The organism is Mesorhizobium sp. M8A.F.Ca.ET.181.01.1.1, assembly GCF_004792025.1.
Taxonomy (GTDB): Bacteria; Pseudomonadota; Alphaproteobacteria; order Rhizobiales; family Rhizobiaceae; genus Mesorhizobium.
This window is the reverse complement of the sequence record NZ_SRTV01000007.1, coordinates 53,485-111,155: the sequence shown is the minus strand read 5'-3', so window position 1 is coordinate 111,155 and position 57,671 is coordinate 53,485. Positions and strand designations below refer to the sequence as shown.

The following is a 57,671-nucleotide window of genomic DNA, read 5'->3' as shown; positions in this document are numbered from 1 at the left end:
CGACTGAGAGGTTTCGGCTTATGCGATGCGACTGGCAGTCCTGCGCTCCGGGGACAAGGCCGTGGCGGCAGAAGATCCCCTGGACATCAGGCGATGTCCGGAAGGCAGCATCGTAGTAACGGTTTTTACGCCGCTCGCGGCACGCGCGAGGTGAACGTCGCCCGGGTGACCGACACGCTGGTGCCGTCAATATCGCTGATAATCTCCACCCTGGCCTCCAGTTGTTTCACCAGTGCTTCGACGATGGCTGTTCCAAGTCCGGTAGCCGGTACGTCGTTGGCGATCTTGCCGACGCCATTGTCCGAAACCGTCAGTTTCCAGTCACTGCCCGCGGTCTCGTAGCTCACCTGGATGCGAGCGCCGGTTCTCTTCTTGGGGAAAGCATATTTGATGGCGTTGAGCACGAGTTCGGTGACAATTAGTCCCAGACTGACTGCCCTTTGCGAATCTATCCTGCCGCCTTCGGCCATTACGGTGACCGTGATCGGCTGGGCTTCGCCGACCATCGACGAGGCGAGGCTGCTGCACAATTTCGGTAGGTAAGAGCCGACATCGATCTCGTCGACGCCGGCGGAGGTGTGGAGATGGCGTTGCACCTCGGCCACGGACAGAACGCGCTGATGGGCGTCCTTGAGATGCTGGCGCGTCTCTTCCGACGTCACCGAGCGTGCCTTCAGCAACAGGATCGAGGCAATGATCTGCAGGCTGTTGGCAACCCGATGCTCCATCTCGCGCAGCAGGACGTCTTTCTGCCGAAGCAGGTCTTCGGTGCGACCGAGCAGTTCTTCCTTCTCCCGCTCGATGATACGACGGGCCGTTATGTCATTGAAGGCGAGAAGGATGGTGATGGCCGAACTATGGTCGTAAAGCACCTTGCGGGCATTGAGCAGCATGGTGCGACGGCCGATCCGCGTTCCTGAGCCATGCTTGCCTCCCTCTATCCCTTGATCTGGATCTTCTTCGGCCGATCCGCCTCCGGCCGGTGCAACTCGACTTCGAGCAGCCCGTTGGCGAAACGCGCCTCGACCCGTTCCGGGTCGACGCGGAATGGCAATTGCACTGTCCGGGAGAAGGTCCCATAGGCGCGCTCACGGCGGTGCCAGACGGATTTCTCGTCCTCCGTTCGAGGCTCGCGCGTTCCCTTCAATGTCAGAATGTTCTCGCGCACCGTGAGGCCGATTTCGTCAGGTGATATCCCCGGCAGTTCCGCGGCCACCGCCACGCTGTCCTCGCCAGTCCAAAGATTGATCGGCGGAAACTCCTGAGCGGCGCTGGCGGTCAGCCCGGCCAAACGCTGGTTTACTTCCTGTTGCATGCGCCGCATTTCCACAAACGGATCGAACCCGATGCGGCCGAAATCCGACAAAAGCATGTACATCCTCCTATGATTCACGACCTTGCATGATTGCCACGCGCGACACGTGCGTGCGCACCGGAAGCGGAATCGATCGATGGCAACAGGAGGGGCGATCAGCACAGAGACCGAGCGGCCCGATCGCGCAACCTCGCAGAATGCGAGAAAGAGGGGTTCGGGCAGACGCCGGAACACATCCTCCTTGCGAAGCGACATGAACCGAACTCGATCCACCGTAGGGCCGGACCGTCATTCCCGTGCCAGGACCCGATAGCGGCATCCGGCTTTATCATTAGGTGGCCCCAAATGGCCTTTCACGAGGTGATCTTTGACATTCCACCAGTCACCTCTTCGGCAACAGCGGGGTCCCTTCGAATCCGTAGCCACGTTGCCTCTAGTCGCTGATTTGGCTTCCCTTTGCGCAACTGTCGGGATCGACGAAGCGTCCCGAATTGCACCGCGGTTCGATCAACTGATCGCAGGCGACGCGCCGCATCGTCATGGTAGCTGACGAATGAATCGGCATGACACGTCGCAGTGACCGAGACATCAAGCCAGCACCTATGTCGGCTTGCCGCAAGTCAAAAGAATCCAGCCCTGCGTGCCGCGTTCGCTGACCTTCGCCAGTGACGCCATTTGCATTTCGGCCGGACAGATGGGCACAGACATGTGCAATTCCCGCATCGCCCATTATTGGAACTCACAAGGCGGCGTTCTTTCCGTCTTGGCGAGCAGCGGGCCAACGCGTTACCGGCGGTGATCTTCCTGCAGCTTTAAATCAGTCGCCACCAACGACGAAATCAGATTTGGCCAGCACGCCGGCAATCCTGGCAAATCCCACAATGCTTGCCGCGCCTGCTCGGGTGTCATCTGTCCGGCGATCGCTGCGTTGCTGCTTCTCACCGCGCAACTGAATACCGGTCCCCGACGCGCTTTTGGCCACTGATTCAGGAATACGAGCGCTTCGCGCACTGTGTTGATGTCGTGACGACGTCGTTGGTCTTAACCTGGACCGGCGATAGGAAAGCCAGACCGGTTATTCTTACCTCCCTGCGATCGCACGCTGGATCTTTCATTCGGTGGTTGGTTGCGTGACAGGTTTCGAACGTTAGGTCTTGTTTTCTCTGGAAGATCGGGCTGTACGACATAATCCAAATGTTGCGACGCAGCGAAGGCTTCTGCTGGTTCCCGAGTTGAAAAAGCCAGTTGCACCTGGATGAGTGTGTCGCCGCCACCCAATAGCCCATCAGATGTTCAATGGCAGGCGGCGTCCGACGCTCGAACAGCAAGCGCCACGGCCGGCGGGTAGCCGATGCCACAGCTTTGGAGCTGCCCCGGATACTATTATAAGACCGATTGACGCGGGGCTCGACGCGTTTGCGGCAAATAAGCTCGAGTGTGGACAGAGATGTGACGTTCTATTGAGTCGCTGACCCAATCGGTAGCGACCTGGTGATCCACGCAACCAATTCCGGTCGTTTCTGTCACTAAGAACTCGATATTCGCTATTTGCACCTCGAAAGTCGCATAATTGGCAGTGAGAAACTCAACGCGTTGTGAGGATGGCATAGAGAAGCAGTAGCCCCTTCTCTAGTCTCGCTACGGGAAAAATTCTGGAAAATGGGTCTGCTTGGCTGGACGCAGAACGCTGTGGTTATTCAGCCGGCATTTCTGAAGCCTCTCCAAGACAAACAGCTTGCCTTCGCGCACGCTGTCTTCGAGCGGCTTCGGCTTCGCCAGATGCGCCGCAATCGCGCTGGCCAGCATGCAACCTGTCCCGCGCATCGATGTGGCAAGGCGCGGTGCATCGAAGCGGATGGGTTCGTGCCCGGAGCGTAACAGAATATCGGTCGACCGGGTTCCCGACGCATGCCCACCCTTGATCAGCAGGGCTTGAGGGCCGGCGGCCAGCAGTCTTTTTCCTTGTTGGAGCGCTCCGTCCTCATCCACTGCCAGTTCGGAGCCACTAAGGAGCGCCAGTTCAGGGAGGTTGGGCGTGACAATGCAGCAAAGCGGCATAAGATCGCGCTTCATGGCAGCGATAGCGCCTGCTTGCAGAAGTGCGCGGCCTGAGGTGGAGGCCAGCACAGGGTCGAGTACTGCGGGGACATGCGGAAATTTGCGCAGCACTGCGGCAACGGCAACAATGATCTTGGCAGTCGCCAGCATGCCGATCTTGATTGTGGCCACGTCGTTGGCCTGCAGCGCGGCGCACATCTGATTGGCCACCAGGCTAGGTGGCGAATAATAGATTTCGATCACGGCGTCATGCGTTTGCACCGTTAGCGCTGTGACGGCGAGACAGGTGCGCACGCCAATGGCAGAGATCGTCTCGATATCGCGTGCAATTCCAGCACCGCCACTGGAGTCCGATCCACCGACGACAAGCACATGTGGTTCTCGCCTCAGCGCCATTGGTCCGTCTTTTCGATCCATTCTCGCGTGCGCGCCTCGGGGTCGTCGTTGAGCGTGATGTCGGTCACCACCGCCGCGCTGTCCGCGCCAGCCGCAAAGACACCGTCGAGCCGCTCAGGGTTGAGGCCACCAATGGCGACCAATTGAAACGGCGCGACCTGGCGCTTCCATTCGCTGATCCGTTCGACCCCTTGCGGCGCCCATTTCATCTTCTTCAGGATGGTCGGATAGATGGGTCCAAGCGCTATGTAGTCAGGCTCGGCGGCCATCGCCGTTTCCAGCTCCTGATGATCATGTGTGCTCAGTCCGAGCCTTACGCCGGCTGCCCGTATCGCCAAGAGGTCAGCGGTCTGCAAATCCTCCTGGCCGAGATGTATGAAGTCGCAGCCTTCCTCGATTGCCAGGCGCCAGTGGTCGTTGACGATGAGTTGGCACTGGTATCGAGCACACAAGGCCTTCGCGGTGCGGATCTCCGCGCGCAACCCAGCCTCATCCACGGTCTTGATGCGCAGTTGCAGAAGCCGGACTCCGAGTGGGACCAGCCGTTCGATCCAGGCAGCGCTGTCGACGATCAGATAAAAGGGATCGAGCTTCATGAAAAAACGGCCCTGCCGACCATCGGTGTCGATGGCACGGCGACGTCGCGCGGTTCGAGCATTCCCGAACTGAACGCCTCACGACCGGCGTCGACCGCCTTACCGAAAGCACGCGCCATGCCGACCGGATATGCCGCCTTGGCGACCGCTGTGTTCAGGAGCACGGCGTCAAAGCCGAGTTCCATGACGGTGGCCGCGTGCGACGGCCGTCCGAGCCCCGCATCCACAATCAGCGGGACGCCAGGGAAATATCCGCGCATCGAGCGCAGCGCCGTCATGTTGACCGGTCCCAAGGCGGAACCGATCGGTGCGCACCACGGCATCAGGACCTTGCAGCCCGTTTCCAGCAGCCGCTCGGCGACAACGAGATCGTCGGTGGTATAGGGGAATACCGCAAAGCCGTCCTCGCACAGGATGCGGGCGGCTTCAACCAGACCGAACACATCCGGCTGTAGCGTGTCGTGATTGCCGATCACTTCGAGCTTGATCCAGTTGGTGCCGAAGACCTCGCGCGCCATTTTCGCGGTGGTGACGGCTTCCTTGACGGAGAGGCAGCCGGCGGTATTGGGCAGGATTCTGGCGCCCAGCGAGCGGATCAACGACCAGAATTGTTCGCCGGCTCTACCGCCCGCCATCTCACGCCGCAACGAGACGGTCACCACCGACGTGCCCGACGCCTTGACTGCATCGGCAAGGATGGCCGGCGAAGGATATTGAGCGGTGCCGAGAAGCAGGCGCGACGAAAGCTCGGTTCCATAAAGCTCCAACATGCTAGCCGCCCTGCATGGGCGAGAGGATTTCGATCCGGTCGCCGTCGCTCAACTGGAACTCCGTGCGGTTGGCTTTGTGCACGAGGTCGCCGTTGACGGCGGTGGCGAGCCAATCGCCCTCATAGTCGAGCGCGGCAAGCAACTCGGCCAGCGTGGTGGCGGCAATCTCACGCGCCTCGCCGTTGACCATCAGTTTCATGAGCATGCTCCTTGGTTCTGTCTTGACTGAAAACCAGGCCGGCAGCCTGGCGCGCCATGGCGGGGGCGAGGAGAAAACCGTGACGATAAAGACCGTTGATCGCGATGATCTCACCGTCTGTTTCGACGCGTGGCAAATTGTCGGGAAATGCCGGACGGACACCCACACCGGTTTCAACGATCTCGGCCTCACCAAAGGCCGGATGGAGGGCATGGGCGGCGCCCAGCAGCTCCATCATGGAACGCGCCGTCACCGGTCCGGCGCTCTGGCTTTCAATCATCGTCGCTCCGATCATGAAACGGTGATCGGTGCGCGGCACGGCATAAAGCGGAAAGCGTGGATGAAGCAAACGGACCGGCCGCGACAGCGAGACATCAGGCGTGCGAAGGATCAGCATTTCGCCGCGAACACCGCGCAGCCTGTCATCGGCCGCTGCCATTCCCATGCAGTCTATCTGACGGGCGAAACCCGAAACAGGCCGGGCGTCGCAGCCGAAGTGGAATTTGACACCCATGGTCGCAAGGTTGTCATGAAGTGCCGCCATCGCCTGGCGTGGGTCGAGGTGAGCCTCGTTGGGGAAGAGCAATCCACGCCGGAAGCGGCCGGCGAGGTCGGGTTCCAGGAGCGCAATTTCGTTTTCATCGACGCGCCTATGCCCTGACGTGCGACTGGCGAACCGGTCAAGCTCACCGGCATCACGCGGCGCGGCCACGACCAATGTCCCGGCCCGTGTCACCTGACCCGACAGCACCGCATCCCACCAGTCGGCAGCGTCGCGTCCGAGATCCAGCACCGGCTGCTCCGCGCTTTCGCGCTCGCACCATGGCGCCAGCATGCCGCCGGCGAACCACGACGCGTTGCCGCCAAGGCCATGCCGCATCTCGGCGACTGTGACCGTCGCGCCGCGGGCGGCGAGTTCGAAAGCGACGGTGAGGCCGGCAACGCCGGCCCCTTTGACGAGCACCCTCATGATGGTTTGGGAGCCTCCGGCACGACCGGTACGCCAGTCTCGTCCGCCGGCATGTAGAGATCGCCGCCCTCCCGGTATTTTGCCGCCATTGCCGCCATGCCTTCCTTCTGAGCCTCGGCACGGATGTCGTGGGAAATGCGCATGGAGCAGAATTTCGGCCCGCACATCGAACAGAAATGTGCCAGCTTGTGCGCCTCCTTGGGCAAGGTCTGGTCGTGGAAGGACCGTGCGGTTTCGGGGTCGAGCGACAGGTTGAACTGGTCCTCCCAGCGGAACTCGAAGCGCGCGCGCGAAAGGGCATCATCCCTGGTTTTCGCTGCCGGATGGCCCTTCGCCAGATCGGCTGCATGGGCGGCTATCTTGTAAGTGATCACCCCAATCTTGACGTCGTTGCGGTCGGGAAGGCCGAGATGCTCTTTCGGCGTGACGTAGCAAAGCATTGCGGTGCCGAACCAGCCTATCATGGCGGCACCTATCCCTGAGGTGATGTGGTCATAGCCCGGCGCGATGTCGGTCGTCAGCGGCCCCAACGTGTAGAACGGCGCCTCACCGCACACTGCGAGCTGCTTGTCCATGTTCTGCCTGATCTTGTGCATGGGGACATGGCCCGGGCCTTCGATCATCACCTGGCAGTCCTTTGCCCAGGCAATCTTGGTGAGTTCTCCAAGTGTTTCCAGTTCGGCGAATTGCGCCGCGTCGTTCGCATCGGCGATTGAACCGGGACGAAGGCCGTCGCCGAGCGAGAAGGAAACGTCATAGGCTCTGGCGATGTCGCAGATCTCCTCGAAATGCTCGTAGAGGAAGCTCTCCCGGTGATGGTGCAGGCACCATTTGGCCATGATCGAGCCGCCGCGCGAGACGATGCCCGTGACCCGGTCGACGGTCAGCGGTATGTAGTGCAGCCGCACGCCGGCGTGGATGGTGAAATAGTCGACGCCTTGCTCGGCCTGCTCGATCAGCGTGTCGCGATAGACCTCCCAGTTGAGGTCCTCGGCGATGCCGCCGACCTTTTCGAGCGCCTGATAGAGCGGCACCGTGCCGATCGGCACCGGTGCATTGCGCACGATCCAGTCGCGGATGTTGTGGATGTTGCGGCCGGTCGACAGGTCCATCACCGTATCGGCGCCCCAGCGGATCGCCCACACCATCTTTTCGACCTCTTCGGCCATCGACGATGTGACAGCCGAGTTACCGATGTTGGCGTTGATCTTCACCAGGAAATTTCGCCCGATGATCATCGGTTCGCTCTCGGGATGATTGATGTTGGCGGGAATGATTGCGCGTCCGCGCGCCACCTCGTCGCGCACGAATTCGGGTGTGACGAAATCTGGGATCGCCGCGCCGAAGGCTTCGCCGTCGCGTTGCAGCTTGCCGCGCATCACCTCGCGGCCGAGATTCTCGCGGATGGCTACGAACTCCATTTCTGGCGTGATGATGCCGGCGCGCGCATAGGCAAGTTGGGTCACCGCCTTGCCCTGCTTGGCCTTGAGCGGCCGATTGCGTATCGGAAATTCCGGTGTCAGGCGCTCGCCGGTGGCGAATCCATTGTCTTCCGGCCGGACGTGGCGGCCGTCATAGGCTTCGACATCGCAACGCGCCGTGACCCATTCGTGGCGAAGCCGGGCAAGGCCTTTTTCGATGCTGGTTTGGACTGATGGATCGGTGTAGGGGCCGGACGGATCGTAGACGGTGACGGGCGGTTCGCCGGCCGTCGGATGGACGGAAATCTCGCGCATCGGCACCCTGATCTGCGGGTAGAGGACGCCGGGCTTGTGGATTTTCCGCGAGGCGGGCAGTGGTCCCGTCGACACGGCGGGGGTGAGGGCATTCATCGTGAGGCTCCTTTGCTCATGCATTGGAGACCCAGTTCTGTGCCGGAAGGATGAAAAGACGCTTCTGTAGACCTGCTGCAGCAGGACCTCGGGCGTAAACTCCCGCAAAGCGCTTGCACCGTCCCTACGCCAGTATGAACTGGATCAGGTTCAACGGGTCACTGCGCCGCGAAAGCCAGCAGTATCTCAGCCCCTTACCGGGACTCCCCTGGTGAATGCCTCAAGTTGAATGGGCCGGTGCTGCTTTGTCAAGCGCCTTCGGGCGCCTTCGGGCGCCTTCGGCCGGTGGCGACGTCCGGCGGCCGGCCGAGCGGAGAGCTCGCGCATGCATCGGGGACAAGTCACGCCCCGTAGACCAGGGCTGGAATGGCCAAAGTCTCATTCGCTTCGTGAAGGATGGAAAAACTGTATCGGCCATGTGCGTCGAGATCGACCGAGTAGCTCAGGCGGTCACGGATGTGGTTATCCTGGTCGAAGGCGACGATTTGCGGCTTCAGCGAGGTGATTTGCACCACGTCCAGGTAGATGGAGTTGCAGATATGATCTGGTCGTCGGGCTGGCAGGTGCAAGCGGCCGCTCTATTCAGGATGCGGCATCGGCGGCGTTCCCGATACCAATGATATCTTGCGGGCAACTTATGCAATCACCGGCTTCGTAAAACCCGACGGCGGCGGCCGTGTCCTGGCGCTGAGGATGTGCCGCTGTTCCAGCAGAGAAATCGCGTGGGCGCGGAGTTTTCGCTCTGCGAGGAAGAGTTGACGCAATCGTTTAGCTTGCTTGCAGTTCGTAGAGACCCGCCTTTGAAAGCAACTAAGCTATTGCATTGATATGTTGGTGCGCGATCGATCGCTACATAGCCGGCCGCCATTATCCGAGTATTGATCCGCCGGTGTTCGTGTTGCCGTATATGGCAATCCCTGCGAGATCGTCGCGGCCGGATCGGCCGCACCCTCTAGTCATAAAAGGGGAAGCGACCGAGAATTCCGCTGCCGAAAACTTCTCTGGCTTGGCTATGCATGCGGTAGATGAGATCGCCGCCTACCGCGACCTGGTCGAGGAAGGCATCGACGCCCAGTTCGGACAGCCTGGTTATCGCAATGCGTTAGCGGCTCAGACTTGCGGTCTCGAGAGCGGCCTTTGGGGGTCACCTCTTTTTTGTTTCAGAGGTTGGAAGACGGCTGCTCGTTACCCAATAGAAATGGCGACTACGGAACGCGATCGATCGCGGCCATCAGGAAACACCTGTCTTCGGCTCAACCTCGACATGGCGTCCGATCGACCGCAGATATACAGCTATCTCGTCCATGAGATGATCGCGTTCGCCGTAGATCTCAGCAATCCTGCGCAGCTGTGGCTCGACGGACCTCCGTTGCGCCGGCGTCAAATCAGCATCGCCAAAGACATATCCCAAGTTGCCAATCGCGCAAATGTTGCAGCCGGCCTCCACAACTGCTTGCACGAATGCCGGAATGTCTTTTTCTTGCATAGTCTTCATGTCGAACCTCTCGTGAATGGCGTGCTTGCGCGCCCATGCTGCCTTTTCAGCGTGTCCTCTGGGCGGCGCAAGCCTTGAGCGTAATTGTGCCGGGCAACCTCGACTATCCCGTCTGCCACGCTCTTTAGAGTCGGTGGGGTCTGGTGATTGCAGGCTGGGCCACTCAAAAGCCTGCAAGAAGAAAGTCATGGCGACCATTGCTCAAGATCGCGAGGGTGCGTGCAAGACCTTCCGTTGGCAGTCATGCACGCTCACCCAGCAACTGGGTATTGAGCAACTGGGTCTCACGTCGCGGGTCTCGTGTGCTTCACAGCCGAAAATAAGGTACCACCGTGGCTATTCTCAAGTGCAGGCTACCTCTTCAGGACACGGCGGAGTGCCTTCCGACGCACCCCTGGTGCAACGTGCGACCTAACGAGACACATCTCGTTCGCGTTCCCTCGACCTTTCTTCGTATTGCTGCTTGCCCTGCGATTTCAGGCCCTCTGCTAGCTTCTCGGCCGCTCTTTGGCCTGCAATGTCACTATTCAAGATCATATCCGACATCCCTGGATGGTCATAACCGTAATGCGCATGCAGTTTCCCTCACGAGCAGCGCCTATCCGTCGATTAGTTCGTCTTCCGGAACCCGAAGCCCTTTTTATCCGGCGTACCTATCCACCATTCAACCGGTATACCTTTCCCAACTTTGGCGGACCATTTACCTCAGGCATGATCATCTCGCGTGACATTTTTTTTTGGCGCCATCATCGCACGTGGCATTTTCTAAAAACCAAGACGTGTCAATTTGTAAAATCAAGGATGCGGCCGCGCCCGTTGCGAGGATTTGCAGGTAGCTCTTCAGCCCCAACACGATGTGTGAGGCGGCGGTGGAAAAGGCAACCGACGGCGTCGACGCGTCCTTTGATGATCGCAAGCGATATGCTTCGTCGCGAGCCCAGATTGCGGTCTCGGGCACAAGGCGAGATCACAGTTCTGCGATCTGTGGTAACGCGAGCCCGCAAAGCGCCGCTGCGGCCACCGCTTTTGGAATCTGGACGAGATTCGTCGTCGTCTGAGATCAGTTGATCGAGCAGTTCGCGCGCGCGGGACGCGCTTGCGGTGCAGTCTCTCCCGCGAGCTCGCCCGTGACCTTCTCATCGACGACATCCGAGAGCTGCGCGGACGGCCCTATGACCTCGTCGCTGTCGCCGGCGGCTGGAAGCACCTGACACGGCCGGCCTATGCCGATGCCATCCGCGCCTGCGGAAGCAGCGGGCGTGCCGTGGACCTGACGTGGTCGGACGTGCTGATGCTGATGTGCATCGGCACTTCCAGCCGATTACCCGCGCCGAATTGTCGTCGGTTTTCGGGAAGTAATCAGTCGCGACCTGATCGGCCATCTGCGGCACCGGCCTGATCGCGTCGAACCCGCGCAGTCCGACGCCCGGCGCTCCCTACACCTATGTGACGACAAAAGCGTCCTGCTCGAGTTCGGCCTCGACACGCTTCGCGATCTCCCGGACTGCGAGGCGCTCGAGGATGCCGGGCTGCTGAGCAGAGATGAGCTGCTTGCTGGTGAAATTATGCCAGAGTTGGCTAGTGGCCATGAGGATGCGGGTTTGGATACGGAGGAATAGCTTGGCGCTGCAGACGCTGTGGCCACCGGGCTTGCGAGTGCTTCCAGCTTTCCATAGCGAATCTAGCGCGCCCAAGGGCGTCCGAAATTTGTAGGCAAATTTCGGACATGGACACGGTCAGCGACGTCAAGCAGGCAGCGGTATGCGGCCTCTGCACCGCTGTCGCCCAAAAATTCGTGGCCATGGGCAAGCCCCACTTGAGACCCCCAGAGAGAACGCTCGTGAGCGATGGAAACGGTTTTGGTCCAAAGCTTGATACAGATGGCCTGCAGATGGGTGTAGGGTTTCAAAGCGCTCGAAGACGCGCCTTCGCAGAGTTAAAAGTCCGCGACGAACTCGTGTGTCGTTTGTCGCCAACTGCAAATTCGATAGTTAGCGCAATTATACTGCGCCGAGTCTGCCATCTCGAGCCCCAAGGGTTTGTGAGGCCTCTCGGCTCACCACCGCCTTTGCTAACCGCCGTGATTCCAAAGACGCGTGCCTTTACGGAGGGGGTCAAACGGCCTATATTATTCTTTATAAGGAGAAGAATAATGGGCACACTTGCTCGCATCTACACCCCCGCAGAGGCAGCCGCCGTCAGCGGGATAGGAATCAAGGCCGTGCACAATGCGATCGACAAACGCATTGTCGATACTGTGCCAAGCACTGCTCGGCGCATCGGTGGGGTCGTCCGACGGGCATTGACCGGCGAGGATTTGCTGCGGCTCAAGCTTTGGTATGGCGTGGGTGCGACATTGCCCGCTGATCGTCGCTACCGCCTGTTCGAGGAAATCAAAGCTGCCCCAAGGGCCAAGACCGTAAGGGCCGACGACCTGCTGATCGTCGACGTCGCCGAGGCACGTAAACAGCTCAAAGCGCGCATCGTGGATCTTGATGAAGCGGAGGCCGCCATCGGCCGCGTTAAAGGGGTGATGGGCGGAGAGCCTGTCTTCAAAGGAACCCGCATCCCTGTTCGTATGATCACGACGATGCTAGCGCAGGGCGCAGATGAAGCGGAGGTTCTGGAGGGATATCCGAAGCTAACGCCGCGCGTGATTGAGCTCGCCAGAATGTGGGTCGCCGCGCACCCGGTTCGTGGGCGGCCTAAGAAGCTGGTCGAGCAGGGCGTGAAAATAAAGTCGTCGAAGCGCGTGGTTTTGAAGGGCGACCCAGGTCCGTCGGCCAGGTCGAGACGCGTGTGACCTCGTGAGGTTTCTGATCGATGAGTGCCTGCACACGTCTCTGGTTGCGGTAGCCCAAGAACGCGGACATGAAGCAAACCACGTCAACTGGCTTGGGCTAAGCGGCGAAACCGACTGGGACCTCATGCCGCTCATTATCGATGAGGATTTCACCTTCGTCACCAACAATGCTAAGGACTTCAGGAAGCTCTATGCCAAAGAACCGGTTCACGCCGGCCTGATTATCGTCGTCCCTCAGGTCGGGCCTGAAAAACAGAGAGAGCTCTTCGATGCTCTCCTCGAGGATCTTGGCCCAGAGGAATTCCTGATTAATGAAGTTATCGAAATCGAGATCGAAAACGGCATTGCAATCGTAACACGATACGATCTGCCGTCGCCCTAGCTGAGGCTGCGCGATCTCCGCTTATGACCGACCCGGTTGCCAGTCGCTCATCTGCAAAATGTTACCGCCGAGTTTTGCAAACGCGCGTTGGCGGCAGGAGAAAACGAGAATCTGCTGATCGTGTGATTGACGATGCAAAGCGTCGAACATGCGCTCGATGCGGTCGTCATCGGAATAAACCAAAGCGTCATCCAGGATAACCGGTGTGGGTCGGCCGTCGCGGGCAAGCAAACGGGCGAAGGCCAGACGTGTCAGAACCGAAAGCTGTTCTCGCATGCCGCCACTCAACCTATCGACATCCTCATCCTGACCATTGCGGCGAACGGTCTGTGGCAACAGTGTGTTCTCGTCGAACACTATGGAGATGTCATCGAATAGCAATCCAAGCAGCGGTCGCAGCTCGGACATGACCGGCTTCAGATAAAGATCGCGTGCCGTCGAGCGCGCAGCGACCAGCGTCGTGCGCAGCCGGTCGAGGACGGCTTTTTCGAATTCGAAGCGTCTCGCTCGCTCTCCAGCGATTTCCAATTTTTCTGTGGCCTCGCGCAAAGCTTCTTCCACCGCGTCGTCGGACCGAGTGCGAATATGGCCATTGAGATCGGCCAGGGTTACACGCAACTGACTTGCTTCCTGTGTGGCGGCATCCTGAACCGAACGGGCGCGGCGCAGAACGGCTTCAGCGCTGGTGAGATCGCGAGCGCCGTCGCGCAGGGGAGCAGCGCGCATTTCGGCCGCTTCGCGCAGCTTTTGTCGTGCGGTGGCCTCGGTGAGCAGCAAGCGCCCCTTTTCCTCGCGCGCTGCATCGGGTCCCAATATGACCTCGAGGCTGGTCAGTTCCGCCTGGATGGTGACATAAGCCGTCTCCGCAGCCATGACAGCCTCGTCGGCATGGCTGCGCAAAGGCAAGGCCTCGCGCACGCTGTTGCGTGTTGTCGCCACACGCTGCTCGGCTGCGGCATGATGTTGCCGGATCTGTTCTGGATCGACTTTGAGTTCGAGGTCCCCGGCCCCGAGGGCACTCAGACGAGCAAGCTCCTCGTGTAATTGCTGTATCCCCTTGGGCGCGAGATCGGCAAGTCGCTGACGCGCCAAGCCCAGTTCGGTAGCTTTGTCGCGCGCTTCCACTAGGCGCTGGCGTGCCGTCCTGAGGCTATCGACACCGAGGGACGCAAGCAGGCTGCGGTGCTTCGCTTCGGCGTCTTCGATGGTCCGGTCGGCCTGCTGCGGCCGATTCGATCGCAGGGTCAAGGCTCCGATGCCGGCAATATCCAGGCGTACGGTGCCAGCAAAGCTTTGGTCTTCTGCATGGGGCAAGGGCTTGGCATCGATGGTCACCAAATCGGCGGCGCCGTCCCGGTATTCCATGCATAGCGTCGGCAGGGTTGCCAGGTGAGCTGCACGAAGGCTGGCGATCTCGATTTCGAGCGCCTGGAGTTGCTCGACAGCTTGTTCCGGCACCGCCAGCATCGCCAGTGCTGCCTCTCCATCTTCGATCTGGGTTCTGGCGACTTCGGCTTGTTTCAACCGGTTGTCCGAGCCGGCCAGTTGTTCGGCAGCGTCACGCGCCAAAAGAGTCGCATCCAGCCGCGCGAGCAATTCGCGTGCTTCGCGCTCTTCCAGTTCGGCTGCTTGAACTTCGCCCATCGCTTGTTCGTTTTCGGCAATGGCAGAAGCGCGCCGATCGAGAACCTCACTGCGGCGAAGCTGCGCAATCGTCGACTGCTGGCGCAAATCCGTGGCTCGTTTGAGCGCGGTCCGAAAACTATCGAGGGCCTGCTGCGCCGCGTCGTGGTGAATTGCGGCAAGGGCAGCTTCCGCCTCGGCGGCTTTCAAGGCTTCGCTGTGCGATTTGGCGGCCTCGACTGCGGCTTCCGCGGCCGAGATGGCTTCCCGCCGAGTGGCGCCTTCTTCGGGGTTTTCAAGCTCAGACAGACGCGCCAACGCCATGCGCCGCTTGTCGAGCGAATCGCGCAGACCGGTGACTTCGGCGCTGAGACGCTGCTCGTCTTTCACCAGCTTGTCACGCTCGTCGAGCGCTGCCGCATAGAGACCGCCGCTCTTGGGACGCAGCGTTGACGTAACCAGGCTATAGAGTTCTTCTTCACATGCCGCGGCGATTTCGGCCATGCGTCGCCCGCCGGTCAGGGCTTCAACTTCCCCCTGAACCGAGGACAGTAGGCTTTCGCGCACGCGTTTTTCGCCGTCCTCCTCGCTTTTGCTGCGCCTTTCGATGCCGGTGACCCCTTGGCGAACCCAGAGCAATCCTGCCGGTCCTGCGCTTCCGCCATGGATTAGTTTGCCGATAAAGGCTTCGGCCTCATCGGCTTGAGCCAACAGTCGCCCGCCGTCGAGGTCAATAACGCTGGCCAGCCTGCCGCCATAAAACTGCTTGGCAAGTCGATAGCGTCCTTCTGAAGTGGTGATGTCGGCCTCCACCACCGGATTGCCCCCACTGTAAGGCCGCAACAGTCGCACGCCTTCGGGTGTGCCCGTGTGAGGCTGGAAAAAGAGTGCGTGCAGCGCTTCGAAGAAGGTTGATTTGCCGAACTCATTGACCGCGCAAAGCACGTTGACGCCGTCGCCGATGTTTTCGATGGCGACGCCTTGCCCGGCGAACCGTTTGACGTTGTGGAGCCGAAGGGCCGTAAGTTTCATGATCCCATCGCCTCGCAATAGCTGAACAACCGAACCAGTGCTTCTCGCGATATGTCGCGTTCGACAGCCGACCGGGTTTCGTCGCTGCTTTCATCCAACAGTGCCTGCGCTGCCTCGCGAAGGGCACCAGAGCGGTCGATCCGATCCAAATCGCCACTTTCGCAGTCGGTCGCGAGCCCGTCCCCGTCCAGTTCCAGATAGGCGAAGTCGGGCGCGGCTACCGCGATCGCCGCTTGAAGGATCGTTCGCCCACTTAACCGCACCCGGCCAGACGCGGCAATTCGCAGCAAAGTCTGACGCCGCAGATGAGCCGGTGGAAGCAACGCTTCAAATGCCGCGGCGCTGTCGTCGCCAGACAGCAGATGCAGGGGAGCGGTTTTCCAGGAAAAGCTAGCTGTTTCAACGGCCACGATCTCGGGCACGGCGCCAGGCCCGGCAATGGAAACGACAAGGGCCTGACCGGGTGTATCATGCTTGAAACGGTCAGGTTCGGGCGCACCGCTATAACGGCTGCGCTCATTGATGGTGACGGGTCCGTGCCAGTCGCCAAGTGCCAGATAATCGAGGCCGGCCTTAGTCGCGCGATCTGGTGCAATGACATCGGACGCTGCTGAATCTTCGGAAAAGTTCTGAATAGCGCCATGAGCAAGGCCGAGCCGGATGGCGCCTTGCGGCGTCGCGGCGCTGTTCATCCACTCGGTAAGGTCGCGACCGGGTCTGCGGGTGGTGCAAGGTGCAGGCAGCAGCGCCACGTCCGCGCCAATGGTCAGGGTTTCGGGCCGCGTCGCCAGCAGGACATTGTCCGGCACAACGCTGTCCGCTGCACTCCACAATTGATCAGCCAACAGGGAATCATGGTTGCCAGGCAGCAATATCCAGCGCAGAGGCGCGCTCTGGCTCATCTCGGCCATGGCCTGCCGCAACATCGCTGGAGTGGGCGTTTCGGTATCGAACGTATCGCCGGCCAGAAGTATGGTGGATGCACCATGGACGCGTGCCTGCTCTGCCAGCCGGCTGATCGCGCCATGGCGCGCTTCACGGAGCCGCCCGCGCAGATCCTCTGGCATGTTGCCGAACCGCTTGCCGATATGAAGATCGGAGCTGTGGATGAATCGAAACATGGAGTCTCCGAGACTATGTCGATGCCAGGTTGCGCTGGGCGCGATCGATGGCTTCATCCAGCCGGGAGCGTGAAATCGCCGCAAGTCGCTCGACACCGAGCAGACGTGCAAGGTCGAGAGCGGGGTCGGACTGTTCCAGAATGTCCTCGTTCGCAACGACGACAGCGGCCAGCTCGGCGATTGGAATGTCGGCAATGGACCGGCGGGCATCGGCATCGAACGGCATGCGATAATCAAGCAGGTCGACCACCGTCCCTCTCTTCCATAGGAAGCTGCCGCTGGATTCTTCAGTTCTATCGAACTCGCGCAGATGCAGGTCGATCCGCTCCCGAATCTTGTTGCCCGTTCTGAGCCAGCCATGCGCCCGTGCGATGCGCTGCGCAAGGACGTCATCTCGCAGAGGTCCTTCCTGCTCGATCACCGCGTCGACCATGGACCGCAGCGTGCCTCGGTAGACGAAGTCATAAAACTGATCCGGGCTGGTGGAAAATCCGGTTAGATCAGTCAGGCGATAACGGCCGCCCGTCGGTACGGTATCATGCGTCGAATGCGCGGCCGCAGGCAAAATTCCTGCAGATGCCGATGGGCGCTCTCCCGTCGCGAGGGGAGCGGCGACAAGTTCTGGCTCTGATTTTATCGACGGATGTTCCGGTTCGCCGGCCGATGCTAGGTCTTCGGCTGGCAATGGGTCCATGGGGTCGACCTTATGTCCCATGTCCCAATGGATCGCGGCTTCACTTTCCTGTTGTTCAGCCTGTTTGCGACGGCTTTCCTCGAGCAGCGCGGCCAGGCTGGCATGAAGCCTCTCGGTGCAACCTTCGAGATCAAACCACCAATCGGTTGACCATACCCGGACAATGTTCCACCCGAGGCCGCGCAGGACCTGCTCGCGGACCTTGTCTCGATCTCGCGCCGTGGCAGAACTGTGATAGGTCGCGCCGTCGCATTCGACCCCAGCCAGATAGGCGCCGGCGAGATCGGGATGCCGGATCCCTATATCCACTCGAAAGCCCGAAATGCCGACTTGAGGAACGATGGTCCATCCGCGCTTCTCAAGCTCGGCAGCGACGGCCTCCTCGAAAGGGGATTCCAGGGCTCCGACCGATCCGCGTTCCTGCGCTGGCAATGCCACAGCGCCGCGTTCGGCAAAATCGAGAAAGGCTTTGAGATGCTGTACGCCGATCGCTTTGGTTCGGTTGGGGTCGATCTGGTCGGCGGCAAAACCTGAAAATACGATCAGTTCCTGCCGCGCACGCGTCACCGCGACATTCAGCCGGCGTTCGCCGCCGTCCCGATTCAGCGCGCCGAAATCCATGCTGCGCTTGCCGGCATTATCTTGCGAAAAGGTGATCGAAAACAGGATTATGTCACGCTCGTCCCCTTGGACATTTTCCAGATTCTTGACGATGGCGGGCTCAATACGCTCGTCGGCAAAGAACCATTCAAGCTCCGGCTCTGTCTGGCGTGCCTTGTCGAAAAGGTCGAGGATGAGCGACTGCTGTTGCGCGTTGAAAGTGATGACTCCGAGCGTGGGTCGGTCCTTTTCCGGTAGGGCCAGCCAACGCCGCATCCTGCTGACCGCCTCGTCGGTTACCGCTTGGGCTTCGATTCGATTGGTGCGGCTTTTGCCACGGTCATAGATGCCGGTCGTGATTTTTCGCAGCTGAACTGCCCGATCTTCCACCGTTGGCGAAGGGAATGTGATGAGCCGGTTCTGATAGTAGTGATGGTTGGAAAAGGCGATCAGCGACTCATTGCGGCTACGATAATGCCAGCGCAGGTCACGTACCGGGATGCCGGCCGCTTTGGCTTCGTCGAGAATGCTCTCAAGATCCTTTTCGTGTTCGACGACTTCCTCGTCCTCCTCGTTGCGGCCAAAGAAATTGGTGGGCGGCAACTGCTTGGGATCGCCTACGATTATGGTTTGATGGGCTCGCGCGATGGCACCGACGGCGTCCCAGGTGGTGATCTGCGATGCTTCGTCGAAAATCACCACGTCGAACAGGGCTTGGTCGGGCGGTAGATATTGAGCGATTGAAAGAGGGGACATCAGCATGCACGGCGCGAGCTTGGCAAAGCTCGTCGGCATCGCGCCAATCATCTCGCGGATTGACCGGCTGGGCCGCTGCAATTCCATCTGATGGCGCAACAGGCCCAACTCGGAATTGCGCGGGACGCCTTGCACAGCCGGCAAACCATGAGCGATGGCACTGATGACGCGAAGGCTTGCTTGAGCGCGGACAAGATCGTCGATTTCCCGGAAATCTTCGATGGCGTGCTCGTGCTGGAAGCGACGGAAATTCCGCAGCACCGGATCGGCATCCAGCGTGGCCGGCAGCCACCAGCGTACATAGGCCAGGCGGAACGCGGATTGAGCTTCAGCTGGTCGCACTAGACCCGCCTCGATATCGTCGACCAACGCTCCCAGATTGTGACTGACAGCCCTGCGACGAATGCCGCACCACGAAGTCCAGTCCCGGAGAAGATGACGGGCGTCGAGCAAGTCTCCCATCGCAGTCGTCAATTCGGTCAGCGGGTTATCATGTTCTGCCCAAGAAGGCGTCTTTCCAGCAGGGATCGCAAATTGGGTCTTGGCAGCCTCGAATGCTGCAGAAGCCGCAAGGAAGCGGGCTGCCCCATAGCGCATCGTGCTATCTGCTGCACCGCTTCGCAGGCTCGGGGCGGTTGCTTGCAGGAGCGCTTTGAAATCCTCCGTGCCGAGGCCGGGCAGGCGTAGCGTCTGTCGAAGCCTTTCGGCCATCGAGAGTATCTGATCGATACGGTGGGTGTCGGTATCAAGTGCGGCAAATCCGATCGGCTTCCCAGATAGGATGTTGGCTTCGACAGTGGCCCGGCGGTCCTGCATCAGGCGCAACAGCAGCAAGTCGTGCTGAGGATCGGCTACCCCCTCTGTGACATAGCCTTGAAGCAGCTTCTGGACTTTGCGTTTGCCCAACTGACTGTTTGGCCAGAATGCAGAAGCGGCCTGCTGCCATTGCTGCTCTATGTCCTCCACCCGTATGCGCGCAACGGCAGCCTCGTCATAGCGGGCCGACAGGTCCTTGCGAGACTTGCGATAGTCTCCGATTGCCTCATTGAGAGTGGCGAGGGCTCCCCGCAACTGGGCGAAATCTCGATCAAAGACAATGCTGACGTCATAGCCGGCACTGTCCTGGAGTGCCGCTGCTAGTTTTCGCAGCGCTTCGAGCTCCGCTTTTGACGCGTCGCCTTTGGCGCGCAGGCCGATGCTCACCAGGAAGGCGTCGAGTGCGGTCGCTAGAACCTCGGACGCATTCTTGAGGGTCTTTGCCCCTTCGAGCAAATTGTCCTGCCAGCCTGACGTCCACTCGGTGACATCTATAAGACGCAAGACCGACCGCATCTCCACCGACTGAAATGCGAGACCTGTTTCGGCGGCAATATGCTCCAGCGCCAGCCGGTTTGCCTCGTCATGGGAATCGCGCGATGGCCAGGACAATCTCGGAGCGTGCTGCCGCTTGTTCTTGAGAGCGATGCCGAGCGCCAGATAAGGCGTCAGACCATTGACATGGTGCCGATGCAGCGCTTCGACATAGGCATTCAGTTCGTCGCGACGGACGCGAAGCCGCTCGTTGATCGCAATCCACTCCGCTGCGTCCACGCGCACGCCGCTTTCCCAGCTGATCCTGAGCTGGGTGAGAAAGTTGCGTCGGTCCGCCTTGCTGGAATGGAGTTCGAGACAATGCGCGCCCAGGCCATGTTCGCGCAGGCGGCGATACACCACATCGAGCGCCGCCGTCTTCTCGGCCACAAACAGCACGGTTTTGCCAACTGAAAGACAGTTGGCAATCATGTTGGCAATGGTCTGGCTCTTGCCAGTGCCGGGAGGACCGATGATGACAAAATCGCGACCCTCAGCGGCGGCAAGACTTGCGGCGGTCTGTGAGGAGTCGGCCGGCAGCAGCAAAACCATGTCGGACGGGGCATAGTGCCGGTCGAGTTCGCGCTCGTCGCGGAATGATGCGCCATTGCCCTCGAAAGCTATCTCCGGCGTGTCGATCAGATGGCGCACGACACGGTTTTCGCGCAGCGCATCGGTACGCTCGACCAGATCCTTCCACATGAGAAACTTGGCGAAGGAAAAGGTCGACAGCGCCGTCTCGTCCACCACCTCCATGCCGGGGACGTCGCGCACTGCCTGGCGCATAAGACCGAGCAGCCTCGGCACATCAACGCCGCTTTCGTCCTCGGGCAGCTCACCGGAAAACTGTGGCAGTTTGAGCTCGAAGTCGCGTTCGAGAAACTGCAACAAGGTTGCGTTGAATCGCGGTTCATCTTCATGGAAGCGCAAGGTAAAATGCGATGTTGCGCTGCGGCGCTCGATTTTGACCGGTACGAGCAGCAATGGCGCGCGATAGCTGCGCTCGTCCTCGGCCTTCTTCTTCCAGCGCAGGAAGCCGACCGCCAGGAAGAGCGTATTCGCGCCGCCCTCGGCAAAATCGTTGCGCACTTGCCGGTAAAGATCGATCAGCCGGGATTCCAATTGACGCCCATCGAGCGTCGACGGGAGCTCGTCGCGCAGAAGCGCTTCCGCGGCAAAGCCACGCTGGAGGTCACGTCCGTGCACCTCGCGATAGAGGACAGCATCCCGCTCGCCCAGTGGATTCTGTTCGGGGAGCGAAATCAGCCGGATCGAAGCGCCTGCCATCAGACGGTCCTCGAGGTAGCCGACGTCAGTACAAAGAAACGGAATTGTCTTCTTGGAGTCCGGAAAATTGAGCAGGCGGTTCCGCAGTGTCAAATCGAGGAGCTTTTTCTGCCAGCGGTCGATCCGTCCGGCCGCTGTCGTCGGCTTTACCTCGACGATCTCGACCGGCAGGGCTACCACGGCCGGTGCGGCTGGCAACGGCAACGCGATTTCGGTTGCCGCCTCTGCATCCACGCTGCGGCGCGTCGGTTCGTGCGAAGCAAGCGGTGTGATGCCGCCGCTGCGCGAGCGGCGTATATCGATGGCTGCGACAAAGGTGGCTACCTGCGTTTCGTCGAGCCGCTGTTCGATTGCGTGTTGGGCAGCCTCCAACGTCATCGCCGGCCGATGCGTCACGCCTGTCGTCTCAAACACGATGAGTTCGCGCGATGCCAGCGCCTTGCGGACCTCCATGGCATCGGGTTCAATGGCGTTGGCGAGCGTCCTTTGTGTCATCCAGACGCCGACGGCCGCGTGTCCCTGAAACATCAAAACGACGGGATGCAAGCCCGTCGCCTCCAGGGCGGACGCGAATAACAGACTGGTATCGAGACAGGTTGCCAGCTTTTCTGCCGTAATAATTGAGGGACGTCGAATTTTTTGGCCGCGGCTTTCGAAGCTCGCAGGTGGCTCTGCATAATGCAGCGATAGGCCAGCAATGGCCGAATAAATTGCGGCCGCCAGCATGAATGCGCGTTGCGGATTGCCGCTTTGATAGCCATCGAGGCTGGAAGGATGACCATGCGCTGCGAGCAGCTCCGCTGCGGAACGCAGCAGTCCTGCGATCGCCGGGTCGTTCGGCATGACGAATGCGGCGAGCAATTGCGCCATATCGACGACGCCACCCCATTCGTCGCGGGCAAGCAGGCGCACCGCAACGCGCTGCTCGGCCAGCACTGCGCCTCCTGAGGTTAGGCGCAACGTTATCTCCCCGCGCTCAGCCTCGTTGAGACCGGCCAGATAGCCGGCGTCGAGATCGATTTTTCGATCGCTTAAGGGAAGCCGGTCGCCAGCAACGATCCGATCAATTGTCCAGCTTTTGGCGCGCAAAAAAGGGGGGTTCGATGTCAGCTCGAGAGTGCATTTTTCGAAACCCTGCTGGGTCGGGTTGTTGAGCGCGATAGACCGGATCACCGGAATAGCATTTTGGAAGGACGCATATGTAAAGCTGGCGGCGATGTCCGCCACGACTTCTATTACGGGCGCGGCTGATATACCGGCAGCATCGCCAGTCTCCGAACTCGTTTCCATACCCCATCCCCTATTTTCATTTACGATAGAACTTTGCCGCCAGAATTTGAAAGTAAATTCTCGGTATGGTCGCCGCTTATGTCCAGCAGCATAGATTTCTAAAAGTGTTACCGCCCAGATAACGGTCGAAATGGAGACAGGCGATAATCGGTCGTCACGATTGGAGGGGATCCAAAAGTCGCGGAAATCGGAGCGCCGGCGCACGCTGCTGAAACCCAAGACGGGCAGGACGTCATCCGCAAATGTGTGGCGGTCCGGGCGCCATGGACCAAGCGTTGCGCGCCTATCGCGAGCGCTGTCGTGGCGCCTATCGCGGACTCGGACCCAGCCCGACAGTGACGGCGAACCTCGATCGGCCTATCGGTGAGGCGGTCGAATTCCGCCCATAGACTATCGAAAGGCACGCACTTCCAGCTCTATCTCCTCGTACGCGTTGCCGGCTACCTAAATTCGTGCGCGCGGTCCAATGCCTTTGATTGCTGATGTCGTTGTGGAGACGTTTGATCGCTGAAGCATTTGTTTGCTGACCTAGCGGCGCGGGGGGAGGTCATTTATTGGGTACATCTCCAGCACTCTATGTGCGATCGCGAGGAAAATTTGTCCAGACAAGCGAATTCATCGAATCTGGACTAATCAATAAGTATAATGATGGTAAGATTCGGGGGGCAGGAATGGCCGAGGTTGGACTTTTGGAATGGGCGGATAAGCAGCCCGACTGGATTAGGGATGCCTTAAGAAGACACGCCGCGCGGCCGGGCTTCAACCTCGAGCAGGAGGATAAGGCCGGTGTAACAGCTCGGGTCCGCCACGTCGGTGGATTTACCGCTGATCTGCCCGAATGCTCTCCGCTCTCGGCGGAGCATTTGAGGGCCAACAGTTCGAACGAGCCGCGCGCGGTGCTTTGCTCACTCGGCCCCGTCAAGCATTTGAACCGCCTCGCCGAAGAGCAGCAACTGCGTTTCGCCACCGATGGCATCACCATTATCTACGGCGACAATGGAAGCGGAAAGAGCGGCTATTGCCGGATCGCGAAGAAGCTTTGCCGTAGTCTGACGGCGGATGATCTTCTTGGCAACGTGTTCGAGATCGGCACCAAACCGCCAGCCGAAGTGCTTGTCCGGTTTCTCGAAGAGGGTGCTACGGAACCGACCCCCATAACCTGGAAGGACGGAACGCTGCCCCCCGCGTCAATTGCACGGATCTCCGTTTTCGACTCCGCGAACGCTCGCCTCTACGTCGATAAGCAAAACCGTATCGGTTTTCTGCCCGCAGCCATCGCGCTTCTCGAAAGCCATGGACGTCACCGCACCGAGCTCGAAGCCGACTTCCGGGAAGAAATCAAAGCGATCGAAAAGAACCTAAAGACACCATTGCCGAGTGGGTACACAGCTGCCGGCGCGGTCGTAAAGCTGCTGGCTCGTCTCGAAATCAAGTCAAAGGACGTGATGCCTTCCGCAGCCGAAATCAAAAACCTCGCTGCCCTCTCAGAGCAGGACATGGCTGATCTCGCTGGCCTCGAACAGGCTCTGGCAAGCGACCCTTCAACGATGGCGACAAAGCGTCGGCGTGCCAAGGCGGCCTTGGAAAAACTGCTGACTGCATCTGAACAGATCGACGCGGCTCTCTCAGCGGCGGCCCTCGAGATTTATCGCAATCTATATGCAACAGCCGATTCTACAGCGCAGGCTGCACAACTTGCCGCCTCAGGAGCGTTCGCGACTATGCCGTTGAGCGGCGTTGGGCTTTCTCCCTGGCGGTATATGTTCGACCATGCACGAGCCTATTTAGCGAGCGTCACTGGCATCGATCATCAGCACTTGCCAGATCAGGAAGGCGATCGTTGCATGCTCTGCCAGGAGCCGATGACGGCGGACGCCGCGGGGCGGATCCAATCCTTCAATGACTTCGTAACGGGCGCCGCAAATAAGGCGGCGCAAGTCGCATCTATTGCCCATGAAGAGGCCCTGCGCCAAATCAAAGGACTCACCATTGCGACCGGGGAGGCGGTTGAGGCGGCTCTCGGAGAGTTTGGCGATCTGTCCGCCGCACGCAAGGCGATGGTGGCCCTGATCTCGGCATATTATGTCGAGGCAGGTAAAAGGCGTGATGCAATTGTCGTTGCGGCTGCGCTGTCCGAGTACGCTGCGTTCCCGCAACTTGCGGCGCCAGTTGCATCGAAACTCCGAACGGAGGCGGAGGCGCTAGAGGCCGAAGCGCTGACGGACGACAAGGCAGCGGCCGACGACGGGAACCGCGCTACCGATCGAGCTCGTCGCGATACACTCAAGGATCGGAAAAAACTGGGCGACGATCTCACCATCGTTCTCGCGCGCTTGGCGAATCTCGAAGAGCGGCGCAAGCTTCTCTCATGCTGCGATGCTGTCGAAACAGGCTCGGTGTCACGGCAGATGACGTCGCTTCGACGAAGCCTCGTCATGCAGGATCTCGAAAAGCGCGTCGTCGCCGAGATTGAGACTCTGGCGTTAACGCACATCCCGTTCGCAGTTAATGATCGTAGTCAAGATGGGCAGAGCTATTTCGAGGTCGGGCTCAACGCGGCAAAAGCGATCTCAAACAGCAAGGTCTTAAGCGAAGGAGAGCAGCGCGCGCTTGCCCTGGCCTGTTTCTTAGCCGAGGTCGGAGGAGACACATCGCGTCAAGGCATGATCATCGACGACCCCGTGTCATCTCTCGACCATGTTCGGATCAGGCGGGTCGCGGCAAGGCTCGTAAAAGAAGCGGCCACAGGACGTCAGATTATTATTTTCACCCATAATCTTCTGTTCTTCAACGAGGTGGTTGACGCAGCTGCGCAGGCCAATCCGCCGATTCCCCTTGTTCGAAACTACATCAACAAGTCCGAATCTGCCGGTTTTGGCTTGATTAGCGAAACTGACGAGCCGTGGATCGCACAGTCTGTCACGAAGCGCATCGAGACTCTCAAGACGCGCCTGAAGAGCTTCGACGGCGCCACTGATTTCACCACCGATGCTTGGCGAAGGTCAGCGAAGGATTTCTACAGCGATCTTCGGGAAACCTGGGAGAGGCTCGTTGAAGAAATCCTGCTCGGTAAAGTCGTCGAGCGATTTAACAGCGATGTCAAGACACAGAGCCTGAAGGGTGTGGTGGTCGAGGACGAAGACCACAAGCGAATCTATTGGGCCATGAAGCGAGTTTCGGAGCGTTCTGGACATGACATGGCGTCCGCCAAGGCCATTCCAGTTCCAACACCAAACGATATGAAGAGCGATCTTGATGGAATTGACCAATATCGTATCGACACCACCAAACGAAAAAAGGATGCCGAAAAGCGCCGGATTGAATTCGAACAGCCTCCCAAGGCGACTGTACTCTAGCCTAATGACTATTGTCGTGTATTACTGGCCCTCACTGGCTTCATCCTGCTGCGCATGCCGGTGTCCGCCTGCCGCGGGCGAAGCCGACGTGACGAGGAAGTATCGCGAGGGCGCCAAGCCATCAATGGCTGTGCGCTCGCTCTTCATCTTGGATTTCAGCGCCGAGAAGCCTGACCGCTGGTAGTGCTTCGCCTGCACAATGTCGCCGCCGGCAAGGGCATGTCGACCATCCATCGCGTCGTCCGGTCCCTCGGGAAAGGCCTCGAAACGCTTGTCGATCTCGCGACCTACGAGGTCGCGGGCCAAATCCTCAAACTCGTTATGGGACAAACTCGAGAAATCATAAGCCATGCGCCCAGATTGAGTGCCCATTTGGTGGGCAGACAAGCAACCGGGGGCACAATTGCGTCGTGCCTCTCCATTACCAACAAAAAGATAAACGCGCTTTCCAGGCGATGCGGTCGGATGATCGTTTCGCGCTTGGCAAAAGCGAACGGATTAGTCTATGGCTCTCGGCGGGGGGGCGAGTTATGCGACGGGTGCGAATCCTTCAAGTAGGCGATATTCACTATCCGGATTGGCATCCTTCCTCTAGCAACATCGATGCCAAGGATAGCAAGTTCGCTCCGAAAATAACGCAGAAGCTACGCGCGTCTTCGCTGCGTGCCGTCTTGACGAAGCTTCGGCGGCTGACGACTTCGAAGCCCTTGGATTCGATCGCCTTCATGGGGGATTTCACGAGCCGTGGCGACAAGACTTTCATTGCTTCGGCATTCCAGCATTTCACGTTGCTCTGCCGCGCACAGGGGCGCAGTTCAAAGGCGCTTCCGTTGATATTCGTACCGGGAAATCACGATGTGAACCGTGATGACGCGCGCGAACTTGGACCGACTGAGAAATTCAGCGAAATGGCGAGTTTAGCCGCCCGCTTGGGTTGGCAGACCGTTCCCGTGGACCAACCCGTGCACTTCAGACTTCCGACAGGATCCGCAGGCGCAAACTTCATCCTCGTCAACACAGCGATAGGCAGTTGGGAGCTTCAGAACCTTCCCGCGTTCCTTCGTGATCGTCTCGAGGCACTCGGTCCTTCTACAGAACCTGTAGATCTCGGCTCGCCGGACACCTCGGGACATTCGCCCGCGACACCTCCCAGCGATCCAGACAAGGAGGCGTCCGACGACGAGTATTACGGTCAGATGGACACGCCATACATCTCGCGTGAGATGCTTGCAGGCCTACAGGAATTGCTCCAGCAGCCCGACATGCGTTACGGCATCATGATCGGCCATCACAATCTGCTGCCACAAAAGACTCCGCGCATTACGCCATACGCGGAGATGCTCAACAGCGGATTTGTCAGAACTCAGCTGCTGCAGGGCAACAAGCCTATCGTCTACCTGCATGGACACATACATGCCGATCCGGTCGAGATCGTCAACGATCCAAGGTTTCCGGACGGCAAATTGATCTGCATCTCAGCACCAGAGATACAGTCAGGTTTCAATGAGCTCGTCTTCTTCACGACCGATCAGGGAGAGCTCGTCGGCATCCGACTTATACCCTACCGCACCAATGTCGCCGACGGGACGGTCATGGAAGGCGAACATTGCTTCATCTCGACTATGTCCAACGGCAAGGCCTTTCTGAACAACGACACGTTTGACCTGATGCGCCGACTGCGCGACCATGCCACCAGGCGCGGGAATGGGTTACTCTTCTGGGACGAGATCACTGAGATTGCCGCCTCCGCCGAGCTCGGGCTAGATTTGGAAGACTCTCTTCTGATGCTCCAAGCGGCGCGCTTCGTCGAGATAGACGGCCTCACGAAGGCAAACTCGGCTTGGCGCATTAAGGTAAGGGACGAATAGAGATGGAGAATCCGTTCGGCCCCAACAGGATCGAGTACGAAAGTCGCCCGATACTGTGGTTCAGTCAGAAGTCGGCCTTGATTTCTGCCGCCGCCAAGCCGGTCTTCGTCGCAGGGACGAGAGGCAGCGGCAAGACCAGTATTCTTCGCTCGCTTTCCACAGTTCATATCCTCGAAGACAAAAGTCTCGCGGACCAAGTCGGCAAGCTCGGCTGGTATGGCGTCTTCTTCCAGCTCAATGAGACATTTTCGCCCCTAATCGACAACGCGGTTCTGAACCTCATTCCGGAGCGGATACGCTTCGACACGGCCGCCGTGATCCCGCGGCAATTCGTAATCTTCTCTCACTATCTGGAGCTGAAGATAGTCGAACGCCTGCTCGAGAGCATCAGCCAGCTCAGACGCGACAGCCACTTGAAATACCGGGCCTCTGAAGATAGGGACGTCGCCTTGGCACTGCATCGCGAAGTGCTGCACTTCATACCCCAACCTGCCCGTCTCGACTTCTTCAGCATAGATGAGCTGCGGGGTGGGATAACCCGGTACGTCGACGAATGCTTCAACGCGTTCTTCTTTGCCGCCGATGAGGGAGCGACCGGCTTCAGAGCGACAGACCCTGGCGCGATCATTAACAAGGTCGCGACCGCGATCACCCCACTTTTAAATGGCCCATCTTTCGCCGGTGACAGGGCGCCCTTCTTCAAGATCCTGATTGACGACTGTGAGGCACTGACACCGCTCCAACAGCAGTTCCTGAACACCTTGGTGAGGAAGACGCGCGGCAATGTGAAATGGGTCCTCGCCTACATCGGCGGCCTTTACGACACGATCCGGACGATCATACCCGGCCAGTCGCTCTCGAATGCTGACCGGGACGTCGAGAATCTTGATTCAGTCGATCCGAGGGAGTTCGCCACGCTGTGCGAGAACGTGTCGTCGCTTCGGCTCTACTATGCGCTTCCTGACCATCTGCGGAGTGATCTCAAGCGCAACGATGCGCTCAGCGCGTTTTCGCTCAAAAACCGGCTGGGGCGGCTTTCCGTCAATGACATCATCGAGCGGGTTATCATATCGGGTCATTCCGAGGGCAGAGAAGAGCTTGTGGCACTCGCTGATGCAGCACGTGAATTCCTCTCCGTGAATTTGAGGACGGCGGATCAGCAGCAATTCCTTCTTGATCGAAAAGCGCGCCCTTATGCCGAAGGGCTGGCGCTCGCGCTCATGAACCCGGAAATCAAGCGCCGGCCCATGAGCAAGGCGGATGCTTCAAATCTGAAGAGGTCGATCGCCCGGAAACAGGGATGGGCTTTTCTGAAAGCGTGCCAGATGCTGCGTCTGCATGACTACCCGTACGTAGGGCACCAGATCATCACATCATTGAGCGACGTCTGTATACGCGATTTCCTTGATATAATGGGAGAGATCTTCCGCCGCAGTGTTCCGAGTTCCAGTGATCCACGAAAACTGGTGGAATTCATCAACTCGGATTTACAGATTCATCTCGAACAGCAGAGACAGGCTGTGAACGCCGCCTCTCAACGGAAGCTTGATGGACTTCAGGCGCTTTCACATCCGTACGAAGAAGAGAGCGTGCGCATGGTGCGGGCGTTGGGTTACCTGACCGCTCGCCTCCAGACAGAGTTTGCCGAAGAAAATGCTCTAGGAACGACAGAGAGAGGCATTTTCAGGGTTGATCTAAAGGAAATGCGCTCGCTGGTGAACCGACTGGAGCAACCCAGCGGAAAACTGGACGAGGTCCTGCGTCGGGCGGAAAGGGATGGGTTTATCCGGGAGGTCTCCGCCGCCGGCAACTTTGAGGTGGACCGCGCCGACCCCGCATCGAAGGAGATGCTGATCAGATTGCATCGGCGATTTGCACCTTACTTCGGGTTCTCCTATCGCGGCCCGTACGAAATCAACACAATCCCTGCGGCGCAGATGGTCGACCTGCTTTTTACCAGGCATCGGCTCCCAGAAGACTGGGCCGACTCGGTGTTTAAGGAGCTCGTCGCGCGGCCCGCACTCAAGACCGAATTCCAGCACTCGCTTTTCGAGAGCGATCTCGAATGACCGCTTCAACTGTCGAGTATCGAGTCTTCGGCCATCTGGCCGTCACTGAGAAGGCGAGAGATGCAGGTACCTGCGAAACGATGGAGGCAGATATCGCGATCGTCGCGCTTGGATGGGAAACGCGTTTCGCCGCGTTCGAAAACCATCTTGACCTGAAGGTCGGCAAAATCGTGGTTCTGGACTTTGCTCTGAAGGAAGCGAACGTCCCAGCCGTCGAAGAAAACCGGCGAAAGCTCATCGCTATGGGTACCCGATGGGGCGTCGAAGTGACTGCGATCACCCTCGAGCCTTCCATCGAGTATCAGAAGAACATCAATCTCCTCGATCACCTGCTCACTCAGATGGCCGCTTCATGTGGCTCATACGAAGGAAGCCTGCGGAAGGTTTTCGTCGAGTGCTCGACGATGCCGCGAATCTACATCCAATGGCTGATTGCGGTGGCATTCAAGAAAATGTCGATTCAGTCTCTCGAATTCGGGTACGCCGAAGGTATCTACGGGAACGCGATCGGCAAAGAGGATTTTTCCAGCGGCTTGGACCGATACGTCACCGTCCCTCATCTTCAAGGCAGCGGAGGAATGGGCGAAGAGAAAGTCCTGCTCGTGGGGATCGGAGGAGATGCCGACGTATTCTACGGATTGATCGATATCGTCAGTCCGGAACGGATCTCGCTCCTCGTCCCAAGAAGCGAGAAGAATGCGCATATCGATGCTTTGCTCGATCAACAGGTGGCCAAGGTACGTGAAACCCACCGGCTCGAAGATGGCGAAGTTCGCGACATCCAGGCTTTCGGGCTGATGGCCCACCTCGATGCTTTCGAGACGTATCTCGACGGGTTCGGCTCGCGTGCGGTGGTGAACGTTTTTGTCAGCGGCCCGAAGGTTCAGGCCATCGCTGCTGCCGTGCTCGCCTGCTCCGACAGCCGCGTCCATCTCAAGGCACGAATTCCCACCTCCTATGCCCATCGTGAAGTCTCAGCGAATGGGCGGTATCATATCTATAGGCTGATTGACCTGACATCCCCTGCCTGCAGCCTTCCCGGGACGTTCTGACACGATCTTGCATTCGAGTAGCATCATGGTCCCAGTAGCCGTTCCGCCAAGCCTTCAGCGCATGTTCGTGTCGCCCGATCCGGTCGATGGGGGACTAATTCCCACTTAGAAGCTGCTCTACATCAGATCAGGGGAAATGCAGACTGGCAGAATTCCATAATTAGCGACTCAAAACATATACTCAGGCGAGACTGTTTAGCATAGAAATAGTGAGCGCTCTCCAATATGTTAGGCTCTGTCGCAGTAGCGCAACAAGCTCAGTCTTTGGATGGGTGGTATGAGGATGAGACGACTGAATGTGTACAGGCTCAGTCATTTTATCGAGGCTCTCGTTTTTGTCGTAAGCGCGTTCGGTGCGACGTGGCTTACCAGCTTTGTGAACGCGCCATGGTGGGCATATGTGATTATAGCGGCCATCACTATGGGCATGTTCGTAGCCGTGCGTCGGGTCCTTTCTGAGCCGCAACGTATGGGACTCTTGGCACACAACTCGGCAGCGACCTCTGCGTGAACCCAGGCGCCTTGAAAATGTCCCCGATGCGTCCGGATTTTTGGCGGTGATCTTCAATCAAATGCGATGAGCTGCAATTTCTGGCGACGGCCACGCTAAGGGCGGGCCTCCAGCACCATGTTGAACGGTGTCTCCGCGGCGCGACGCAATCGCTTGAAGCCGCCGCCGGTCACAACCTTGCGCAGCCTCGCCTCACCGGCCTGGGCTCCAAGCGCGAGCCCGACTTCCTGCGACACGGATGCGGGCGTGCACACGAAAGTGGAAGCGGCATAGTAAACGCGGCCGACGGGATTGAGGTTCGCCGCCAGATGATCATGCGCGAACGGCTCGACGATCATCCACGTGCCGTCCGGCTTGAGCGATCCGTGGACATGGGTGGCGGCGCCCGTCGGGTCGCCCATGTCGTGAAGGCAATCGAAGAATGTGACGAGGTCATACGTTCCGGGATAGCTCTTGGCGGCCGCCACGTCGAACCGCGTGTTAACGCCGACGCCGGCTACCTCGGCCGCCTTGCGGGCGCGCTCAATCGAGGGGGCATGATAGTCGAAGCCGACGAAGCGCGAATTGGGGAAGGCCTGTGCCATGAGCACGGTCGATGCACCATGACCGCATCCAACATCCGCGACGTCCACGCCGCGTTCGAGCTTCTCGACGACGCCCTCCAAGGCCGGCAGCCAGGAGTCGATCAGATTGGCATTGTAGCCTGGACGGAAGAACCGTTCCGTACCGCGAAACAGACACGCGCTATGATCGTGCCACCCGACGCCCTTGCCGGACTGGAATGCCTGCCTCACCTTTTCTTCATCGAGCCACAGCGCGGACAGGAACTCGAATGCGCCTGCCATGAAGGCCGGGCTGTCTTCATCAGCGAACACCAGCTCTTGCTCGGCGTTGAGATAGAATTTGTCGCTCGCTTCATCGTAGTCGACGTAACCCGCCGCCGCCTGCCCGGAAAGCCATTCCCTTACGAGGCGTTCCTGGGTGCCGGTGCGTGTCGAAAGTTCGGCGGCCGTCATCTTGCCGCCTTCGCGCAATGCCTTAAACAGGCCGAGTCTGTCCCCCAGCAGGACTCCCGCGCCCGTTGCGATCGCACCGAGATCGCCGACCATTTTCCCCAAGAATGCGTCCAACTTTTCCTGATTCGCTTCAGACATCTGAATCTCCCTTTGGGTTCAATCTCTCCAGGCGACGGAGCCGTGCTCGTCATGAGGCGCCTTGAGCATCAGATGCTCGAAGACATGCAGATATCCCCGGCGGCTCATCCGCGCTGCCGATCCTGCACCAGACCATATCGGTGACGAGCGGCGCGGTGGTCGGGAATGACAGCCACCTCCATGCCGTTGAAAAGCAGGAAATCCGTCACTTTGCCCTCGTCGGTAACCGGCGGAGCCGGAGTGGTCGTCACCAGGGCAAGCCCTGTTGCAGCAGGTATCCTTGGGCAGCCTGTCAGAACATCGATGACTCCGGTTGTGGTGCCGGGGCGGGCGATCAGGGGCCAAGTGATTGTTCCGCGGCGGCTGTATGTTGTGGTAAGGTGATCATGCGAACTCTTGTTGGTCGGTCACGTGTTTTGCGGATGACCCGCATGTACTGTGCCAAATGAGAAAACCATTCAAACGCAATCCAGTAGATCTGACTGTATCCGACATTGTCGGAATTTGGACATCGCCGAACGCGAAGCGCTCGGGGCTTGTGACGATACTTGAGCGTGCTGCTTCGGAGGAGGGATGCGCCTCGAACCGGCCGCGAGGCCTTTTTCTGGCAACGGATATTCCGGCCGGGTTAGGCCGCGAGGAAAGCGACGGTGAATAAGAGGTAGAGGACCAACCGTTTTGAGCGGGTAGTTGCCGTGTTGCGCCCCCAGGCAAAGGCCAGCACCACGGAGCAGTATTTCTGGTGGCGATACTACATCGCCTTTAAGTGCCGGTTACCCGTTTTTACCCAGTTGGCCTGGTGCATTCAGAGCGAGGTCGTTGGAAACCGCTTATTGTGGCTATGAGCAAACTCGGGATGGAGGAGTGGACCCAAAAATTGGCAAAATGCCCCAGGGAGGATTACATGGGTCGCTCATTCCCCGTACTCGTTACAGGTGCGCGTCGCTACGCAAACAGCTTGCTTTTGACTTGGCGTTTCTTGCCGTTTCGGCATCGCTCACTAATTCGGCCGCTGCCGACACCGTGAACTGGCGTCAATTCGAAGGGACCAGCATAACTTGGGCCTACGACATCCACCCCTATGCGGATGCTCTCGCTGCGCAACTTTCCGGAGTTCGAGAAGCTGACCCGGCATCAAGGTCACGCCGGAACTCTACCCAGACGATTCTTACTGGAACAAGATGACGATCCAACTGACGACGAAGTCGCCAGCATGGGATGTGTTCGGCACTGGCATTCAGCCCGCGTAGGACCTCGCTCCGAGTGGCGCCTGCTGGACAAATACCTGAGTGATCCGAAGCTTACCGATGCTGGATACGACTACATTCGGACATGATCAAGAAGTGCGCGGCTCCTTCCTTCGCCAATGATAACTGGAACCAGGTCGTGGACGGCATCTCGTCCGGCCGCACCGCGATGACGATCGACTCAAAAATGTTCGGCTTCTGGAACGATGTTGCGGGGAAGCCGGCATCCGGCAAGATCGCCTTCGCTCCGCCGCTGCACGCACCGAGCGCCACGAGCTTGGATTCTGACATCTGGATCTGGGCTCTCGCCATGAACGCGGCTTCCGAAAAGAAGGGCACGGCCTGGCTGTTCATCCCGTGGGCCACCTCCAAGCAGGTGGCGCTCAAGGGTGCCCTTGCTGGCCAGCTCGTCAATCCGCCGCGCACGTCGACCTGGCAGGACGATACCTAGACTAAGTACGCTTCGCAGCCCGAGTTCAACAACTTCGTTGACAGCTTCAAAAAGATACAGGATCAAGCCGCGCTGGCTTTCACACCGCGTGTCGGCTTCGGCGAAGCCATGAACGCATGGGCCGTGGCGATGCAGAAGATGGCAAACGGCGATGACGTCGAGACGACGTTGAGGGCGCTTGCCGAAGAAATCCGCACTGGCCTCTGATCAAAAGGAACAGGGCAGTACTATTGCACTGCCCTGTTCCCGCCAACGGCGGAGATCACGCCGTGTCACCCCAAGCACTTAAACCCAGCGCTGCTTCGCCCGGCCGCGCCGACGATTTTTCTTGGCCGCCAAGGCGGCAGCCTGCGGCCGGGGCCACAACCGAAACGACCACGGCGATCAGTCCGTAAGCTGCCCGGGGCAGCGGAAGGGCGGAAAGCGCCTTCAGGTGGCCGCACAAGTAGGGTCTCGAGACGGACTCAGCGCGGCAGCACGCTCGATCCCATCAGCGCCTCATCGATGGCGCGCGCCGCCTGGCGGCCCTCGCGGATCGCCCAGACGACCAGCGACTGGCCGCGCCGCACGTCGCCCGCCGCATAGAGCTTTTCGACGCTGGTCCTGTAGTCCCGGTCATTGGCCTCGACATTCTTCGAGCGGCGGCTGTCAATGGCGATCTTCATCTGGCCGGCCAGTTCCGACACCGGCCCGCGAGCGGCTGGCCCGGCAAAGCCGATGGCGATGAACGCGAGATCGGCACGAATGACGAATTCGCTGCCGGCGATCGGCTTGCGCTTTTCGTCGACCTCGCAGCATTTGACCCCGGTCAGCTGGCCGTCTTCGCCGATGAACTCGAGCGTCGCCACCTGAAACTCGCGCTCGGCGCCTTCGGCCTGCGAGGACGAGGTGCGCATCTTGGTCGCCCAGTAGGGCCAGACCGAAAGCTTGTCTTCCTTTTCCGGCGGCTGCGGACGGATGTCGAGCTGGGTGACGCGGACCGCGCCCTGGCGGAAGGCGGTGCCGACGCAGTCGGACGCGGTATCGCCGCCGCCGACGACGACCACATGCTGGCCGCCGGCGAGGATCGGATGCGACGGCCACGCCACCGACTGGATCGGTTCGCCGCCGACACGCCTGTTCTGCTGCACCAGATAGGGCATCGCGTCATGCACGCCGCCGAGATCGTCGCCGGGAATGCCGGCCGCGCGCGGCGTTTCGGAACCGCCGCAATAAAGCACCGCGTCATGTTCGGCGAGCAGCTCGGCAACCGGCTTGTCGACGCCGACATTGACGCCGCAATGGAAGGTGACGCCCTCGCCCTGCATCTGCTCGATGCGCCGGTCGATATAGTGCTTCTCGATCTTGAAGTCGGGAATGCCGTAACGCATCAGCCCGCCGGGCCGGCTCTCGCGCTCATAGACATGGACGTCGTGGCCGGCGCGGCCGAGCTGCTGGGCAGCCGACATGCCGGCCGGGCCGGAGCCGATGACGGCGACGCGCTTGCCGGTCTTCTTCTCCGGCGGATAGGGCCTGATATGGCCGGTCTCGTAAGCCTTGTCGGCGATCGCCTGCTCGACCGTCTTGATGGCGACGGGAATGTCCTCGAGGTTCAGCGTGCAGGCTTCCTCGCAAGGTGCGGGGCAGATGCGGCCGGTGAATTCCGGGAAATTGTTGGTCGAATGCAGGTTGCGGATCGCATTGTCCCAGTCGCCATTGTAGACGAGGTCGTTCCAGTCCGGGATCTGGTTGTGGATGGGACAGCCCGTTGGCCCGTGGCAGAACGGAATGCCGCAATCCATGCAGCGCGCGGCCTGTTTCTCGACCTCCTTGTCCGACATCGGCAGCGTGAATTCACGGAAATGCCGGATGCGGTCGGAGGCCGGCTGGTACTTGTGCACCTGCCGGTCGATTTCGAGAAAGCCTGTTACCTTGCCCATAGTCCAGCTCCTGCTGTCCAGATGGCGCGCCTGGCGACGCCCTGCAGCTGGATCAGATGGGGCATCCCGTCCACACATGGGCCGCACCAAGTTGCCCAAAATTCGACTATGTACACTTGCCGGGCTCAAAGCTCGTGAGGGGCTCGCCATGCAGCCAGTTCTCGACTCTAATCGAAGGAGCCGGGGACTCCATCTGCAATACCACGTTGCGGTCCAAAGCTATTTCCAAAGGTTTCTGCACGAGCTGGTTTCCTCTCAGAGACGGCACACGGGTTCAGGGAGGAGCGCATCGCTCGTCTTGCCCCATTAAGTGCAGTCACAGTCACTCAGTCTCAAAAGCCATGCCAACGCGCTCAGCGCGCAGTTAGCGCCCATTGCTTCGAAAAACCTCGTCAGTGCCCAGATGTTGGTTGTAATGAACCTGACATTTGTCTGACGCTGTCAGCTTTTGGACACGCGATCACGCGCTTCGTGCCGCCAGGCCAGGCCGAGCCCTGTGTTGCCAGCGGTCGCTTCGATGATTGTACCGCCCGGCGCGAGCTGGCCACGCTGTTCGGCATTAACGATCATCGACAACGCAATGCGATCCTTGATCGATCCGCCGGGATTTTGGCTTTCGAGCTTGACGAAGAGAATTCCTGACTCCGACGTTGTACCGCTGACCAGCCGTGTTGGAGCTGAAATCAGAGGAGTTCGCCTTGGTGGAGACCTTTCGGACGCAGCGATAGCAGCCATCAACCAGCTTCTTCTAAAACACAAGGTGATCTTCTTCCGCGGCCAGGAGCATCTCGACGATGCGGAGCAGGAATTGTTCGCGCGGCGTCTGGGTAACCTTGTACCTCATCCCACGCAGGGGCCGGCAGCCGGCACGGCCTCAATCCTCAATCTCGATTCCGGCCGTGGCGGTGGCAGGGCAGACCAGTGGCATACCGATGTGACTTTCGTCGATGCCTATCCGAAATTCTCGGTCCTACGTGGCGTCGTCATTCCGGCGGCGGGGGGCGACACGATCTGGTCCAACACGCACGCCGCGTACGAGAATCTGCCGGCGCCGCTCAAAATATTGGCGGACAATCTGTGGGCTATTCATAGCAATTCCTACGACTACGCAGCCGTGCGCCCGCGCGCCACAGCCGAAGAGAAGAAGCACTTCGAGGAAGTTTTCACATCGACGATCTACGAGACCGAGCATCCGGTCGTGCGCGTCCATCCGGAAACCGGGGAGAAGTCGCTGCTGCTCGGCAATTTCGTGCAGCGCCTCGTCGGCCTTTCCAAGAGCGATTCCGCCAAACTCTACGAGGTGTTCCAGTCCTACGTCACTGCCCCGGAAAATACCGTGCGGTGGCGCTGGCAAGTAGGCGACGTCGCTATCTGGGACAACCGTGCTAACCAGCATTATGCGGTCAACGACTATGGCGACCAGCACCGGGTTGTGCGTCGCGCTACGGTTGACGGTGACGTTCCGATCGGCGTCGACGGTCGCCGCAGTATAACCCATGTCAAGGCAGCCAAGCCGGCGGCGAAGGCAGCCTGACCGTCTGAACAGGGTAAAGATGAAAACTTCGTATCGCCGCGGCCATATCGCGCTGCTTAACCGCCCCACAAAGCCTTATGATTTCCGAGAAGCAAGGCGAGTTGCGGGCTCGAGGCTTGGCCCGAAATCGAGGTCCTGCAGCGTGGCGCATGGCTCGAGTCGCTGCTCGTGGCCCCGCTGCAGCGGTACAGGTCCCCCACCGCCCCACCATCTCGCCCGCCCTGCACCTCGGATAGCGATCATTCACCGTTTGTTCATTATGATAGCGCACGATCATAACTGGACATGCTGGTAGCTCGTACATGCCTGAAGGCCCTGCGCGCCGACCCAGCGCCGGGGCCTTTTTACTTCCGCAAAATCGATTCCAGCAACGCGGGCACTTCGCAGGATGTCGGAATCCCGCGCTTGCGATGATACGCCGTACAGCGAATTGCGCGAGTCAAACGAATTTGGGTTTCTCAAATATAGAATCGTCGATACCGATCCTGATGGATCGAGCCTCGACGACGAAGTCAACCATCTTCAAACGGAATTATTCAACATTGCCGAGAGCTCCCGGTGTGCCGTCGAAGCCGACATTGGGGAGGTCAGCGGTCACCAACGATCATGGTGATCGCCAGCATCTTTCGTATTCACATAACCGTCGGCCTTGTACTTTCCCGAGGCCATGACATGAGTGGGTCTTCCAAGCACCGATTTGGCCCGGTAGGATTTGCAGGGGGCGCGGACAAGCGGATGAACAAACGGAATGATGCCGGAAAACTGCGCGCGCCTGCTGGGATTTAGCCGACCGTCGATAGGAACATAGCCCTGGTCGACGGCTTTCTGAAGGGCAAGAGTTTCGCCGACCTGGCTCAGGAACATGGCTTGTCGACAACGAGGGTGCGCCAAATCATCGAGAAGGCCGATCGGCTCGTGGGCGGCGCATTCAGACCAAGACTGAAACGTCCAACGCCTCGCCTCGGTCCGATTTCATGGTCGACTATCCCTATGTGTGCAAATGGCCGAGAAGCACCGGCTGGGTAGCGTCACGCCGCATCATTCTTTGCGGAGCTGGAGCGCGCGGGATCGCTGGAGCGGCTGGTGAAAGCGGTTGCCGGGGCGCACAACACGTGAGCTGGCGCCTCGTGTGGCAAAAGGAGAGGGCGAGAGCCCATGGCCTGCAATGAAGCGATCAAGCATTGCGATCGTGGAACCAAGCTAGTCGACCATCCGGACCGCGGCCTTCAATGCCAGCTCGCCTTGGAATCGGCCTTCCAGGAATTGGCTGAGCGCGCAGCGGAATCCGGCTGGACCGAGGAGATAGCCACGCGCTCCTCGAACTCGCCGGCGCGCGCCTCAGGAGCGACTCCGCCAATGACAGACTGAGAGGACGATTAATCGTGCCAGGGCAACGAGAGAGCGGCAGGTTCAAGAAGCTTCGCCTGAACCGATAGGAACGTCGCTGCGCCAATAAAATTGGCGGTGAAGGCTGACCGCGGCCGAGTCGGGCAAGCGAGCGAAGTGCTGAAATAAGGGCGTGAGAATCCAAGACATCGTTTGTAGAGAGCATCGAGCTTCGCGAGATTGTGGTACAGGATCGACCGCAGGTGTTCTCGCAGCGCTCGCAGAACCCGGGATTCTTCCGCGGCACCCGCCAAGGCGAAGAACGGTCAGAGTTGCACGATAACGTTTAAAAGCGAGCCTTCCTCCGAAAGTCTGCGCGCGCAGTTCCACGGTCCGATGCGCTTTCATAGCTATTCCAATCGCCGCGCCCATCCTCTCCCGGATCAGGTCCAGCGGGTCTGCAGTGCATGCGCCCCCAAAGTGGACGCCATTGGGCCGGGTGAACCGGGCTCGATTGCGCGCCGAAGGCCCGTTCCAGGCCCGGAAATCCGGGTCCGTCAGGGCGAGCGCGTGCGGGTCGAGGTAGAGAACGGCCTTGCCGAGAAAACGACCGTGCACTGGCATCGCGTGCGTGTGCCACATGCCATGGATGGCGTGCCTCACCTCACGCAGAAGCCCGCGAAAAGGCAACGGAAGATCTAGCATTTATGGGGGAAATGTTTTTTCGGAGTGCTTGACCCGCAGGAAGGGCAGGGCATGACTGCCTATCGCCCGACCCGGCCGGCCGCACTCATGACCGGCTGGGCTCGGTTAATCCTGCATGCCGCGCCCATGAGGTTGCGCTCTGTCGGGAGTGCGTCGAGCACAACGACGAGATGTAGTTCACGATCTTTGAAACGCGTGTCAACCATCCAAAGTGTGGATGCCTTTCATCGAAACAAACGATTTCATCAATGTTCTGGAATCCTGCATGGGCAGAACAGAAACCGCCCGAAAGGAGATTTTTCATGCGCTCTACCGGGCAGTGGAGTGCTGGGAAAGGGAGTTGCAACTGACCGGGTCCGACTTCTTCCGAGTCTATGGACAGACTGGGAGACGCGCACGGTGTAGCGGCTCACATCGTCATACTGCACCTACGCCACACACCGGCCGGACCTGATCCGGCTTTATGAGCATTGGGCTTTGTCAGTTGCCCAAGCGTGATGGCTTTCGCGACGCGGCGCGCCTCAGGAACTGAGCCGCGTCCAGGTCGAAACGCGGGAAAGAAAGACAGGAAACAGAATGGCCGATCAATTCGCAACGGACGTCATTGCCCTGATCAAGAAACGCGCCGAGTCGGAGAGCGGTGAGGGAATGCCTGCGTCATTCGTCGGCGAGATAACAATCGCCACGGAACTGGACGCGCTCGGGTTTGATTCGCTGGGTTTGGCGGACGTCCTCTGGGATGTGGAGCAGGCCTACGGCATCAAGATCGACATGAACACGGCCGATGCCTGGTCCCATCTCAAGAATGTCGGCGACGTCGTGGAAGCCGTCCGCGGCTTGCTTGCGAAGGAGGCTTGAATGGACAGGCGCGTCGTTATCACCGGAGTGGGCGGCCTGTGCGGACTGGGCACCGACGCCGCCTCTATGTGGAAAGAGATGCGCGAAGGCCGCTCCGCCATCGGCCCGATCGCCAATTCCGAGCTTCATGACCTGGAGGGCATGACCGGCGCTGAGATCAAGGCGCTGCCCCAGCACGACATCAACCGGGGGCATCTCATCTCCATGGACCGCTTCAGCTTGCTCGCCGTGCTTGCAGCGCGCGAAGCCATGCGGCAGGCCGGACTTTCCTGGGACGAGGGGAATGCCCATCGCTTCGGCGCGACAGTGGGCGTCGGATTTACCGGTTCATACGCAACAGAACAAACTTACCGCTCACTGCTTTTGGGTAGCGCAATCCGTGCTGAACTCTTCACTGGAGTAAAGGTGATGCCCAGCGCCGCTTCCGTCCATCTTAGCTTGAGCCTCGGCTTGCGCGGGCCGGTCTTCGGGGTGACCTCCGCATGTGCCTCGGCCAACCATGCGATCGCCTCGGCGGTGGACCAGATCAAGCTGGGCCGGGCCGACGTAATGGTTTCCGGAGGCAGCGACGCACCCTTCGCATGGGGCGTGCTGAAAGCATGGGAAGCAATGCGCGTGCTTTCACCCGATACCTGCCGGCCCTTCTCCGCCGATAGGAAGGGCCTGGTGCTGGGCGAGGGTGCGGGCATGGCCGTGCTGGAAAGCTACGAGCATGCCACGAGGCGTGGTGCCACAATTCTTGCCGAGATCGCCGGCGTCGGCCTTTCCGCCGATGCCTTCCACATTGCCGCGCCATCTGTCGAGGGGCCAGCGTCGGCGATGCGCGCCTGCCTTGCCGATGCCGGGCTGAATGCCGAGGACGTCGACTACCTCAACGCGCACGGCACCGGTACCAAAAGCAATGATCAGACTGAAACGGCGGCGATCAAGCGTGTGTTTGGAAACCACGCTTATTTGATGTCCATCTCTTCCACCAAGTCCACGCACGCGCATTGCCTCGGCGCAGCGAGCGCGCTTGAAATGATCGCCTGCGTGATGGCAATCCAAGAGGACGTCGTGCCGCCGACCGCCAACTATCGCGAGCCAGATCCCGCTTGCGACCTCGACATCACACCCAATGTGCCGCGCGAGCGCAAGGTGCGCGTCGCCATGAGCAACGCCTTCGCCATGGGCGGTACGAACGCAGTTCTGGCATTCAGGCAGGTGTAGAAGCCATGCAAGACGCCTCATTTGAGGTCACCTGTCGTATCTAGCTGCTTGCCGGACCACTATGTGAAGCGAGCGCTATTGGCTGCCTCTGCGATGCGGGAATTGGCAGCGGACGTCTCACGATCAAACAGGCATCTGCTTGTAGAATTCTTTTAATCGTGAAGCGGCGCGAGTGCGCTATCCGTTGAGGTGAGCAAGGCCGGCGCCCTGGGTGAGCGCTGGTGTCGGGTGGTGGAAAGTACAGGGGGAGCTGTGTGGCCCCCTCTTTCTCGGCCTCGACGATGTGCGAAGGAGCCTGTGCGGCGAACGGGCCGACGCCCCAGGCTCAGAACCTGGGCGAACCTAACTCCCGCCAAAGGACAGCCCAGAGCTGGATACACGAAAGAGATACTGAACCCGCGAATCAGATTCTGATCAATCGTCGTGTCTGAGCTCCGCTCGGCTCTTACGGAGATAATCGCGCGGCCCGGCAACGGCCGCGCGTGCCGCGGGCGTGAGCTTTGCGCTTCGTCAGAAGTGCCTCGAGCGTGACGACGATAATTGACCAGCCATATGGAACGCATTCGCCCAGTTATCCAAAGCGTGGATACCTTTCATCTAAACAAAGGATTTTACCGTTTTTGCTGCAGGTCCCATAGAGGCGCTTCAAGTTGGAAAGATAGGTAGTTCCCATGGTTGCGTTGGATCCGAGGAGCATCATCTGGTGTGCGGGGCGCACAAAGTCAGTCGCATCTGCATTACGGCTTGGTCTTTCGGCGGTCTCCACAAGTTACGCCCCGTTGGTGCGATGCCAATTATTTAACCAATGCTTGGACATTTATCTCAACCAGACAGCTCCAAGGTGAGGTCTTCCATGCGCCCGAATGTCGATTGGAAGTTGTGCTGGGAAAATGAGCTGCAACTGGCCGACCATGTCGAACTCTCCGACTTTTTTCGAAAGACCTATGGACGGACTGGCGCCTTCAACGCGGAGCCATTCGAAGGCGGCCGCAGTTGGGCCGGCGCGAGGCCGGAATTCCGCGCAATCGGCTACGACGCGCATGGGGTAGCGGCTCACATCGGCATGCTGCGGCGCTTCATCAAAGTTGGCGAGGTCGACTTGATCGTCGCTGAATTGGGCCTGTACGCGGTTCGTCCGGATCTTGAAGGGCTCGGAATCGGTTTTTCGATGCGCGTGGCGTACCCAGTGCTCCATCAGTTGGGTGTTCCATTCGCTTTCGGCACGGTTCGGCACGCGCTGCGAAACCATGTCGAAAGATTCTGCAGAGCCGGCCTCGCGAACATTGTGTCGGGCGTTCGCGTACGATCGACCCGTCCAGATGTGCATCCCGACCTGCCGCCCACGCGCCTGGAAGACGTACTCGTGTTGGTTTCGCCGATCGGACGCTCGATGGACGAGTGGCCGTCCGGTACCCTGATCGACCGGAACGGTCCGGAACTATGAAGCCTCTGGACTACATATGCGAAGGGCAGAGTGACAATGCCGATGGCACTGCAGAGCGCAGCGTCTATCTGACGTTTGACGATGGTCCCAATTCATTTTTCACACCGCAGATACTCAATGTGCTGGCGCAACATCAGGTGACGGCGACCTTCTTCGTTGTTGGGGCCTACGCGGCCGACGAGCCGGAACTCGTTCGCCGAATTATTACAGACGGGCACGGTATAGCCAACCACACGATGACTCATCCGGACCTGGCCAAATGCGGGTCCGTCGAAGTCGACTGCCAGATAGTTGAGGCAAACAGAGTCATAGGGATGGCTTGCCCGCAGGCCATGGTTCGGTACTTTCGTGCACCGTATGGCATCTGGACCGAAGAAGTAATCGCTGCATCAGCGGGTGCGGCATTGGCGCCCGTCCATTGGTCCATTGATCCACGCGACTGGTCTCGCCCCGGCGTTGACGCCATCGTCGACAGAGTGCTCGCCGATATCCGGCCGGGCGCAATCGTGCTGTTGCACGACGGGTGCGCTCCCGACGAATTGCAACCAGGCAATCAAGCCAGTCTGCGCGACCAGACGGTGACAGCGTTGTCACGCCTAATTCCAGAATTGCACGGCCGCGGATTTGTAATCCGATCACTTCCTCAACACCCCTGAACAAACAGAGATCCTATGGACCTTCTCACCACAGCCAGTACTGTTGCCGTTTCGTCTTATGCGGTGCTCTCGACTGTTTACAGAGGCATGCAAGCGGTCTACTCCCAACCGGAAAATGTTACGCCGCCGTCGGAAAGCTTGTTCGGATCCGACCGTTGGCCGAGCGTGGATGTCATTATCCCCTGCTACAATGAGGACCCGCGCACACTCGCGGCGTGTTTAGCTTCCATTGCAAATCAAGATTACGCCGGAACATTTCAGGTCTATCTGGTTGACGACGGTTCTGGAAATCGTAATGCCGTCATCCCGGTACATCACGCCTACGAGGGCGACCCGAGATTCAATTTCATTCTGCTCCGCGAGAATGTTGGCAAACGCAAGGCGCAGATCGCCGCCATCCGCCGCTCATCTGGAGATTTCGTGCTCAGCGTCGACTCTGACACGACACTTGCGTCCGACGTCATCACAAAGCTTGCAGTAAAAATGCGGGATTCCATGGTCGGAGCGGCCATGGGCCAGCTGACGGCATACAACCGCAGCGACACTTGGTTGACCCGATTGATCGATATGGAATACTGGCTGGCTTGCAATGAGGAGCGCGCGGCGCAAGGTCGCTTTGGTGCGGTCATGTGCTGCTGCGGCCCATGTGCAATGTACCGCCGGTCTTGTCTCCTTTCTCTGCTGGATCAATACGAGACGCAGCTGTTCAGGGGGAAACCAAGCGACTTCGGTGAAGACCGTCATCTTACGATCCTCATGCTGAAAGCAGGCTTTCGAACCGAGTACGTTCCAGGTGCCGTCGCGGCGACAGTCGTTCCGGACAAGATGGGACCTTATTTGCGCCAACAACTCCGCTGGGCACGAAGCACCTTCCGGGACACGATGCTTGCGCGAGGTCTACTGCGTGGCCTGGATCGCTATCTAACTTTGGATGTGATGGGAGAGAATCTCGGCCCATTGTTGCTCGGCATCGCGGTAGTAACGGCGCTCGGTGAGCTACTATTTTCACATACAGTAAATTGGTGGACGGTGCTGGCTATTGTCACGATGACCATAATCAGATCTACGGTGTTATCTTTCCGCACTCGGCAGCTTCGATTCATCGGCTATTCAATGCACGCGTTAATCAGGATATTCCTGTTGATCCCCTTGAAGGCTTACGCCCTGTGTACATTGAGCAATAGCGATTGGCTGTCGCGTAAAAGTGTTCCCCTGCCCAACAGGAGCACAAAGGAAATCACAAGCGCGATGCCGCTTGCCGGAGCAAATGCTGCGGGCAATTCTGGAATTGCGGAGTCACTTCATACTGCAGATCTTTCGCTCACAGCTGGTGAAGTCTGACGGCCTTGCAGCGCCGAGTGACCGAGTAAGTTGTGTCAGTCGACACGGGGTGAAGCTTTCGAGTTACCTATGGTCAGAACGGGAACTATCTGGAAGCGACACGTGGCATCTTGACGTTATTCTTTGGCGGAAGCGATACACGCGTCGCTCCGGCCGCGACTTTCCAAAGGTGCCATCTCAAGGCGGTGGCCTGCTCTGAACCAGAATTCGCAAGTAAGCTGCCGGTGGCCAATCGGACTCATTCCGCTTGAGATAGACGCATGTCCAATGTAGCAATCGACCTTACCGGCGTAACCAAATTATTCGGAAACAAGCTCGTTGTGGACGGGCTGTCCTTCACCGTTGCATCGGGAGAGTGCTTCGGTCTGCTGGGGCCGAACGGCGCAGGCAAGAGCACGATTGCGCGTATGCTCCTCGGTATGACCCGGCCTGACGCGGGTGATATAACAGTCCTCGGTCTACCAGTGCCGGCACGCAGCCGCTTGGCCCGCAAGGGCATAGGCGTGGTCCCGCAGTTCGACAATCTCGACCTGGAATTTACGGTACGCGAGAACCTGTTGGTGTTCGGGCGCTACTTCGGCATGAGTACAAGAGAGATCAACGCCGTCATCCCACGGCTCCTCGAGTTCGCTCGCCTTGAGAGCAAGGCGGATTCACGTGTCGGCCTGCTATCCGGCGGGATGAAGCGGCGCCTGACGCTGGCACGTGCTCTGATCAACGACCCCCAGTTGCTTGTGATGGATGAGCCCACGACCGGCCTCGACCCGCATGCCCGCCATCTGATCTGGGAGCGACTTCGTTTCCTGCTGGCGAGCGGAAAAACGATCATTTTGACCACCCATTTCATGGAAGAGGCTGAGCGGCTTTGTGATCGGCTGTGTGTTCTCGAGCGGGGACGCAAGATCGCCGAGGGCAGTCCTCATGCGCTGATCGACGAGTACATTGGGTGCAACGTGATCGAGATCTTCGGCGGCAATCCACAGGAGCTGATTTCGCTGATCAGACCGTACGTTCAGCGTGTCGAGGTAAGCGGCGAGACGCTCTTTTGCTATGCGCCTGAGCCGGAGGATGTGCGCATCCAGCTTCGCGGTCGAGCGGGTCTGCGTATTCTAGAGCGTCCACCCAGTCTGGAGGACGTTTTCTTGAGGTTAACCGGACGTGAGATGGAGAAGTGAGCAATGGGTGAACGTTTTGCGGCCGCTCTACCCGCCAACGCCTGGAACTGGATCGCGGTGTGGCGCCGCAATCATCTGGCATGGAAGAAGGTGGCATTTGCTTCAATGCTCGGCACCCTTGCTGATCCGATGATTTACCTTTTCGGGCTCGGCACTGGCCTTGGACTGTTGGTAGGCCGCATCGAAGGTGCATCCTACATCGCCTTTCTGGCAGCCGGCATGGTTGCGACGAGCGCGATGACAGCATCAACCTTCGAAACAATTTACGCGGTTTTCGGTCGAATGCGCGATCAGGGCACTTGGGAAGCAATCCTGCACACACAACTTACCCTCGGCGACATCGTTCTCGGTGAATTGACCTGGGCAGCCACAAAGGCCTTTCTGGCCGGTACGACAATTGCGATTGTTGCCGCCGCGCTAGGTTATGCCGCGTGGACGTCGGTTCTCTACGTGCTGCCGGTCATCGCTCTCACCGGGTTCGCCTTTGCGAGCCTGGCCATGCTCGTCATCGCGCTCGCGCCCAGTTATCACTATTTTATTTTCTATCAGACGCTTGTCATCACACCCATGCTGTTCCTTTCGGGCGCGGTTTTTCCAGTCGGCCAATTGCCAGGAGTGTTTCAGCAGATTGCGGCCTTCTCGCCGCTGGCGAATTCTATCGATCTAATCCGTCCGGTGATGCTCGGCCGCCTGGGCGACAATGTAGGGCTGCATATAGGCGCACTTTGCATGTTCGCTGTATTGCCTTTTTTTCTGTCGGCTGGACTGTTTCATCGACGACTAATGCGTTGACGCTTACCTACGCCCATCAACGAGAAGGAGGTCCGCAATGCCGGATTGCAAACTGCCCCCAGCGGCCCGGAGGCATGCGTGTGCCAGGAATCGCGAGTGGTACAACAACGCCGAAGCCGGGCGCCACCCAGCCGCTGCAGGCACGCGCCCATCTTCGCGACCACACCTCGGAGTACAGGCTGGGTGGTGAGGCGCGCGGACCCACCCGGAGCGTTCAAGCGATAGCAGCCAAGCTTCTTGTGCGCGTCCCCAGACCGTCGCGGCCATTATTTAGTTGGATACACATGCAATGACCCACAACGAACCAACTCCTGAGCCTTTTGTGATCCTTGCTATGCCAAGGACCGGAACACACTATTTAGAAGAATTGCTAAACGAGCATCCGACCGTTCTGAGTAACGGTGAGTTGCTAAACGAATATGATCCCAATTGGCCCAGCACGGATCGCCTGCTAGGCACGGATCGCGAGCTTCTTGAGCTTGCCTATGTGCGCTGCCCTATGCGCGACTACAAGAATGTGACGCATCTTGGCTGCAAGATCAATGAACCTCAGTTTCGCGAGCGTCCAGCATTCTTTGCGGAATTAGCTCGTTGGCCAGCACTCAAGGTCATCCTCGTTGTTCGCCGAAACGTATTGGAATCGCTCCGATCCTTTGTGCAGGCCAGGGAAAGCGGTCAGTGGCTGAAGTTCAGCTCGGACAACGATACCGCTCGGCCACCGAGCGTCAGGTTGTCAATCGCCGACTGTGAGGCTTATTTCAAAGCCGCCGACGATTTTCACGCTCGCGTTATGGACTCCTTCACGTCGACCAACCTGCTTGTAATGGAATACGAGAGCCTACTTCACGAACCTGCCCAATGCTTGGGAGCGGTTTGGGATTTCCTGGGCGTTCCAGCGCTTGAGCCATCAGATAACGCCATCTTGCAGCGCCAGGAAACGCGACCGCTTGATCAAACGGTGGAGAACTTTGACGAGTTGCGGATTCACTTCGCACGCGGACCTTATTCAAGATTTTTTGACCTCGGAGATTCAATGCGCTCCTACGCTTAATCGCTTGTACCGCGTGCTCTGATGGGCGTGTAGGATATCCTGCAGTTTGCGCGCATTCCGTTCCAAAACTGACAAACCAAAGTCACCAAGGCAACCGGCAGTCGATCTGCGGCGAACATCAAAGGGCACGGGCGCAAGGCGACCTGGTCAATTCCCTCTCTGATGAAGCACTTCCTCAGACGCGATCTTTGGCGAGCCTCGAGTGCAGAATTCCGGCAAGGTGGAGGGTTCCAGTGCGCAACTGCACCAATCTCGCTGGACGGGACAGGCGTCCAGTTGGCACGGCGCTTGCTCCGAGATGACAGCAGCGCTCGACCGGAGCGCAGCATGGGAGAAGGAGGAGCCCCCACCCCGATCCGGTCAGGGAGAGAGAAACGATGTTGGTTCCAAGAGTCCCCCGCGCGATCGCAGCGCCCCGCAAGCGCCATTTTGCCCGGACCTACGTGCAGGTACTTGCCGCCATGGTCCTTGGAGCCGCAATTGGCTACCTCTATCCGGAAACCGGCCAAAGCCTGAAGCCGCTCGGCGATGCCTTCATCAAAGTCATCAAGATGATTATCGCACCTGTCATCTTCCTGACAATTGCGACCGGCATTGCCGGCATGAGCGATCTGCAGAAGGTCGGCCGAGTTGCCGCCAAGGCGATGGTTTATTTCCTTACCTTCTCGACGCTTGCACTCGTTGTCGGGCTGATTGTCGCGAATATCGTTCAGCCTGGCGCCGGCCTCAACATCGATCCGGCCTCGCTCGATGTCGAAGCCGTTAAGGGCTATGTGGCCACGGCTCACGAGCAGTCCGTGACCAGCTTCCTGATGAACATCATCCCGTCAACGATTGCCAGTGCCTTCGCGGAAGGCGACATCCTGCAAGTCTTGTTCTTCTCGGTCTTGTTCGGCATTGCTCTGGCGATGACCGGAGAGACGAGCAGGCCGGTCGTTACCTTTCTCCAGGCGCTCACCGCCCCCATTTTTAAGCTCGTCGGCATTCTGATGAAGGCTGCACCCATCGGCGCCTTCGGCGCTATGGCCTTTACGATCGGCAAATACGGAATCGGTTCGGTGGCCAACCTCGCGATACTGGTCGCGACGTTCTATCTGACCGCCTTCCTCTTCGTGTTCGGGGTTCTCGGCGTGGTCTGCCGCTGCAACGGCTTCTCGATCTTTTCTCTTGTCCGCTACATCAAGGACGAGCTGCTGCTTGTCCTGGCAACGTCCTCCTCGGAGGCCGCGCTGCCCTCGCTCATGGAGAAGATGGAGAAGGCCGGCGCCGCGCGTTCGGTCGTAAGTCTCGTCATCCCTACTGGATACTCATTCAATCTGGACGGCACCAATATCTACATGACGATCGCCGCCCTCTTCATCGCGCAGGCGACGAACACAGATTTGTCAATTGCCGATCAGATCCTCCTGCTGCTAATTGCGATGCTTTCCTCGAAGGGTGCGGCAGGCGTCACCGGCGCCGGCTTCATCACATTGGCCGCTACTCTGTCTGTCGTGCCGAGTGTTCCCGTTGCCGGAATGGCTCTAATTCTTGGCGTGGACCGCTTCATGTCGGAATGCCGCGCGCTGACGAATTTAGTCGGTAATGCGGTGGCATCGCTCGTTGTCGCTCGCTGGGAAGGCGAATTGGACCAGTCCCGGATGGAAGCCGCTTTCCGCGGTTAGGGTTACATCAAACGGGCTCCCCGCAAGCAAGCAATAGCGCGACGTGTAAGTCACGGCCTTCACAGCAGTCGAATTGCCGGCCTCCAAAGAGCGCTGGAAATAGTGTACTAACGCGGAGAGTAATACAACACCATGAAGCCCCTAAGCAAACGAACGGTTCACGGAAACTCATCTGGGTCCGCATGGAGCGCTGTTCGTCGAATGCGTTATCAACCGTGGGGTGTGGTAACTATTTCAGCTTGCCGCCCCAAGCCGTCGCGGGATCGCACCGGATGACGGAGGACCGGCCGATCAGAATCGCTAGGGGAAAGCGCGTCACAATTGCCGATCTCGCCCGCGAAGCCGGAGTCAGCGTAGCAACAGTCGATCGGGTTCTGAACGTCCGCCTTCCGGTGCGAGAGGAGACCGCCCAGCGGGTCCATGCGGCCGCGCACGCGATCGGCTATCATGCTGCCGGTCTCATCAAACAGCGCTTGCAGCAGCACCTGCCGCACTACAAGCTGGGCTTCATCTTGAGAAAACCTGCCCACGATTTTTACCAAGATTTCGCTCGCAATATTGAAGAGTCGGTCAGTATGGCTAAATCCTTCCACGGCCTTCCGATCATCGAGTTCGCGCAGTCACATTTGCCGCGTGACCTGCTCCCGCTTCTTAAGGACCTTGGAAGCCGCTGCCAGGCGATCGCCATGGTGGCGGCCGATCACCCGAAAATCACAGCATCAGTCGAGGAGCTCAAGGCGAAAGGTATCCCGGTATTTTCGCTGTTATCCGACTTCGCCGATGGCGTGCGCGAGGGCTACATCGGCCTCAACAACAGCAAGGTCGGACGGACTGCCGCTTGGGTGTTTTCCAAGGCCGCAAAACGGCCCGGCAAGGTGGCGGTGTTTGTCGGAAGCCATCGCTTCCAGGCGCATGCGACGCGGGAAACGGCCTTTCGTGCCTATTTTCGTGAGAACGCGCCCAAATTCGAGGTGCTTGATCCGCTCGTGAACCTTGATGAACGGCAGCTCACTTACGAAAAATTGCTGGATCTTATGCAGCGGGAACCAGAGCTCGTCGGCTTCTATATGGCCGGCGGGGGTATAGAGGGAGCAATTTCCGCGCTCCGAGAAGAGGGGAGCGGTCAGGATCTCGTCGCGATCGTGAGTGAAATGACGCCGCAGTCACGTGGGGCGCTTGCGGATGACATCTTGACGATGGCGGTCGGCACGCCAATGCGCCGACTTTGCCAGGAGCTGATAATGGCAATGGAGCGGGCCATCAAAGCCGGCGTCGCGGAGAGCCCGGGGCAGACATTTCTGCCGTTCGACATTTATCTTCCGGAAAATATTTGACCTTGATGGATTTCTATCATGAGCGCCCATTTTCCTTTCACCGATGAAAGGAAAGCTCGATTGACTCGGCCGTCTCTGTCCGATCTGTGAACCGGCGTGGTTCCGTCTTGAAAGAAGCCGGATGCCGAAATGGCAGCCGCGCTTCATGGAAGGAAAGTCAAGCAATGCGCCAGGTATCGCCCCGCTTTGCACTCGATCACATGGCGGCGCCCCGCCTTGACGTCAGTGCGCTTTTCGCGCTTGCCCGTGACCAAGGCCTGACCGACGTCCAAATCCGTTACCCTCATTTCAGCAATCCTGTCGCACGCGGCATTCCGGCTGCGGACGTTCGGTTTGCCGCTACCGAAGCGGGCGTCACGATCATCTCTGTCAACGCCTTGCAGCGGTTCAACGACTGGACTCCAACGCGTCAGGCCGAGGCAAGCAACCTCGCCGATTATGCGACGGCGTGCGGGGCAGAGACGCTCGTGTTGGTGCCGGCCAACCGCAGCTCGTGGCCCACCAATAGCGAGCGCCAGGACAATCTTCGTTTCGCTCTAAACGAGATCAAGCCAATCCTCCAGTCGCGGGGTCTGATCGGTCTCATCGAGCCGCTGGGTTTCCGAACCTGCTCGCTTCGATCAAAGAAGGAAGCGGCCGAGGCCGTTGCCGCGGTTGATGGCCAGTCCGTCTTTCGCCTCGTGCACGACACGTTCCACCACACCCTGGCCGGGGAGACATGCCTGTTCTGCGAGCTTACCGGCCTGGTGCACATTTCAAGCGTAAACGACCCGACCTTCTGGATTTACCCCGATCGCTTTCTTGCAGGTTCCGACAATGGCAGCCAGATTCAGGCGCTGCTGGATGGCGGCTACGCGGGACCTTTCTCGTTCGAGCTGATCGAGGAAGTCCATTCTCTGGACGATCTCGCAGGCGCACTTGCCGCCAGCATCGACTTTATCCGGCGAGGGCTATTGTCGTCAAAGTAGATGGTGACAGGTGTAGTGACTATAGGTGCGCCTGAATTTTCCGAGGGTTCACAGCGGGGCAGCCATCCGAGATGCCTCCTGTATCATTATCTCCCGCATCCAGATGCTTGCCGGATCGCTATTGTGGAGGGCCGGCCATTGGAGGGTCTCGGTGAATGTGGGAAATGGCAGCGGAAGTTCGATAACCCGCAGGGGGAACGTTTTTTCGAAATGCCTGACCAGCCGTAAGGGCATGGTCGCTATACGAGCTGTGCCGGACACCATAGGTGGAATCATGCTGAAGCCCTGCACGGCGACCTCGACACGTCTCTTAAGGCCATGCTCAAGCAAAAACCATTCCTCGATAGACGGCTTCATCGTACGCCCGAACCTGACCGCGACGTGCCTCATCGACATGTATCTCTCGAATGTAAGCTGCTGTGGCAGCTGCTTGTTTGTGGGACAGCCTACGCACACGAGCTTCTCGTCAAACAGCGCAATGCTTGAATGCACACTCGACGTGAACATATCCGGTAGAATTAGAAAATCGACGTCACCGCGCCGGAGAAGCTCATCGGGGCTATCGTCGACAGGCAGCAGTTCGAAGCTGACGGCGGGGGCTTCCCGTGAAATACGCTCCACAAGCTTTTCGAAAAACACGAGCGTGACGAAATCGGAAAGAATGATCCTGAAGAGGCGATCGGCTCGAGCTGGGTCAAACGGATCCGAAGAAATAATCGAGCACTGGATGTGCTGGAGAGCGTCGCGAACTGCGGGGGCAAATGCTGCCGCACGCGGGGTTAGAAATCGTTCGCGACCTCTTATCGTAAACAGTTCATCGCGGAAATAATCGCGCAGTCGGGCGACGGCCGCACTCATGGCGGGCTGACTCAGGTTGATCCTGCGTGCCGCCGCCGAGAGATTACGCTCCGTCAGGAGTGCGTCGAGCACAACGAGGAGATTTAGATCAAGTCCTTTGAAACGCATGTCATCAGCCATCCATGGGATGGATGCCTTTAACCGAAACAAACGACTTTAACAATTTAGCATTCTTGCAATCTTTTGTCGCAAAAAGTTTATGATGGATGACGTTAAGGTCCGACATATGAGCCGCGTGATCTGCCGAAGCGAGCAATCGTTCGTACTGTGCAGGTCAGAGATTGGCAGTTTGAAACGCCGGGCCGATGGCGCCGGGCTATCAACCAGCGTCTTCGGCGGCCCCGACCTAGCTGGGCGTGGAATCTAATAGGGTGCACCTTTCCAGTCCGAGGCGACTGATGGGCGGTTTGATCCTAAGCTGCCGTGAGGCCTGTGCCAATTGTATCGGCGAGCCAATGCAGCAGTCCGGCAGCGTTTTTGAGAGCTGTTGTAGGCTCGGCCTAAGCCCATTGGCGCAAGCCTATCTGAACGAAGCGCTTGGCCTTGCCGCTATCCGGTATGTGATCTGTGGTGTCTTCTCGTCCTGCTGTTCTTGTTTTGGAACGCCCTTATGGTGAGCCCATCCGGGACGTGGGGCACCGGGAGCACAAAGGTGCAGGCAGGCCGTCAATAGACCGTGGGCTGAGAGCCCGAGCTCGTTACATGGCCGCCCCTGGCGACTTTCCCGGATGCGCTGCGAGCGCGGATCAGTAGATGTCGTGTTGCCCGCCAGCTCCCGTCTTTGACCGAGCCAAGAAGGAGGAACGGGCATGCTTATCATCGGACTGGATATTCACCGCGCCTTCGCCGAAGCAGTGGCATGGGAGGAGGGCAGGCTCAGGCGACTCGGCCGCGTCGACATGCGGCGCGATCTGCTGGCGGCGTTCGCCGCGAAGCTGTCGCCGAACGATGTCGGGGTGATCGAGGCCACCGGCAGCGCGACGTCCGCTGCAGCTGTGATTGCGCCGCATGTGAAGAAGGTGGGGATCGCCAAGCCGAAACAGGTGTTTATCGTTGCCTATGCCAAGATCAAAACGACGATCGACGCCGACGTTCTTGCGCAGCTCTATGCCAGCGGCTTCTTGCCAGAAGTCTGGATTGCGGACGAGCCGACGCAGGCTCTGCGTCGACAGGTGACACGGCGCAATCAGATTGTCCGACAGAGATCTCGATTGAAGAGCGTCATCCAGTCGATCCTTCATAGCCACCTGATCCGTCCTGCCCGCATGCCGACCTGTGCGGCGCCAAGGGTCGGACCTGGTAATCGAGCAGGTCGTACCGCAGGACGAGCGCCTCGCGATCGATGGGCATCTGCGCGAGTTCGACCGATTGGGCGAAGACCTCCAGGTCATCGAACGCGATCTTGTCCGCTCGGCTCTCGAGGATGAAGGCGTGAAGCGGCTGATGACCATTCCCGGCGTCGACATCACCGTCGCGCTGGCGATGAAGGGCGGCGATCGGCGACGTGTCGCGCTTCGACGATCCGCAGAAGCTCGTGACCTATCTCGGGTTGAACCCAAGCGTCCAGCAGTCCGGCCAGGTCCGGCCTACCATGGGCGGATCACCAAGCAGGGCCGTGGTCATGCGCGCGGCATGCTCGTCGAGGCGGCCTGGGCGGCCGCTCGTGCTCCCGGACCGTTGCGAGCCTTCTCCCTGCGGCGTGCGAGCCCGGCGCGGACAGCATGTCGCGGCCGTGGCAACCGCACGCAAACTCTCTGTCGTGATCTGTCATCTGTTGAGAAGGGCGAGAGTTACGCGTAGGCTCGACCCTCCCTGCATGCCAAGAAGCTTGCGCGATGTGGAACTCAAGGCCGGGAGCAAGGCTGTGCGCGGCCAAAAGGGAGCGCACGCCTACAACATAAAGAGCCACCGGGAAGAAGAGCGCCGCTGGGTGGAGCAGGCCGAGGGCGCCTATGCACGCCTCGTCGCCGGTTGGAACCCACGAGGTCCGAAGAGGGTAGGCACGGATGCCGCAAACCGGGCGCCCAGCTTGGCATAAGGGCTACGTGGCCTCAGGAAGCGTCGTCGCCAATGCAGACCATGGACGAATTCCCAGCCGATGCCGAGATGCCGGTCGACCGTGCCTGTCGCCGTCCGGTGATGCGATGCCCCCGAGCGGATGAGTTCGCCCCGGATGCTCCCGGTCACGACGCACGGGTTCGGGTTCCAAGGCGCTCAGTTTTGTTCGCGCCCAATCGGTGTAGGACGCGGCAGAAAATACGAGCGTGACGAAATCGGGAAGAATGATCCTGAAGCGGCGATTCGGTAGAGCCGGGTCAAACTATCCGACGAAATAAACGAGCACTGGATGGGCGGGAGAGCGTCGCGAACTGGAGGGCAAGAGCTCCCGGACGCAGCGTTAAGTTTGAATACCTCCGCGGACATGGTCGCGAGCTTATCGCGCAAATAATCGAGCAGCCGAGCGCCGGCCGCACTCATGACCGGCTGGGCTCGGTTAATCCTGCATGCCGCGCCCATGAGGTTGCGCTCTGTCGGGAGTGCGTCGAGCACAACGACGAGATGTAGTTCACGATCTTTGAAACGCGTGGTCAACTATCCAAAGTGTGGATGCCTTTCATCGAAACAAACGATTTCATCAATGTTCTGGAATCCTGCATGGGCAGAAGCACCTGACGCACACCGATGCCCCCACTGCCTCATGGCGTGGCGAGCGTCTTAAGAAACCGCCCGAAAGGAGATTTTTCATGCGCTCTACCGGGCAGTGGAGTGCTGGGAAAGGGAGTTGCAACTGACCGGGTCCGACTTCTTCCGAGCCTATGGACAGACTGGGAGACGCGCACGGTGTAGCGGCTCACATCGTCATACTGCACCTACGCCACACACCGGCCGGACCTGATCCGGCTTTATGAGCATTGGGCTTTGTCAGTTGCCCAAGCGTGATGGCTTTCGCGACGCGGCGCGCCTCAGGAACTGAGCCGCGTCCAGGTCGAAACGCGGGAAAGAAAGACAGGAAACAGAATGGCCGATCAATTCGCAACGGACGTCATTGCCCTGATCAAGAAACGCGCCGAGTCGGAGAGCGGTGAGGGAATGCCTACGTCATTCGTCGGCGAGATAACAATCGCCACGGAACTGGACGCGCTCGGGTTTGATTCGCTGGGTTTGGCGGACGTCCTCTGGGATGTGGAGCAGGCCTACGGCATCAAGATCGACATGAACACGGCCGATGCCTGGTCCAATCTCAAGAATGTCGGCGACGTCGTGGAAGCCGTCCGCGGCTTGCTTGCGAAGGAGGCTTGAATGGACAGGCGCGTCGTTATCACCGGAGTGGGCGGCCTGTGCGGACTGGGCACCGACGCCGCCTCTATGTGGAAAGAGATGCGCGAAGGCCGCTCCGCCATCGGCCCGATCGCCAATTCCGAGCTTCATGACCTGGAGGGCATGACCGGCGCTGAGATCAAGGCGCTGCCCCAGCACGACATCAACCGGGGGCATCTCATCTCCATGGACCGCTTCAGCTTGCTCGCCGTGCTTGCAGCGCGCGAAGCCATGCGGCAGGCCGGACTTTCCTGGGACGAGGGGAATGCCCATCGCTTCGGCGCGACAGTGGGCGTCGGATTTACCGGTTCATACGCAACAGAACAAACTTACCGCTCACTGCTTTTGGGTAGCGCAATCCGTGCTGAACTCTTCACTGGAGTAAAGGTGATGCCCAGCGCCGCTTCCGTCCATCTTAGCTTGAGCCTCGGCTTGCGCGGGCCGGTCTTCGGGGTGACCTCCGCATGTGCCTCGGCCAACCATGCGATCGCCTCGGCGGTGGACCAGATCAAGCTGGGCCGGGCCGACGTAATGGTTTCCGGAGGCAGCGACGCACCCTTCGCATGGGGCGTGCTGAAAGCATGGGAAGCAATGCGCGTGCTTTCACCCGATACCTGCCGGCCCTTCTCCGCCGATAGGAAGGGCCTGGTGCTGGGCGAGGGTGCGGGCATGGCCGTGCTGGAAAGCTACGAGCATGCCACGAGGCGTGGTGCCACAATTCTTGCCGAGATCGCCGGCGTCGGCCTTTCCGCCGATGCCTTCCACATTGCCGCGCCATCTGTCGAGGGGCCAGCGTCGGCGATGCGCGCCTGCCTTGCCGATGCCGGGCTGAATGCCGAGGACGTCGACTACCTCAACGCGCACGGCACCGGTACCAAAAGCAATGATCAGACTGAAACGGCGGCGATCAAGCGTGTGTTTGGAAACCACGCTTATTCGATGTCCATCTCTTCCACCAAGTCCACGCACGCGCATTGCCTCGGCGCAGCGAGCGCGCTTGAAATGATCGCCTGCGTGATGGCAATCCAAGAGGACGTCGTGCCGCCGACCGCCAACTATCGCGAGCCAGATCCCGCTTGCGACCTCGACATCACACCCAATGTGCCGCGCGAGCGCAAGGTGCGCGTCGCCATGAGCAACGCCTTCGCCATGGGCGGTACGAACGCAGTTCTGGCATTCAGGCAGGTGTAGAAGCCATGCAAGACGCCTCATTTGAGGTCACCTGTCGTATCTAGCTGCTTG

General features: G+C 59.3%; 40 protein-coding genes, 8 pseudogenes and 1 riboswitch. Of the genes and pseudogenes, 25 read left to right on the top strand and 23 right to left on the bottom strand.

The genetic code is table 11. From position 1 onward, the window contains the following. Nucleotides 1-125: 125 nt before the first annotated feature. From EN824_RS23690 to EN824_RS36695, 11 genes and pseudogenes are all read right to left on the bottom strand, one after another. Nucleotides 126-908 (bottom strand): annotated as a pseudogene (locus EN824_RS23690) (sensor histidine kinase); the annotation flags it as partial. A gap of 29 nt (nucleotides 909-937) precedes the next feature. Next, the gene (locus EN824_RS23685) at nucleotides 938-1,570 is read right to left on the bottom strand and encodes an Hsp20/alpha crystallin family protein (RefSeq protein WP_126057616.1); all 633 of its coding nucleotides are present in this window, start codon (nucleotides 1,568-1,570) and stop codon (nucleotides 938-940) included. Nucleotides 1,571-2,101: 531 nt separating this feature from the next. Continuing rightward, nucleotides 2,102-2,326 (bottom strand): DUF982 domain-containing protein, encoded by a 225-nt coding sequence (locus EN824_RS23680; protein WP_245454712.1) that lies wholly within the window; start codon nucleotides 2,324-2,326, stop codon nucleotides 2,102-2,104. Between the two features lie 627 nt (nucleotides 2,327-2,953). Continuing rightward, nucleotides 2,954-3,769: a hydroxymethylpyrimidine/phosphomethylpyrimidine kinase gene (locus EN824_RS23670; RefSeq protein ID WP_126057617.1), complete on the bottom strand. Its 816-nt coding sequence runs from the start codon at nucleotides 3,767-3,769 to the stop codon at nucleotides 2,954-2,956. Further along, nucleotides 3,760-4,365, bottom strand: a complete 606-nt coding sequence (locus EN824_RS23665) for a thiamine phosphate synthase (RefSeq protein WP_126057618.1) — start codon at nucleotides 4,363-4,365, stop codon at nucleotides 3,760-3,762. Before EN824_RS23665 ends, EN824_RS23670 begins: the two co-directional genes overlap by 10 nt. Then, complete coding sequence (locus tag EN824_RS23660) at nucleotides 4,362-5,135, bottom strand: thiazole synthase (RefSeq protein ID WP_126057619.1); 774 nt, start codon at nucleotides 5,133-5,135, stop codon at nucleotides 4,362-4,364. Before EN824_RS23660 ends, EN824_RS23665 begins: the two co-directional genes overlap by 4 nt. A 1-nt stretch (nucleotide 5,136) precedes the next feature. Continuing rightward, entirely contained in the window at nucleotides 5,137-5,334 is a 198-nt protein-coding gene (gene thiS / locus EN824_RS23655; RefSeq protein ID WP_126057620.1) for a sulfur carrier protein ThiS, read from the bottom strand. After that, the gene (gene thiO, locus EN824_RS23650; protein ID WP_126057621.1) at nucleotides 5,303-6,304 is read right to left on the bottom strand and encodes a glycine oxidase ThiO; all 1,002 of its coding nucleotides are present in this window, start codon (nucleotides 6,302-6,304) and stop codon (nucleotides 5,303-5,305) included. Before thiO ends, thiS begins: the two co-directional genes overlap by 32 nt. Further along, a complete protein-coding gene (gene thiC / locus EN824_RS23645; protein WP_126063809.1) occupies nucleotides 6,301-8,136 on the bottom strand; it encodes a phosphomethylpyrimidine synthase ThiC in 1,836 nt (611 codons plus the stop codon). The genes thiO and thiC overlap by 4 nt, the downstream gene beginning before the upstream one ends. A 103-nt stretch (nucleotides 8,137-8,239) precedes the next feature. Beyond that, a riboswitch (TPP riboswitch) is annotated at nucleotides 8,240-8,356 on the bottom strand. 121 nt (nucleotides 8,357-8,477) lie between these two features. Then, a complete protein-coding gene (locus tag EN824_RS23640; protein ID WP_245454713.1) occupies nucleotides 8,478-8,705 on the bottom strand; it encodes a hypothetical protein in 228 nt (75 codons plus the stop codon). Nucleotides 8,706-9,367: 662 nt separating this feature from the next. After that, on the bottom strand, nucleotides 9,368-9,829 hold the full coding sequence (locus EN824_RS36695) for a hypothetical protein (protein ID WP_306283303.1): 462 nt from the start codon (nucleotides 9,827-9,829) through the stop codon (nucleotides 9,368-9,370). 898 nt (nucleotides 9,830-10,727) lie between these two features. On the opposite strand from EN824_RS36695, the pseudogene EN824_RS36145 reads away from it, so the two are divergent. The 3 genes and pseudogenes from EN824_RS36145 to EN824_RS23620 all read left to right on the top strand — a co-directional run bounded on the left by EN824_RS36145 (nucleotide 10,728) and on the right by EN824_RS23620 (nucleotide 12,816). Continuing rightward, a pseudogene (locus tag EN824_RS36145) lies at nucleotides 10,728-11,250 on the top strand (SMC-Scp complex subunit ScpB). 533 nt (nucleotides 11,251-11,783) lie between these two features. Further along, nucleotides 11,784-12,434 carry a DUF433 domain-containing protein gene (locus tag EN824_RS23625; RefSeq protein ID WP_126057624.1) on the top strand — a complete coding sequence of 217 codons (651 nt, stop codon included), beginning with the start codon at nucleotides 11,784-11,786 and terminating at the stop codon, nucleotides 12,432-12,434. A 4-nt stretch (nucleotides 12,435-12,438) separates the two neighbouring features. After that, nucleotides 12,439-12,816 carry a DUF5615 family PIN-like protein gene (locus EN824_RS23620; protein WP_126057625.1) on the top strand — a complete coding sequence of 126 codons (378 nt, stop codon included), beginning with the start codon at nucleotides 12,439-12,441 and terminating at the stop codon, nucleotides 12,814-12,816. A gap of 21 nt (nucleotides 12,817-12,837) precedes the next feature. On the opposite strand, the gene EN824_RS23615 is transcribed toward EN824_RS23620, so the two are convergent. From EN824_RS23615 to EN824_RS23605, 3 genes are read right to left on the bottom strand one after another with little or no spacing between them, the layout of a single operon-like run. Further along, the gene (locus EN824_RS23615; RefSeq protein ID WP_126063810.1) at nucleotides 12,838-15,471 is read right to left on the bottom strand and encodes an ATP-binding protein; all 2,634 of its coding nucleotides are present in this window, start codon (nucleotides 15,469-15,471) and stop codon (nucleotides 12,838-12,840) included. Next, on the bottom strand, nucleotides 15,468-16,592 hold the full coding sequence (locus EN824_RS23610) for a DNA repair exonuclease (protein WP_126057626.1): 1,125 nt from the start codon (nucleotides 16,590-16,592) through the stop codon (nucleotides 15,468-15,470). The genes EN824_RS23615 and EN824_RS23610 overlap by 4 nt, the downstream gene beginning before the upstream one ends. 13 nt (nucleotides 16,593-16,605) lie before the next feature. Then, a complete protein-coding gene (locus EN824_RS23605; RefSeq protein WP_126057627.1) occupies nucleotides 16,606-22,569 on the bottom strand; it encodes a DUF3320 domain-containing protein in 5,964 nt (1,987 codons plus the stop codon). 671 nt (nucleotides 22,570-23,240) lie between these two features. Here EN824_RS23605 and EN824_RS23600 point away from each other — a divergent pair. Then, the gene (locus EN824_RS23600; RefSeq protein ID WP_126063811.1) at nucleotides 23,241-25,925 is read left to right on the top strand and encodes an AAA family ATPase; all 2,685 of its coding nucleotides are present in this window, start codon (nucleotides 23,241-23,243) and stop codon (nucleotides 25,923-25,925) included. Nucleotides 25,926-25,946: 21 nt separating this feature from the next. Here EN824_RS23600 and EN824_RS23595 read toward each other — a convergent pair whose 3' ends face one another. Then, the gene (locus tag EN824_RS23595) at nucleotides 25,947-26,276 is read right to left on the bottom strand and encodes a hypothetical protein (protein ID WP_186815491.1); all 330 of its coding nucleotides are present in this window, start codon (nucleotides 26,274-26,276) and stop codon (nucleotides 25,947-25,949) included. Nucleotides 26,277-26,335: 59 nt separating this feature from the next. Between EN824_RS23595 and EN824_RS23590 the strand changes: the two genes are divergently transcribed. Genes EN824_RS23590 through EN824_RS23580 form a run of 3 tightly spaced genes read left to right on the top strand, consistent with a single transcriptional unit; the run spans nucleotide 26,336 to nucleotide 30,914 of the window. After that, a complete protein-coding gene (locus EN824_RS23590; protein ID WP_126057628.1) occupies nucleotides 26,336-27,793 on the top strand; it encodes a metallophosphoesterase in 1,458 nt (485 codons plus the stop codon). Between the two features lie 2 nt (nucleotides 27,794-27,795). Next, on the top strand, nucleotides 27,796-29,862 hold the full coding sequence (locus EN824_RS23585) for a hypothetical protein (protein WP_126057629.1): 2,067 nt from the start codon (nucleotides 27,796-27,798) through the stop codon (nucleotides 29,860-29,862). After that, nucleotides 29,859-30,914 carry a hypothetical protein gene (locus tag EN824_RS23580; RefSeq protein WP_126057630.1) on the top strand — a complete coding sequence of 352 codons (1,056 nt, stop codon included), beginning with the start codon at nucleotides 29,859-29,861 and terminating at the stop codon, nucleotides 30,912-30,914. Before EN824_RS23585 ends, EN824_RS23580 begins: the two co-directional genes overlap by 4 nt. A 606-nt stretch (nucleotides 30,915-31,520) precedes the next feature. Here the strand turns inward: EN824_RS23580 and EN824_RS23575 are convergent. Both EN824_RS23575 and EN824_RS23570 read right to left on the bottom strand, forming a co-directional pair. Next, nucleotides 31,521-32,579 carry a class I SAM-dependent methyltransferase gene (locus tag EN824_RS23575; RefSeq protein ID WP_024504268.1) on the bottom strand — a complete coding sequence of 353 codons (1,059 nt, stop codon included), beginning with the start codon at nucleotides 32,577-32,579 and terminating at the stop codon, nucleotides 31,521-31,523. A gap of 57 nt (nucleotides 32,580-32,636) precedes the next feature. Continuing rightward, a pseudogene (locus tag EN824_RS23570) lies at nucleotides 32,637-32,857 on the bottom strand (insulinase family protein); the annotation flags it as partial. A gap of 1,054 nt (nucleotides 32,858-33,911) precedes the next feature. Between EN824_RS23570 and EN824_RS36140 the strand changes: the two are divergent. Next, entirely contained in the window at nucleotides 33,912-34,277 is a 366-nt protein-coding gene (locus EN824_RS36140) for an extracellular solute-binding protein (protein ID WP_245454714.1), read from the top strand. A gap of 464 nt (nucleotides 34,278-34,741) precedes the next feature. Here EN824_RS36140 and EN824_RS23560 read toward each other — a convergent pair whose 3' ends face one another. The 3 genes and pseudogenes from EN824_RS23560 to EN824_RS36135 form a co-directional block, all read right to left on the bottom strand. Beyond that, on the bottom strand, nucleotides 34,742-36,196 hold the full coding sequence (locus tag EN824_RS23560) for a glutamate synthase subunit beta (protein WP_024504270.1): 1,455 nt from the start codon (nucleotides 36,194-36,196) through the stop codon (nucleotides 34,742-34,744). 41 nt (nucleotides 36,197-36,237) lie between these two features. Continuing rightward, nucleotides 36,238-36,401 (bottom strand): annotated as a pseudogene (locus tag EN824_RS23555) (thioredoxin domain-containing protein); the annotation flags it as partial. 275 nt (nucleotides 36,402-36,676) lie between these two features. Further along, nucleotides 36,677-36,862 (bottom strand): annotated as a pseudogene (locus EN824_RS36135) (pyridoxal-phosphate dependent enzyme); the annotation flags it as partial. Here EN824_RS36135 and EN824_RS23545 point away from each other — a divergent pair. After that, entirely contained in the window at nucleotides 36,777-37,730 is a 954-nt protein-coding gene (locus EN824_RS23545; RefSeq protein WP_126063812.1) for a TauD/TfdA family dioxygenase, read from the top strand. The pseudogene EN824_RS36135 and the gene EN824_RS23545 sit on opposite strands and share 86 nt — an antisense overlap. A 594-nt stretch (nucleotides 37,731-38,324) precedes the next feature. Here the strand turns inward: EN824_RS23545 and EN824_RS35350 are convergent. After that, a complete protein-coding gene (locus EN824_RS35350) occupies nucleotides 38,325-38,594 on the bottom strand; it encodes a hypothetical protein (RefSeq protein ID WP_024504272.1) in 270 nt (89 codons plus the stop codon). A 993-nt stretch (nucleotides 38,595-39,587) separates the two neighbouring features. Here EN824_RS35350 and EN824_RS23535 point away from each other — a divergent pair. Continuing rightward, nucleotides 39,588-39,734: pseudogene (locus EN824_RS23535) on the top strand (multicopper oxidase domain-containing protein); the annotation flags it as partial. Between the two features lie 104 nt (nucleotides 39,735-39,838). On the opposite strand, the pseudogene EN824_RS36130 reads toward EN824_RS23535, so the two are convergent. After that, nucleotides 39,839-39,967: pseudogene (locus tag EN824_RS36130) on the bottom strand (LysR family transcriptional regulator); the annotation flags it as partial. Between the two features lie 370 nt (nucleotides 39,968-40,337). On the opposite strand from EN824_RS36130, the gene EN824_RS23530 reads away from it, so the two are divergent. From EN824_RS23530 to EN824_RS23480, 11 genes are all read left to right on the top strand, one after another. Next, complete coding sequence (locus tag EN824_RS23530) at nucleotides 40,338-40,619, top strand: acyl carrier protein (protein ID WP_135932739.1); 282 nt, start codon at nucleotides 40,338-40,340, stop codon at nucleotides 40,617-40,619. Continuing rightward, the gene (locus EN824_RS23525; protein ID WP_126057631.1) at nucleotides 40,620-41,828 is read left to right on the top strand and encodes a beta-ketoacyl-[acyl-carrier-protein] synthase family protein; all 1,209 of its coding nucleotides are present in this window, start codon (nucleotides 40,620-40,622) and stop codon (nucleotides 41,826-41,828) included. 853 nt (nucleotides 41,829-42,681) lie between these two features. Continuing rightward, nucleotides 42,682-43,272, top strand: coding sequence for a NodA family N-acyltransferase (locus EN824_RS23520; RefSeq protein WP_024505875.1), 591 nt, complete (start codon nucleotides 42,682-42,684; stop codon nucleotides 43,270-43,272). Beyond that, nucleotides 43,269-43,928, top strand: coding sequence for a chitooligosaccharide deacetylase NodB (nodB, locus tag EN824_RS23515; protein ID WP_126057632.1), 660 nt, complete (start codon nucleotides 43,269-43,271; stop codon nucleotides 43,926-43,928). The genes EN824_RS23520 and nodB overlap by 4 nt, the downstream gene beginning before the upstream one ends. A gap of 15 nt (nucleotides 43,929-43,943) precedes the next feature. Continuing rightward, nucleotides 43,944-45,269 (top strand): chitooligosaccharide synthase NodC, encoded by a 1,326-nt coding sequence (gene nodC, locus EN824_RS23510; RefSeq protein ID WP_032899868.1) that lies wholly within the window; start codon nucleotides 43,944-43,946, stop codon nucleotides 45,267-45,269. A gap of 260 nt (nucleotides 45,270-45,529) precedes the next feature. After that, nucleotides 45,530-46,444, top strand: coding sequence for a nodulation factor ABC transporter ATP-binding protein NodI (gene nodI, locus EN824_RS23505; RefSeq protein ID WP_024505873.1), 915 nt, complete (start codon nucleotides 45,530-45,532; stop codon nucleotides 46,442-46,444). Between the two features lie 3 nt (nucleotides 46,445-46,447). Continuing rightward, nucleotides 46,448-47,236, top strand: coding sequence for an ABC transporter permease (locus tag EN824_RS23500; RefSeq protein WP_029356621.1), 789 nt, complete (start codon nucleotides 46,448-46,450; stop codon nucleotides 47,234-47,236). Between the two features lie 289 nt (nucleotides 47,237-47,525). Further along, on the top strand, nucleotides 47,526-48,287 hold the full coding sequence (locus EN824_RS23495) for a sulfotransferase (protein ID WP_024505871.1): 762 nt from the start codon (nucleotides 47,526-47,528) through the stop codon (nucleotides 48,285-48,287). Between the two features lie 377 nt (nucleotides 48,288-48,664). Next, nucleotides 48,665-49,951 (top strand): dicarboxylate/amino acid:cation symporter, encoded by a 1,287-nt coding sequence (locus tag EN824_RS23490; RefSeq protein ID WP_126063813.1) that lies wholly within the window; start codon nucleotides 48,665-48,667, stop codon nucleotides 49,949-49,951. A gap of 272 nt (nucleotides 49,952-50,223) precedes the next feature. Further along, entirely contained in the window at nucleotides 50,224-51,285 is a 1,062-nt protein-coding gene (locus EN824_RS23485; protein ID WP_024505889.1) for a LacI family DNA-binding transcriptional regulator, read from the top strand. Between the two features lie 164 nt (nucleotides 51,286-51,449). Next, nucleotides 51,450-52,253 carry a TIM barrel protein gene (locus EN824_RS23480; protein ID WP_024505888.1) on the top strand — a complete coding sequence of 268 codons (804 nt, stop codon included), beginning with the start codon at nucleotides 51,450-51,452 and terminating at the stop codon, nucleotides 52,251-52,253. A gap of 48 nt (nucleotides 52,254-52,301) precedes the next feature. Here EN824_RS23480 and EN824_RS23475 read toward each other — a convergent pair whose 3' ends face one another. Next, a complete protein-coding gene (locus tag EN824_RS23475) occupies nucleotides 52,302-53,219 on the bottom strand; it encodes a LysR family transcriptional regulator (RefSeq protein WP_024505887.1) in 918 nt (305 codons plus the stop codon). A gap of 701 nt (nucleotides 53,220-53,920) precedes the next feature. Here EN824_RS23475 and EN824_RS36690 point away from each other — a divergent pair. The 4 genes and pseudogenes from EN824_RS36690 to EN824_RS23460 form a co-directional block, all read left to right on the top strand. Beyond that, a pseudogene (locus EN824_RS36690) lies at nucleotides 53,921-54,295 on the top strand (IS110 family transposase); the annotation flags it as partial. Nucleotides 54,296-54,386: 91 nt separating this feature from the next. Further along, nucleotides 54,387-54,911: a transposase gene (locus EN824_RS36685; protein ID WP_245265439.1), complete on the top strand. Its 525-nt coding sequence runs from the start codon at nucleotides 54,387-54,389 to the stop codon at nucleotides 54,909-54,911. A gap of 1,218 nt (nucleotides 54,912-56,129) precedes the next feature. Continuing rightward, on the top strand, nucleotides 56,130-56,411 hold the full coding sequence (locus tag EN824_RS23465; RefSeq protein ID WP_126057635.1) for an acyl carrier protein: 282 nt from the start codon (nucleotides 56,130-56,132) through the stop codon (nucleotides 56,409-56,411). Next, complete coding sequence (locus EN824_RS23460; protein WP_127231680.1) at nucleotides 56,412-57,620, top strand: beta-ketoacyl-[acyl-carrier-protein] synthase family protein; 1,209 nt, start codon at nucleotides 56,412-56,414, stop codon at nucleotides 57,618-57,620. Nucleotides 57,621-57,671 lie beyond the last annotated feature (51 nt).

Coding starts and splice junctions, on each gene's coding strand:
- EN824_RS23685 (WP_126057616.1), bottom strand. CDS start 1,570: ATGTCGCTTCGCAAGGAGGATGTGTTCCGGCGTCTGCCCGAACCCCTC.
- EN824_RS23670 (WP_126057617.1), bottom strand. CDS start 3,769: ATGGCGCTGAGGCGAGAACCACATGTGCTTGTCGTCGGTGGATCGGAC.
- EN824_RS23665 (WP_126057618.1), bottom strand. CDS start 4,365: ATGAAGCTCGATCCCTTTTATCTGATCGTCGACAGCGCTGCCTGGATC.
- EN824_RS23660 (WP_126057619.1), bottom strand. CDS start 5,135: ATGTTGGAGCTTTATGGAACCGAGCTTTCGTCGCGCCTGCTTCTCGGC.
- thiS (WP_126057620.1), bottom strand. CDS start 5,334: ATGAAACTGATGGTCAACGGCGAGGCGCGTGAGATTGCCGCCACCACG.
- thiO (WP_126057621.1), bottom strand. CDS start 6,304: ATGAGGGTGCTCGTCAAAGGGGCCGGCGTTGCCGGCCTCACCGTCGCT.
- thiC (WP_126063809.1), bottom strand. CDS start 8,136: ATGAATGCCCTCACCCCCGCCGTGTCGACGGGACCACTGCCCGCCTCG.
- EN824_RS36695 (WP_306283303.1), bottom strand. CDS start 9,829: ATGGTCGCCATGACTTTCTTCTTGCAGGCTTTTGAGTGGCCCAGCCTG.
- EN824_RS23625 (WP_126057624.1), top strand. CDS start 11,784: ATGGGCACACTTGCTCGCATCTACACCCCCGCAGAGGCAGCCGCCGTC.
- EN824_RS23615 (WP_126063810.1), bottom strand. CDS start 15,471: ATGAAACTTACGGCCCTTCGGCTCCACAACGTCAAACGGTTCGCCGGG.
- EN824_RS23610 (WP_126057626.1), bottom strand. CDS start 16,592: ATGTTTCGATTCATCCACAGCTCCGATCTTCATATCGGCAAGCGGTTC.
- EN824_RS23605 (WP_126057627.1), bottom strand. CDS start 22,569: ATGGAAACGAGTTCGGAGACTGGCGATGCTGCCGGTATATCAGCCGCG.
- EN824_RS23600 (WP_126063811.1), top strand. CDS start 23,241: ATGGCCGAGGTTGGACTTTTGGAATGGGCGGATAAGCAGCCCGACTGG.
- EN824_RS23595 (WP_186815491.1), bottom strand. CDS start 26,276: ATGGCTTATGATTTCTCGAGTTTGTCCCATAACGAGTTTGAGGATTTG.
- EN824_RS23585 (WP_126057629.1), top strand. CDS start 27,796: ATGGAGAATCCGTTCGGCCCCAACAGGATCGAGTACGAAAGTCGCCCG.
- EN824_RS23580 (WP_126057630.1), top strand. CDS start 29,859: ATGACCGCTTCAACTGTCGAGTATCGAGTCTTCGGCCATCTGGCCGTC.
- EN824_RS23575 (WP_024504268.1), bottom strand. CDS start 32,579: ATGTCTGAAGCGAATCAGGAAAAGTTGGACGCATTCTTGGGGAAAATG.
- EN824_RS36140 (WP_245454714.1), top strand. CDS start 33,912: ATGATCAAGAAGTGCGCGGCTCCTTCCTTCGCCAATGATAACTGGAAC.
- EN824_RS23560 (WP_024504270.1), bottom strand. CDS start 36,196: ATGGGCAAGGTAACAGGCTTTCTCGAAATCGACCGGCAGGTGCACAAG.
- EN824_RS23545 (WP_126063812.1), top strand. CDS start 36,777: ATGCGATCCTTGATCGATCCGCCGGGATTTTGGCTTTCGAGCTTGACG.
- EN824_RS35350 (WP_024504272.1), bottom strand. CDS start 38,594: ATGTTCCTGAGCCAGGTCGGCGAAACTCTTGCCCTTCAGAAAGCCGTC.
- EN824_RS23530 (WP_135932739.1), top strand. CDS start 40,338: ATGGCCGATCAATTCGCAACGGACGTCATTGCCCTGATCAAGAAACGC.
- EN824_RS23525 (WP_126057631.1), top strand. CDS start 40,620: ATGGACAGGCGCGTCGTTATCACCGGAGTGGGCGGCCTGTGCGGACTG.
- EN824_RS23520 (WP_024505875.1), top strand. CDS start 42,682: ATGCGCCCGAATGTCGATTGGAAGTTGTGCTGGGAAAATGAGCTGCAA.
- nodB (WP_126057632.1), top strand. CDS start 43,269: ATGAAGCCTCTGGACTACATATGCGAAGGGCAGAGTGACAATGCCGAT.
- nodC (WP_032899868.1), top strand. CDS start 43,944: ATGGACCTTCTCACCACAGCCAGTACTGTTGCCGTTTCGTCTTATGCG.
- nodI (WP_024505873.1), top strand. CDS start 45,530: ATGTCCAATGTAGCAATCGACCTTACCGGCGTAACCAAATTATTCGGA.
- EN824_RS23500 (WP_029356621.1), top strand. CDS start 46,448: ATGGGTGAACGTTTTGCGGCCGCTCTACCCGCCAACGCCTGGAACTGG.
- EN824_RS23495 (WP_024505871.1), top strand. CDS start 47,526: ATGACCCACAACGAACCAACTCCTGAGCCTTTTGTGATCCTTGCTATG.
- EN824_RS23490 (WP_126063813.1), top strand. CDS start 48,665: ATGTTGGTTCCAAGAGTCCCCCGCGCGATCGCAGCGCCCCGCAAGCGC.
- EN824_RS23485 (WP_024505889.1), top strand. CDS start 50,224: ATGACGGAGGACCGGCCGATCAGAATCGCTAGGGGAAAGCGCGTCACA.
- EN824_RS23480 (WP_024505888.1), top strand. CDS start 51,450: ATGCGCCAGGTATCGCCCCGCTTTGCACTCGATCACATGGCGGCGCCC.
- EN824_RS23475 (WP_024505887.1), bottom strand. CDS start 53,219: ATGCGTTTCAAAGGACTTGATCTAAATCTCCTCGTTGTGCTCGACGCA.
- EN824_RS23465 (WP_126057635.1), top strand. CDS start 56,130: ATGGCCGATCAATTCGCAACGGACGTCATTGCCCTGATCAAGAAACGC.
- EN824_RS23460 (WP_127231680.1), top strand. CDS start 56,412: ATGGACAGGCGCGTCGTTATCACCGGAGTGGGCGGCCTGTGCGGACTG.